The 54,506-nt window shown below is 67.6% G+C and carries 57 protein-coding genes and 1 other RNA gene (2 of these 58 running past the window's edge); 24 read left to right on the top strand and 34 right to left on the bottom strand.

Translation table 11 applies throughout. The features are described 5' to 3' along the window. A protein-coding gene (locus PKE75_RS01970; protein ID WP_271167011.1) for a glycosyltransferase family 2 protein crosses the window boundary here: on the top strand, positions 1-470 show its 3' portion. Its footprint begins 388 nt before the window's first position; the window shows 470 of its 858 coding nt (coding positions 389-858); its start codon lies off the left edge, out of view; the stop codon is at positions 468-470. On the opposite strand, the gene PKE75_RS01965 is transcribed toward PKE75_RS01970, so the two are convergent. The 4 genes from PKE75_RS01965 to PKE75_RS01950 form a co-directional block, all read right to left on the bottom strand. Beyond that, positions 467-1,480 (bottom strand): glycosyltransferase, encoded by a 1,014-nt coding sequence (locus PKE75_RS01965; RefSeq protein ID WP_271167010.1) that lies wholly within the window; start codon positions 1,478-1,480, stop codon positions 467-469. The two genes, PKE75_RS01970 and PKE75_RS01965, sit on opposite strands and share 4 nt — an antisense overlap. After that, positions 1,477-2,493 carry a glycosyltransferase gene (locus tag PKE75_RS01960; RefSeq protein WP_271167009.1) on the bottom strand — a complete coding sequence of 339 codons (1,017 nt, stop codon included), beginning with the start codon at positions 2,491-2,493 and terminating at the stop codon, positions 1,477-1,479. The genes PKE75_RS01965 and PKE75_RS01960 overlap by 4 nt, the downstream gene beginning before the upstream one ends. After that, entirely contained in the window at positions 2,474-3,523 is a 1,050-nt protein-coding gene (locus tag PKE75_RS01955; protein WP_271167008.1) for a glycosyltransferase family 4 protein, read from the bottom strand. Before PKE75_RS01955 ends, PKE75_RS01960 begins: the two co-directional genes overlap by 20 nt. Before the next feature lie 200 nt (positions 3,524-3,723). Further along, positions 3,724-5,034 (bottom strand): tetratricopeptide repeat protein, encoded by a 1,311-nt coding sequence (locus PKE75_RS01950; protein WP_271167007.1) that lies wholly within the window; start codon positions 5,032-5,034, stop codon positions 3,724-3,726. Between the two features lie 246 nt (positions 5,035-5,280). Here PKE75_RS01950 and PKE75_RS01945 point away from each other — a divergent pair, with 246 nt between their 5' ends. The 3 genes from PKE75_RS01945 (at position 5,281) to PKE75_RS01935 (ending at position 8,036) form a co-directional block, all read left to right on the top strand. Continuing rightward, the gene (locus PKE75_RS01945) at positions 5,281-5,907 is read left to right on the top strand and encodes a phospholipase D family nuclease (protein WP_309298793.1); all 627 of its coding nucleotides are present in this window, start codon (positions 5,281-5,283) and stop codon (positions 5,905-5,907) included. Positions 5,908-5,955: 48 nt separating this feature from the next. Then, on the top strand, positions 5,956-6,933 hold the full coding sequence (locus PKE75_RS01940) for an FkbM family methyltransferase (protein WP_271167006.1): 978 nt from the start codon (positions 5,956-5,958) through the stop codon (positions 6,931-6,933). 212 nt (positions 6,934-7,145) lie between these two features. Continuing rightward, complete coding sequence (locus PKE75_RS01935) at positions 7,146-8,036, top strand: hypothetical protein (protein WP_271167005.1); 891 nt, start codon at positions 7,146-7,148, stop codon at positions 8,034-8,036. 9 nt (positions 8,037-8,045) lie between these two features. On the opposite strand, the gene PKE75_RS01930 is transcribed toward PKE75_RS01935, so the two are convergent. After that, positions 8,046-8,300 carry a hypothetical protein gene (locus tag PKE75_RS01930; RefSeq protein WP_271167004.1) on the bottom strand — a complete coding sequence of 85 codons (255 nt, stop codon included), beginning with the start codon at positions 8,298-8,300 and terminating at the stop codon, positions 8,046-8,048. 258 nt (positions 8,301-8,558) lie between these two features. Between PKE75_RS01930 and PKE75_RS01925 the strand changes: the two genes are divergently transcribed. The 3 genes from PKE75_RS01925 to PKE75_RS01915 all read left to right on the top strand — a co-directional run bounded on the left by PKE75_RS01925 (position 8,559) and on the right by PKE75_RS01915 (position 11,590). Further along, the gene (locus PKE75_RS01925) at positions 8,559-10,025 is read left to right on the top strand and encodes a LicD family protein (protein WP_271167003.1); all 1,467 of its coding nucleotides are present in this window, start codon (positions 8,559-8,561) and stop codon (positions 10,023-10,025) included. Beyond that, positions 10,022-10,453 carry an adenylyltransferase/cytidyltransferase family protein gene (locus PKE75_RS01920; RefSeq protein WP_271167002.1) on the top strand — a complete coding sequence of 144 codons (432 nt, stop codon included), beginning with the start codon at positions 10,022-10,024 and terminating at the stop codon, positions 10,451-10,453. The genes PKE75_RS01925 and PKE75_RS01920 overlap by 4 nt, the downstream gene beginning before the upstream one ends. Before the next feature lie 153 nt (positions 10,454-10,606). Further along, positions 10,607-11,590, top strand: coding sequence for a Stealth CR1 domain-containing protein (locus PKE75_RS01915; protein WP_271167001.1), 984 nt, complete (start codon positions 10,607-10,609; stop codon positions 11,588-11,590). 43 nt (positions 11,591-11,633) lie between these two features. Here PKE75_RS01915 and PKE75_RS01910 read toward each other — a convergent pair whose 3' ends face one another. The 14 genes from PKE75_RS01910 to PKE75_RS01845 form a co-directional block, all read right to left on the bottom strand. Next, entirely contained in the window at positions 11,634-12,947 is a 1,314-nt protein-coding gene (locus PKE75_RS01910; protein WP_271167000.1) for a LicD family protein, read from the bottom strand. A gap of 145 nt (positions 12,948-13,092) precedes the next feature. Next, complete coding sequence (locus PKE75_RS01905; protein WP_271166999.1) at positions 13,093-14,382, bottom strand: MSMEG_0569 family flavin-dependent oxidoreductase; 1,290 nt, start codon at positions 14,380-14,382, stop codon at positions 13,093-13,095. A 4-nt stretch (positions 14,383-14,386) separates the two neighbouring features. Then, positions 14,387-14,674, bottom strand: a complete 288-nt coding sequence (locus PKE75_RS01900) for an MSMEG_0570 family nitrogen starvation response protein (protein ID WP_271166998.1) — start codon at positions 14,672-14,674, stop codon at positions 14,387-14,389. After that, a complete protein-coding gene (locus tag PKE75_RS01895; protein ID WP_428979092.1) occupies positions 14,667-15,845 on the bottom strand; it encodes an MSMEG_0565 family glycosyltransferase in 1,179 nt (392 codons plus the stop codon). The genes PKE75_RS01900 and PKE75_RS01895 overlap by 8 nt, the downstream gene beginning before the upstream one ends. Continuing rightward, positions 15,818-16,792, bottom strand: coding sequence for a sll0787 family AIR synthase-like protein (locus tag PKE75_RS01890; RefSeq protein ID WP_271166996.1), 975 nt, complete (start codon positions 16,790-16,792; stop codon positions 15,818-15,820). Before PKE75_RS01890 ends, PKE75_RS01895 begins: the two co-directional genes overlap by 28 nt. Continuing rightward, positions 16,789-17,331 carry an MSMEG_0567/Sll0786 family nitrogen starvation N-acetyltransferase gene (locus PKE75_RS01885; RefSeq protein WP_271166995.1) on the bottom strand — a complete coding sequence of 181 codons (543 nt, stop codon included), beginning with the start codon at positions 17,329-17,331 and terminating at the stop codon, positions 16,789-16,791. Before PKE75_RS01885 ends, PKE75_RS01890 begins: the two co-directional genes overlap by 4 nt. A gap of 293 nt (positions 17,332-17,624) precedes the next feature. Then, the gene (gene otsB / locus PKE75_RS01880; protein WP_271166994.1) at positions 17,625-18,404 is read right to left on the bottom strand and encodes a trehalose-phosphatase; all 780 of its coding nucleotides are present in this window, start codon (positions 18,402-18,404) and stop codon (positions 17,625-17,627) included. A 120-nt stretch (positions 18,405-18,524) separates the two neighbouring features. Continuing rightward, complete coding sequence (locus PKE75_RS01875) at positions 18,525-19,610, bottom strand: TRAP transporter substrate-binding protein (protein ID WP_271166993.1); 1,086 nt, start codon at positions 19,608-19,610, stop codon at positions 18,525-18,527. Positions 19,611-19,712: 102 nt separating this feature from the next. Beyond that, a complete protein-coding gene (locus PKE75_RS01870) occupies positions 19,713-20,819 on the bottom strand; it encodes a DUF1513 domain-containing protein (RefSeq protein ID WP_271166992.1) in 1,107 nt (368 codons plus the stop codon). Between the two features lie 5 nt (positions 20,820-20,824). After that, complete coding sequence (locus PKE75_RS01865; RefSeq protein WP_271166991.1) at positions 20,825-21,874, bottom strand: imelysin family protein; 1,050 nt, start codon at positions 21,872-21,874, stop codon at positions 20,825-20,827. Between the two features lie 23 nt (positions 21,875-21,897). Beyond that, positions 21,898-23,121, bottom strand: coding sequence for a di-heme oxidoredictase family protein (locus PKE75_RS01860; RefSeq protein ID WP_271166990.1), 1,224 nt, complete (start codon positions 23,119-23,121; stop codon positions 21,898-21,900). Between the two features lie 86 nt (positions 23,122-23,207). Beyond that, positions 23,208-24,677 (bottom strand): multicopper oxidase family protein, encoded by a 1,470-nt coding sequence (locus tag PKE75_RS01855; RefSeq protein WP_271166989.1) that lies wholly within the window; start codon positions 24,675-24,677, stop codon positions 23,208-23,210. Positions 24,678-24,861: 184 nt separating this feature from the next. After that, a complete protein-coding gene (locus PKE75_RS01850; RefSeq protein ID WP_271166988.1) occupies positions 24,862-26,136 on the bottom strand; it encodes an imelysin family protein in 1,275 nt (424 codons plus the stop codon). 276 nt (positions 26,137-26,412) lie between these two features. Then, positions 26,413-27,585 (bottom strand): Mrp/NBP35 family ATP-binding protein, encoded by a 1,173-nt coding sequence (locus PKE75_RS01845; protein WP_271166987.1) that lies wholly within the window; start codon positions 27,583-27,585, stop codon positions 26,413-26,415. A 124-nt stretch (positions 27,586-27,709) separates the two neighbouring features. Between PKE75_RS01845 and mobA the strand changes: the two genes are divergently transcribed. From mobA to PKE75_RS01825, 4 genes are all read left to right on the top strand, one after another. Then, a complete protein-coding gene (gene mobA, locus PKE75_RS01840) occupies positions 27,710-28,330 on the top strand; it encodes a molybdenum cofactor guanylyltransferase (protein ID WP_271166986.1) in 621 nt (206 codons plus the stop codon). Positions 28,331-28,430: 100 nt separating this feature from the next. Continuing rightward, positions 28,431-29,237 carry a lysine/arginine/ornithine ABC transporter substrate-binding protein gene (locus PKE75_RS01835; RefSeq protein ID WP_271166985.1) on the top strand — a complete coding sequence of 269 codons (807 nt, stop codon included), beginning with the start codon at positions 28,431-28,433 and terminating at the stop codon, positions 29,235-29,237. A 32-nt stretch (positions 29,238-29,269) separates the two neighbouring features. Beyond that, a complete protein-coding gene (locus tag PKE75_RS01830) occupies positions 29,270-30,016 on the top strand; it encodes an ABC transporter permease (protein ID WP_271166984.1) in 747 nt (248 codons plus the stop codon). Then, positions 30,013-30,732 carry an ABC transporter permease gene (locus PKE75_RS01825; protein WP_271166983.1) on the top strand — a complete coding sequence of 240 codons (720 nt, stop codon included), beginning with the start codon at positions 30,013-30,015 and terminating at the stop codon, positions 30,730-30,732. The genes PKE75_RS01830 and PKE75_RS01825 overlap by 4 nt, the downstream gene beginning before the upstream one ends. 25 nt (positions 30,733-30,757) lie before the next feature. Here PKE75_RS01825 and PKE75_RS01820 read toward each other — a convergent pair whose 3' ends face one another. From PKE75_RS01820 to PKE75_RS01800, 5 genes are all read right to left on the bottom strand, one after another. Further along, a complete protein-coding gene (locus tag PKE75_RS01820) occupies positions 30,758-31,189 on the bottom strand; it encodes a periplasmic heavy metal sensor (RefSeq protein WP_271166982.1) in 432 nt (143 codons plus the stop codon). Between the two features lie 2 nt (positions 31,190-31,191). Further along, on the bottom strand, positions 31,192-31,623 hold the full coding sequence (locus PKE75_RS01815) for a hypothetical protein (protein ID WP_271166981.1): 432 nt from the start codon (positions 31,621-31,623) through the stop codon (positions 31,192-31,194). Position 31,624: 1 nt separating this feature from the next. After that, positions 31,625-32,260 carry a sigma-70 family RNA polymerase sigma factor gene (locus PKE75_RS01810; protein ID WP_271166980.1) on the bottom strand — a complete coding sequence of 212 codons (636 nt, stop codon included), beginning with the start codon at positions 32,258-32,260 and terminating at the stop codon, positions 31,625-31,627. Between the two features lie 28 nt (positions 32,261-32,288). Next, positions 32,289-32,813, bottom strand: a complete 525-nt coding sequence (locus tag PKE75_RS01805) for an EF-hand domain-containing protein (protein ID WP_271166979.1) — start codon at positions 32,811-32,813, stop codon at positions 32,289-32,291. A 77-nt stretch (positions 32,814-32,890) separates the two neighbouring features. Then, positions 32,891-33,559: a uracil-DNA glycosylase family protein gene (locus PKE75_RS01800; RefSeq protein WP_309298798.1), complete on the bottom strand. Its 669-nt coding sequence runs from the start codon at positions 33,557-33,559 to the stop codon at positions 32,891-32,893. Positions 33,560-33,633: 74 nt separating this feature from the next. Between PKE75_RS01800 and PKE75_RS01795 the strand changes: the two genes are divergently transcribed. Further along, positions 33,634-35,193: a sensor histidine kinase gene (locus PKE75_RS01795; protein ID WP_271167252.1), complete on the top strand. Its 1,560-nt coding sequence runs from the start codon at positions 33,634-33,636 to the stop codon at positions 35,191-35,193. A 3-nt stretch (positions 35,194-35,196) separates the two neighbouring features. On the opposite strand, the gene PKE75_RS01790 is transcribed toward PKE75_RS01795, so the two are convergent. Next, positions 35,197-35,943: a YebC/PmpR family DNA-binding transcriptional regulator gene (locus PKE75_RS01790; RefSeq protein ID WP_271166978.1), complete on the bottom strand. Its 747-nt coding sequence runs from the start codon at positions 35,941-35,943 to the stop codon at positions 35,197-35,199. 421 nt (positions 35,944-36,364) lie between these two features. Between PKE75_RS01790 and PKE75_RS01785 the strand changes: the two genes are divergently transcribed. Together PKE75_RS01785 and PKE75_RS01780 are read left to right on the top strand one after the other, a co-directional pair. Then, the gene (locus PKE75_RS01785; protein WP_271166977.1) at positions 36,365-38,659 is read left to right on the top strand and encodes an FdhF/YdeP family oxidoreductase; all 2,295 of its coding nucleotides are present in this window, start codon (positions 36,365-36,367) and stop codon (positions 38,657-38,659) included. Next, the gene (locus PKE75_RS01780) at positions 38,656-38,961 is read left to right on the top strand and encodes a hypothetical protein (RefSeq protein ID WP_271166976.1); all 306 of its coding nucleotides are present in this window, start codon (positions 38,656-38,658) and stop codon (positions 38,959-38,961) included. The genes PKE75_RS01785 and PKE75_RS01780 overlap by 4 nt, the downstream gene beginning before the upstream one ends. Before the next feature lie 148 nt (positions 38,962-39,109). Here the strand turns inward: PKE75_RS01780 and PKE75_RS01775 are convergent, their stop codons facing one another. The 3 genes from PKE75_RS01775 to ssrS all read right to left on the bottom strand — a co-directional run bounded on the left by PKE75_RS01775 (position 39,110) and on the right by ssrS (position 40,719). Further along, on the bottom strand, positions 39,110-39,934 hold the full coding sequence (locus tag PKE75_RS01775; protein WP_271166975.1) for a TIGR00282 family metallophosphoesterase: 825 nt from the start codon (positions 39,932-39,934) through the stop codon (positions 39,110-39,112). After that, positions 39,934-40,545 (bottom strand): 5-formyltetrahydrofolate cyclo-ligase, encoded by a 612-nt coding sequence (locus PKE75_RS01770; protein WP_271166974.1) that lies wholly within the window; start codon positions 40,543-40,545, stop codon positions 39,934-39,936. Before PKE75_RS01770 ends, PKE75_RS01775 begins: the two co-directional genes overlap by 1 nt. Before the next feature lie 13 nt (positions 40,546-40,558). Next, positions 40,559-40,719, bottom strand: a non-coding RNA gene (gene ssrS / locus PKE75_RS01765) — 6S RNA. Between the two features lie 84 nt (positions 40,720-40,803). On the opposite strand from ssrS, the gene PKE75_RS01760 reads away from it, so the two are divergent. Then, entirely contained in the window at positions 40,804-41,151 is a 348-nt protein-coding gene (locus PKE75_RS01760; RefSeq protein ID WP_271166973.1) for a hypothetical protein, read from the top strand. Between the two features lie 52 nt (positions 41,152-41,203). Here the strand turns inward: PKE75_RS01760 and PKE75_RS01755 are convergent, their stop codons facing one another. Together PKE75_RS01755 and PKE75_RS01750 are read right to left on the bottom strand one after the other, a co-directional pair. Beyond that, positions 41,204-41,575, bottom strand: a complete 372-nt coding sequence (locus tag PKE75_RS01755) for a cell division protein ZapA (protein ID WP_271166972.1) — start codon at positions 41,573-41,575, stop codon at positions 41,204-41,206. 3 nt (positions 41,576-41,578) lie between these two features. Continuing rightward, positions 41,579-41,851, bottom strand: a complete 273-nt coding sequence (locus PKE75_RS01750; protein ID WP_271166971.1) for a DUF4164 family protein — start codon at positions 41,849-41,851, stop codon at positions 41,579-41,581. A 289-nt stretch (positions 41,852-42,140) separates the two neighbouring features. Between PKE75_RS01750 and tkt the strand changes: the two genes are divergently transcribed. After that, positions 42,141-44,132, top strand: coding sequence for a transketolase (gene tkt, locus PKE75_RS01745; protein WP_271166970.1), 1,992 nt, complete (start codon positions 42,141-42,143; stop codon positions 44,130-44,132). A gap of 147 nt (positions 44,133-44,279) precedes the next feature. After that, the gene (gap, locus tag PKE75_RS01740) at positions 44,280-45,296 is read left to right on the top strand and encodes a type I glyceraldehyde-3-phosphate dehydrogenase (protein WP_271166969.1); all 1,017 of its coding nucleotides are present in this window, start codon (positions 44,280-44,282) and stop codon (positions 45,294-45,296) included. 80 nt (positions 45,297-45,376) lie between these two features. Here gap and PKE75_RS01735 read toward each other — a convergent pair whose 3' ends face one another. Beyond that, positions 45,377-46,288 (bottom strand): nucleotidyltransferase domain-containing protein, encoded by a 912-nt coding sequence (locus PKE75_RS01735; protein ID WP_271166968.1) that lies wholly within the window; start codon positions 46,286-46,288, stop codon positions 45,377-45,379. Between the two features lie 318 nt (positions 46,289-46,606). On the opposite strand from PKE75_RS01735, the gene PKE75_RS01730 reads away from it, so the two are divergent. The 7 genes from PKE75_RS01730 (at position 46,607) to PKE75_RS01700 (ending at position 53,121) form a co-directional block, all read left to right on the top strand. Then, positions 46,607-47,809: a phosphoglycerate kinase gene (locus PKE75_RS01730; protein ID WP_271166967.1), complete on the top strand. Its 1,203-nt coding sequence runs from the start codon at positions 46,607-46,609 to the stop codon at positions 47,807-47,809. Positions 47,810-47,856: 47 nt separating this feature from the next. Next, positions 47,857-48,825 (top strand): class I fructose-bisphosphate aldolase, encoded by a 969-nt coding sequence (locus tag PKE75_RS01725; RefSeq protein WP_271166966.1) that lies wholly within the window; start codon positions 47,857-47,859, stop codon positions 48,823-48,825. A gap of 213 nt (positions 48,826-49,038) precedes the next feature. Then, positions 49,039-49,653, top strand: coding sequence for a thiamine phosphate synthase (locus tag PKE75_RS01720; protein WP_271166965.1), 615 nt, complete (start codon positions 49,039-49,041; stop codon positions 49,651-49,653). After that, entirely contained in the window at positions 49,650-50,762 is a 1,113-nt protein-coding gene (locus tag PKE75_RS01715; protein WP_271166964.1) for an SEL1-like repeat protein, read from the top strand. Before PKE75_RS01720 ends, PKE75_RS01715 begins: the two co-directional genes overlap by 4 nt. An 81-nt stretch (positions 50,763-50,843) precedes the next feature. Continuing rightward, positions 50,844-51,407 (top strand): elongation factor P, encoded by a 564-nt coding sequence (efp, locus tag PKE75_RS01710; RefSeq protein ID WP_271166963.1) that lies wholly within the window; start codon positions 50,844-50,846, stop codon positions 51,405-51,407. A gap of 181 nt (positions 51,408-51,588) precedes the next feature. Beyond that, positions 51,589-52,164 carry an NADPH-dependent FMN reductase gene (locus PKE75_RS01705; protein WP_271166962.1) on the top strand — a complete coding sequence of 192 codons (576 nt, stop codon included), beginning with the start codon at positions 51,589-51,591 and terminating at the stop codon, positions 52,162-52,164. Between the two features lie 174 nt (positions 52,165-52,338). Further along, positions 52,339-53,121, top strand: coding sequence for an inositol monophosphatase family protein (locus tag PKE75_RS01700; RefSeq protein ID WP_271166961.1), 783 nt, complete (start codon positions 52,339-52,341; stop codon positions 53,119-53,121). 33 nt (positions 53,122-53,154) lie between these two features. Here PKE75_RS01700 and PKE75_RS01695 read toward each other — a convergent pair whose 3' ends face one another. The 3 genes in view from PKE75_RS01695 to PKE75_RS01685 are tightly spaced (at most 13 nt apart) and all read right to left on the bottom strand, a layout consistent with a single transcriptional unit that may run on beyond the window. Continuing rightward, positions 53,155-53,490 (bottom strand): DUF1491 family protein, encoded by a 336-nt coding sequence (locus tag PKE75_RS01695; RefSeq protein WP_271166960.1) that lies wholly within the window; start codon positions 53,488-53,490, stop codon positions 53,155-53,157. Positions 53,491-53,503: 13 nt separating this feature from the next. Continuing rightward, positions 53,504-54,205 carry a peptidoglycan-binding domain-containing protein gene (locus tag PKE75_RS01690; protein WP_271166959.1) on the bottom strand — a complete coding sequence of 234 codons (702 nt, stop codon included), beginning with the start codon at positions 54,203-54,205 and terminating at the stop codon, positions 53,504-53,506. After that, positions 54,198-54,506 carry the final stretch of a PAS domain-containing sensor histidine kinase gene (locus PKE75_RS01685; RefSeq protein ID WP_271166958.1) on the bottom strand. The gene runs 1,464 nt beyond the window's last position, so only the last 309 of its 1,773 coding nucleotides appear in the window; its start codon lies beyond the right edge, outside the window; the stop codon is at positions 54,198-54,200. The genes PKE75_RS01690 and PKE75_RS01685 overlap by 8 nt, the downstream gene beginning before the upstream one ends.

Here is a 54,506-nt window from a genome sequence, read left to right as displayed (position 1 = left end):
ACCTCGCGACCGCCGGCCGGGCGCATCCCGTCCGACGTTTTCCATCCGCTGGCATGCGGCGTGAGGACAATCCTGGCCTGTTCTGGTCGCTAGCATTCGGCGTCATGAGAAGCGCTTTCGAACGCATCGGCGGCTTCGACGAGCGGTTCGTCGGTTATGGCGCGGAGGATACGGACTTCGGCTTCGCCGCGCGAAAAAATGGCGTGCCGCTGTTCATGCTGGCCGGCGCGCCGGCGTTCCATCAGCATCACCGGACGTTCGATCCTCCGCTTCAGCATTTCGACGCCATCCTGCGCAACGCCGAACGTTTCCATACAAAGTGGGACGTCTGGCCGATGAGCGGCTGGCTCGACGCCTTCGCCGATCTCGGTCTGATCGACCGGCCAGCGACCGGACCGATCGTCGTGCGCCGCCAGCCTACCGCGGACGAAATCAGCACCGCGGCGCGGCCGCCCGGCGAGCCCTTCTAGCGGTCGGCGATCGCCTCGATCCATGCGGCCGCCTTTGCGGCGCCATGAGGATCGGCCAGGGGCCTGAGCGCATCGCGGTCCAGGCTGGCCAGATGCGCCCGCAAAGCCGGCCACGAACCCGGCTCCGGCCATCGATCGACGACCACCGCAGCGCCGGCGCGCTCCAGCACGCGGGCCTTGTCGGTCTGCTCCCGATAGGGCCGCTGTTCGGGAATGCAGAGAAACGGCCTCCGTGCGGCCGCTACATCGGCGACCGCGCCATCGCCCGCTCCCGCAACGACGAACTCGGCCCCCGCGATCCAGGCCGGCGCGTCGGGAACCCAGCCCGCGAAGCGCAGGTTGTCCGGCCGGCGAACAGGCTCTCCCTGAATCTCGCCGAGGACGACCCAGTCCAGATCGGGCGTCGCCTCCGCCGCCTGCTCGACGGCCGCCAAGCGCCCGCCGCCGCCGCCATAGACGACCACCGCCGTCGGCCGACCGAACTGGCGCGTTGGACCCGCGAAGGCAGGCGTCACGCCGGGGAAATAACTGGTCCGCCGGCGCAGATCGGGAGGCGCGCTTTCGTGCTCCCAGATCTCCGGCCACGGTGCGAGCAGCGCCTCGGCGCTGCGGAAGGCCTCCAGATGAGGAGCGTCGTCACGGCTGCCGAACAGCCGGACATAGACGGTGGGCGTCGCGCACAGGCGCGCCAGCAGCGCGACCTCGACGGAGACGTCGACGACCATCAGCGCCGGCTGCTCCCGTGCGATCCAGCCGGAGATGATCGCCGCGCGCTGGCGCACGCCGTCGTGCCGGAGCGGCGCGTAATGCAGGGCAGCTGGCCGCAGGCTCGTTCCGTCCTCCCCGTCGAAGCCGGCGTCGATCCGGTCGTCCGGCAGATCGATCCCCGCGTCGCCAAGACCGGTTCCGAGCATCGTCATGCGCCCGCCAAGCTGCGCCGCGATCGCCTCGGCGCGACGCCGGTGCCCGGCGCCGTGGTGGTGGACGTAGTAGCCGATCGGACGCTTCATGCGGCGCGCGGCGCGGTCGCGACCTCTCTGGCCGCGGCGACGAGCGAGGCGGCGGCCTCCTCGATGGGCGTATCGGAGGCGAGCGGCGGCAGCTCCGACTCAAGCTTCGCCACTGAGGCCGGGCCGCCCTCGGCCCGCGCCGCCTTTCGCCATGCGATGCGGTCGATCCACGCGGCGGCCGCGGGCATGCGAACCGCCCCCTCCCGCTCCACCGCCTCACGCGTCGCGCGCATCGCCTGCGCCATGCCGCCCGCCGCGCGTCCGTCCTCGCGCGGGGAGACCAGCACCCAGACTTCGGGGGGATGCCGAAGCCGCGCGCCGAGGGCCTGAGCGGCGCGCACAAAAGCGATGTCCTCGGCGTGCGGCAAGGCTGGAACGCCGCCTACGGCGTCGTGAAGAGCCACGCGCAGGCCAAGGCTCGCGCCGGTATGATCGCCGTGACGAGGCGCGGGATCCCAGGGCGTCGGATCGAGCAGATCCTCCAGCGCACGCACCGCGGTCCAGTACTCAGCGATGTGGGCGTGCGTCGCACGGAGCGTCGGCGGCCATCCCTGCGTCTCGTTGGCGTCGACCTCCAGCCGACCGCCGACCAGATCGGCCCCCGCCGCGAGCGCTGCGAGATTGGCCTCGACCCAATTCGGGGGCGGCAGAGCGTCGGCGTCGGTCGAGATGAGCGCCCCATCGCCGTGCCCCGCGTCCTGCAGAACCCGGGCGCCGAGCGCCATGGCGCGCCGACGCGCTGAACCGGCGTGCCGAAGATCCGGCGCGAAGTCGATGATATCGGCATGCACGTCCAGCGCCTTCGCGTGGACGCGCGCGAGCTTCTGAAGCGCGGTCTCCGATCCGTCGTCGGAATTGTTCACGACCACCACGACCGACAGAGGTCGCGCCTTCGCCACCGTCTGGGCCGCCAGCGAGGCGATCAAGGCCGGCAGGCGCCGCGCCTCGTTTCGCGCAGGGATGCAGACGCAGGCGGCTGACGGTTCGCCGGTCTCAGTTCGCCAGGCGGGCATAGAGCTGCTCATAGGCGTTGATCATCACGTCCGCGTCGCAGATCGCCTCGGCGCGACGGCGGCATGCGCTGCGATCCAGGCCGATCGCGATCTTGGCGGCGGCGGCGAGCGAGCCGGCCTCGTCGGGACGGGCGAGCACGCCGCAGGACTCGTCGAGGATCTCGGCGAGCGCGCCACGCTCGAAGGCCGCGACCGGGGTTCCGCAGGCGAGCGCCTCAGCGACGACGAGCCCATAAGGCTCTTCCCAGCATGGCGTGCAGAGGGACGTGCGCGCGCCGCCGACGAGTTCGGCCAGTTCGCAGTGGCCCAGGTGACCGATATAAACCGCGCCGTCATTGAGTTCCGGCGCGATGCGTTCGGCGAAATAGCCTTGGTCCCAGATCGGACCGGCGAAACGTAACTGCAGCCCGACCGTCCGGGCCGCGGCGATCGCGTGATGCAGGCCTTTCTCAGGCACGATCCGGCCGCACCAGACCAGATAGGGCTCGACGTCCGGCTCCGGCCTGAACTGGAAGCGATCGAGGTCGATGCCGTTCAGGATGACCTGGTCGATCGGCCTGACGCGCGACCACAGGAGCCGCATCTTTTCGGAAACCGCGACGAACTGAGCGTCCGGCTCGGAGCACAAGCGGACGCCACTTTCCAGCCAGCAGAACGGCGGCGTGTGCAACGTCGTGACCACCGGCGCACCCACATCCGCGCTCATCGCCACCGGGAGGTAATGCAGCGAGTTGTTGTGGATCACGTCGAAGCCGCGCCCTTTCAGAGATCGCATCAGCTTGAGATAGGCATGATGCTCCCGGAAGAACGCAACGTCCGTCGCTTCCTCGAGACCGAGGGCGGACAGCGAGGTCTCGTCGCAGATTGGCTCGACGCCCAGCGTGGCGTCCGAACGGGTCGAGGCGAACACCGTGACGTCGTGGCCCCGGGTTCGCAGGCCGCGCGCGAGCTGGTGGGTATGCATCTCGAGACCGCCCGCAAAAGGCTCGCCGATCGGATGCTTGAGATGCGCGATGACGCCGATCTTCATGGCCGGCGCCGCAGCGTCAGTGGTGAGATTAACGCCCCGGCGCTCCTCCAGGAGAGGCGATGATCTCTACGCACGTCTTGAGCTCCTCGGCGCTCGGGGTCCGCCGAGGAGACGCCGCTGACCGGGGAAACGTTCCTCGGATTCGTCGCAGCGATCACGAATCCCCGAAGATTCCTCTTCGAGGCCCTAAATTCGGCGGCTTATCGGCGTGCGCGCATCTCGACGACCTCGCTGTGCGAGACGATGCGGGCAGGCTGATCCTCGATCGTCCGCAGCAGGAAGAGCCTGCCGGCCTCCTTGAGGAAGGCGTCCACCCCGAACTCCTTCTCATAGAAGTGGAAGGCCTTCGAAAGCAGGGCGAACTCCCCGCCTGTGTAATATTTCACGATCAGCTTCTGCCAGTGCAGCCGCGTCAGACCACGGTTACGGATGCGCCTGTTGGGCGCCTCGAGCGAGGCGTCGTAGTCCGCCTTCGGCGTCCTCCAGTCGCCGTAGTTGTCGGTCAGATACCGATCCGGATCGGACGGGATCAGAAATTCGCGGTTTTGGAACTTGATCTTGGACAGGGGCTGGCCGCCCTCACTCCACCAGACGGCGTTGTCCCAGGCGTGCAGGTGGCTGCCGTGCCAGACCGTGTCGCCGTGGTGATGATGGAAGAACAGGTCGACCTTCACGCCGTTCTTGTGCTTCATTTTCACGAGGTCGACGGAGGGGACGAACACCTCCTCGAACTTGGCGCTGGCGGTGATCGCGCGCTTGATCTCGTCGCGCTGGGCGTGACCCATCACGCCGACGTCGATGTCCTTGTCAGCGCCGAGCAGCTTGCCCTCACGCACCACGCCGAGCAGCGTGCCGCTGATCAGGAAGAACGGCGTCGCCGGCATCAGCAGATCGTGAAGATCGACGAGCGCCGCGTTGCCCGCAGCAGCCTTCATGAAGGTCTTCGCCTTGGGCGCGCTGGTGAAATGCGTTTCGCCGATCCAGCGGAGGATCTCCATCATCATGTAGTAAGCGCGGTCGATCTCGTTCGCCGCGATGGCGATGTCGACGAGGTTGATCGCCTGCGTGGCCTTCGTGACGTTCGCCCTGCGGCTGCGAGTGAAGGCCGCGACCGCCATGTCGACGCTCTCTGCGTCGCTCGGCAGGCGGCGGTAGAGCTGGAGCGGCACCACGAAATTATGTTCGAGGATAAGCGACAGAAGCAGCGGCCGGGCGCGGGCGACGTCGCCGGTCTCCACAAGCGCTGTCGCGAGGATGGCTTGAAGCGGATAGGTCGCAAGCGACTTGTCGCCGGCATGTTTTTCGAACAGCGCGATCACCGCCTGGTGGCGGCCGGTCGACGAATAATGCTCGAGCAACTTCCTAAGATAGAATCCGCGGCGGCTCCCGCTTTCGATATGGTCGAGCGCAAGGCGTTCGGCCTCGTCGGCTCGGCCGGCGTCCGCCAGCGTCGCGAACCTGCTCGAGTCGAACCCCGCCACCTTGAGAACTTGTTTGACCAGCGATCGCATCAGGAACCTCGCGCAACTCTTCGTCTGACGGATAACGCCGCGCGCTCGCATTATCCAGCATGCGGAAACGCCGGATGGGCCGCGTTAGGCCGTATCAGCGACAAGGGCCCATCGCAAAATGACCACACGACCACGATTGAGATTGGTTCGAACGTCGTCCGTGCGGGTCGCGCGGCGAGTCTGGCTTGGTAACCGTCCCGGGCGGCAACCGCACGTCCGGCCCTTCAGCACGATCGAGCACGCCCGATGAAGTCATTGAAACAGTTAGTTTTTATCGTCATTACGCTGTCGAGCGCGCCCGCGTGGGCCCAGCCAGCGCCAGCGCCGACGCCTGATTCGGTCGTGACCCCGATGCAGGCGCCTGCGAAACTCAGCGTCTGTTTCACCCCCGACCATTCCTGCGCGCCCGTCCTGCTGCAGCAGATCGCGGCGGCGCAGAAGGAGATCCTGGTCCACGCCCATAATTTCACGAATCGGTCGATCATGAAGGCGCTGATCGAGGCCAAGAAACGAGGCGTCGACGTGAGGGTCATCATGACCTCGCGCCATGAGCGCGTTCAGTCCAATGCGCTGCTGACGCTCGCGAAGGCCGGCCTCCCGATCTTCATCGACGACAAGGCGCGGGTCGCGCACAACAAAGTGATGATTTTCGACCGCAAGGCCGTGACGACCGGGAGTTACAACCTGACTTATGCGGCGGATCGAAAAAATGCCGAAAACCTGCTGCTGATCCAGGATTCTCCGGTCATCGTGAACGCCTACGTCTCCAACTGGCAGCACCGGCTTGATCTCTCCCGGCCCGCCCGCGTCACGGGTCACGCCGCGAACGACAACAAGAGCAAGCCTGACAGTGACGACGATGATGACAACTGAAACGAGGCCGTCCAGACTAGGCGACTAAATGATGGAGATGCGGTATCGATGACGCTATTGGTGCAAACCCCGCGCAACGACGCCGTTATTCGCAAATTTGGCTCTTACAGAAGCCGGATGAACGCTCTCACCGGAGCTGGCACGAACATCCAGCGCCGGTTAAGCCGTGGAGGACTGGCGAACTACGAGCCGGATCTACAGGCCACGCTCCTCACACTCGCTCAAAGCGATCGTCAGCGCGTATTCTACGATGTTGGCGCGCATATCGGCCTGTTCTCGGCGTTGCTTTCGACCGTCTACCGCGGGACCGGGCTTCAAGCCTACGCCTTCGAGCCAACCCCTTCGACATTCGCGCGGGCGGTGAAGCTGCGGGACAGAAACCGGCTTGGCTATATGGTCATGCCGATCGCCGTCTCCGACAGCGTCGGCGAGGCGCATCTCTATCTGTCGACCAAGGCGGAAACGTCGAATTCTCTCAATTCGGGCTTCCGCCCTGGCTCCACGGCGGTCTCCGTCCGGTGCGAGACCATCGACAGCGTGGTCGCCGGCGGCGCTCCTGCGCCGACGCTGATGAAGATCGACGTCGAGACCTTCGAACCCCAGGTGCTCTCGGGCGCGATGGACACGATCACGCGCCACACGCCGTGGATCACGTGCGAATTTCTCGCGAGCGCCGACGAAGGGCGACTCCGTGTCGCGCTGCAGCGCCTAGAACGAGTCGGATACCTGTTCTACAGGATCGTTCCCGAGACGCCGTGGAGCCCGTGCACGCCGGCGCAGGTTCTCGCCAAGCGCAGCAGCGCCAGCGGATCTCGCGACTGGCTTGCGGCGCCGAAGCCGTTGTCGAATGCATTCTTTACGCGCTTCCAAGCTTGGCTGGAGGCTGTCAAGAAATGTACGTTAGCCACCAACACAGTGACAGATGACCGCGCCGCAGTGAAGGTGCTAACCCAGGAGACTTGGAACTCTGATAATTCTTCAAGCCCCAGAACGGGCGCCAACGAGTTGCTGAACGTGAGCCGATAGCAACCCCTGGGAAGTGGTCTGCGACGTTTCTGCCCTCCGCCTGCGCGATTTTGCAATTGCCGCACGCCTAAAATAGCTTAAACTGACGTCAGATTGTCATTATCAGATTGTCGCTTGCTAAGTTCGTTTTTGCGCTTCTCTTCACCTCGCGAGAGCGTGGAAAATGAATGGGAAGCGCGAGGTCGTGCGTTTAGTGTGGGGGATTGCTTAGAATGGAGATGGCTGCGCTGGTTTCGCCGGCGGTTGATACGCCGCAACCTAAGCTCGACGTAGATTTTCTTAAGGTCGACTATACGCACGTTTGCACGGGCGTAAAAAAGGTCAGCGGGGGCATAGAGATCTCCGCGCTGTGCCAGCCGGCGTATCGCAAGATTATCGCTGCGGTGCATGCGGTCAGCGAGACCGGTAGCGTTCCGCTGTTTTTCCAGAACGCGCCCAAGGTTGAAGGCTCGGATCTGGTCGGTTACACGGCCCTGGTGCCGCGAGCGCTGCTCAATAGAAAGCTGTCTTTTCAAATTGTGAACCAGAATGGCGACACTTTCCCAGCATTCGTGGCTGGACGACGGAAGATGAAGCTTCCGGTCAATTGGCAGTTCGCACCCTATTATCTAACCCTGTCCTACGATCCGGCGGCGCAAGGCAAGTCGGCGCCCGAATCACCAGTTGGGGCGTTCGTTCGCTCCATATCGGTGCTGCAGGACAAGCTGCAGATCGACGTCTCTCTTTTTGTCAGCGAAGGGGCGAATCCTCCGACTCGCGGGCAATTTGTCATCAACCGCGACGGAATCGAGGTGTTCGAGACGGATTTTGAGTTGCAGCCTGCGAAGAAGGTCTTCCGCCTCGCGGCCGGCCTTCACAAGCAGTTCTCCAGCGTCGAACCTTTTCACGCGGAACTCAGCGTTCCGATCATGATAGCTTTCGCGGAGCGGGGGCTGCATAATCTCGAGATCCGCATCGGCGACGACGTGAGCCCGATACGGCCATACAACCGCTATTATTATCAGAAGCCTTCTGTGCTCATGACCGAGAGCGACATGGGGCCTCACATCGTCCGGCATTTCGCCGACCCGATAAGCGGCGACATCCGGATTTATCTCGAATAGCCGTCGCGCTCAGTGTGCGGGCACCCACTGAAGGAGAAGACCGTCGCGCGTATCGCGAGCCCAGGAGATTTCGCCGACCCGACCCCAAATGCCCGCGCGCTTGAGCTCCTTCACCAACGCTTCGAGCACGTCGGCCGCGCCGACCGGCTCGGTCATCGCCGAAACGATTTCGGCGGCGTCCGGGCATGTGTGCGGGGGGAAGCCGCCGACCCGTTGGGCGTCAGCCAGATTGTTCATGCCGCACTCTCTCTGCTTCTGTTTCATCGTTGCCATACGCTCACTATAGCCCGTCGGCATGACAGTTTTTTGTCTGTCCGCGGGCGGCGCGGACCGCCCGTGTGGAAGCTGGGCGTAGCGACCTCGTCCTCTGGACTCAAAAATGGCGTTTGTCATAACGGCCCTGATGTAGCCTAGAATGAATGCCTTTTTAAAAGAATGGGTTACGTCGAAACCACGTAGTAGCGTTGCATATGACAACATTGTCAAATATCAATTGCTGCACTGCACACGAGGCTTGAATGCATGAGTAACGGCGTTGCGCTGGAGATCGCCGACATCCACGATTTGCGCGTGATGCCTCCGCGTGATCGGCGTGCGGCCGCCGAGGTCATCGCAAAAGCGTTCACGGAGTGCGCGGCCTATGTCGAGGAAGGCCGCGACGAGGACGTCGTCGCGACCGCCGACAGCCTGGCCTTGTTTGTCGGAGCGGCGCACTCGGCCAACACGCAGTTGCTGGCCATCCGGATGTGGAAGGTCAATGCGCTCTCCAACCTCGGGCGCGGACGCGAGGCCGTCGAGCTGCTGGAGTGGATCGAGCGTTTCAACGGCGTCTCGTTCCGGACGCGTGAGCGGATGGCGACGCTGCGCTCCTATGTTGGTGATTACAAAGGTTGCATCGACGCCTGCACCGACGCTCTGATGTCGGCGCCCCTAGATAAGAGCAGGACTCCGTCGCGCGACGTTCGCCTGATCGGGCAGATGCGGGCCGAGGCCATGTGCCTCGACGGACAATACGACGCGGCGTTGCGCTTCCTGATCGACACGCTGAAGGACGTCGTCCCGAGCTATGACGAACTCGCCGTCATGCGCCGGGCCGTCAAGACGCCGGAAGCGCTTGAGACGATGTTCCGGTTTCTCGCGCCGCATTTCAGCTATCCCGGTCACCGGGCGCGGCACGCGCTGTTCCATTATTCCATCGCTTGCCGCGACCTCGGACAAATCGACAGAGCGATCTTCGCAGCGCGTCAGCGCTTCCTGATCGGCCTGCAGATCGTGAAATACGGCGAGCGTGAAACCCCCGTGAAACAGGACTGGAGCAAGCAGGCCGCGACCTCGCTCGCTCACCTGCGATCGGACCTCGGAGCTCTCGGCGTCGACTTCTTTCTTATCAGCGGCACGTTGCTCGGCTGCATCCGAGAAGGCGCCGTGATGAGCCATGACAAGGACATCGACGTCGGCGTCCTTACCGACGTGCCGGCTGAAGACATCCGCAAGGCTCTCGCCACCAGCGGGCGGTTCAAGGTTCGCGCTTTGACCACGGACAAGCTCGTTCAGATTCGTCACTCGAACGGCGTCGTCATCGACGTATTTCTCCACTGGAGAGAGAACGGGCTCATTCTGCACGAGGGCCAGAAGACGCGGTGGTGGAACTCGGATTTCGGACTCAATCTCGTCGATTTCTTGGGCGACAAGTTTTATATTCCGACCAATCCGGACCAGTACCTGATCGAGAATTACGGGGACACCTGGACGATTCCGCAGCCAGAATTTGAAACGTTCGTCGACACGCCGAATATGATCATCCAGGATAACGATCATATGATTTGGTACTACTATAGTAAACTCCACGATTATTATGCGTCTGGGAAAGAGGCTCAGCTTCAGAAAGTCTGGTCTGCTCTTCAGGATCTGGTCGGAAACGATAGCGCGGTGAGCGTGGCCGTTAACCGGATAAAGATCGACGCGATACAACAGGGAGCGAAGCAGTGACGCGAGTTCTTACCTACGGCACCTTCGATCTGCTTCATATCGGCCACCTGAACCTGCTCGAGCGCCTCAGGGCGTTGGGCGACGAGCTGATCGTCGCGGTGTCGACCGACGAGTTCAACGCCGAGAAGGGCAAGAGATGCGTCGTTTCCTTCGAGGATAGAGTTCGGCTGGTGAGCGCGCTCAAATGCGTCACCGACGTGATTCCGGAGATGAATTGGGCTCAGAAGCCGCACGACATCAAGCGTCTGAACGCTGACATCCTCGGCATGGGCAACGACTGGCACGGCAAGTTCGACTCGATGAACCTCTATTGCAAGGTCGTCTACCTGCCCCGGACCGAAGGGATCAGCACGACCTTCCTTCGTCAGGAAATTTCGCGGCGCGAGACCACCCCGGTTCTGATGGCGGACCGCGCCGCCCGCGCCTGAGCGATCGCCTGATCGACGCGGGCGCTTCCCCGGTGGCGCCAAAAGCGCTTTGCCGAACGCCTCAAAGGTCATAAATGACTGCTAGCCGGTCGCGGGGGCGCCATTGCAGCTTGCGCCGTCATTGAGCGTCGCGCCACAGTTGAGAGTCTGATCGTGCCGGATACCGACATCGTCATTGCGTGGGTGAATGGGCAGGATCCCAAACACGCCAAGAAGCGGGCCAAATTCCTTCAGGAAGGTCCGGCGCAGGAGACCCTCGCGACCAAGGCCCGCAGGTTCAGCGACAACGAAGAGATCCGCTATAATCTGAGATCGATCCGCAACCATGCGCCGTGGGTGCGAAAGATCTGGATCATAACGGACGACCAGTTCCCACCCAGCATCGACCAGGAGCTCGCCCGCGAGCACAACATATTCACGGTCGATCATCGGGTGATCTACCGGGGCTTCGAAGGTTGCCTGCCGGTCTTCAACTCGCTCGCGATCGAGACCATGCTGTGGCGAATTCCGGAGCTCGCCGAGCAGTTCATCTATTGCAACGACGACATGCTGCTGAGCGGCATGACCAAGGAGACCGACTTCTTCGTCGACGGAAAGGTCGTGCTGCGGGGAAACTGGGCGGATCTCACCGACAAAGAGATCAGCTTCCACGCAAGCAACCAGCTCGCCGCGGCTCAGCTCTACGGCTACGACCTTACACGCTTCTTCGGAACGCCCCACGTCCACTACCCCATGCTCCGATCGGTGCTTGAAGAAGCGTTCGAGAGCCTGAAGCCCGAATTTGCGCGGAACATGGCCTTCCGCTTCCGCAACCGCTCGCAGTTCTGGCCGATATCGGTTCACGCCTACCAGGCGATGAGGACCGACCGGGCGGTCGGCTACAGTGGAAAGCCGGACTGGCGGCACTTTTCCGTCCGCTTCTGCAAGACCGCAAGCGCCGAGGATCTGATCACCCGCCTCGAAATTATCCGCGACCACAAGGTCAAGATGACCTGCGTCAACTATTTCGAGGCGGTCCAAGCCAAGGTGCCCGACGCCCTCTCGTACATCTCCGAGGCCACCGGCCCGATGGCGCCGTTTGAGCGCCCCGACAAGGTCGCAGACGTCAAGGGCGGCGGACTGCTCGCTGCGGTCTAAGCGCGACGAGCTCTAGTGGCTCGCTGAGAGACGCGCGGCCGGCTTAGGTGTCGGCGGCGAGCCGCGGGCGCCTGTCGAGCGCCGCGATGGGATGAGCTTCGGCGACGGCGTCTCCCAGCATCACCCGCCTTGCGCCGAGAAGAAAGTCGTCGGCCCCGTATTCGCTCTCATAGAGCGACATCACGCCGATCAGCATGTCGAAGTCGGCGCGGTGGTGCCACTTCACGAAGTTCTGCCGCGAATAGAGCTTGGCGAGCGTGGCGTCCCTGATCCGGCGATTGGGCGCCTGAAGCGACGCGTTGTAGCGTTTCTGCGGCGATTTCCAATCGCCGTAGTTCTCGGTGAGGTAGACCTCCCAAGCGGACGGGATCAGGAATTCGCGCCCGCGGTAGGTCGTCCTGCCATATCGCGTGGCGTCGTCCGACCACCATTTTGAATTTTCCCAGGCATGCGCCGGCCCGCCGTGCCACACGACGTCGCCTTCGACATGGTGGATGAAGACGTCGATCACCACGCCGTTGCGGTGCTTGACCTTCAGGCCGTCGATGTTCGTAGAGATGTCGGGCGAGAAGGCGAAGGACGACCCGACGGCCTCACGCAGCCGTCCGATCACGGACGGCTCGAGCACGCCGACGTCGATATCCTTGTCGTAGGAGAGCAGCTTGTTCTCCCTCATCACGCCGAGCAGGGTGCCGCTGATGAGGAAGAATTCTCCGACGCCCTCCATCAGTTGGTGGAAATCGAGGAGCGCCTTGTCGAGTTCGTCCGTGCGGTCCGATTCTGAATAGGTCACGCGCTCGGGCTTCGCGCCGTCGAGCCAGCGCAGCGACTGGCTGGTCAATTCGAAGCCGCGCTCCGGAACGCCGGCTGCGACAGCGACCTCGACGAGATGCGACGCCTGGATCGCCTTGCGGTAGGGCGTGCGCTCGCTCCGCTGAAACGCGGCGCAGGCCTTGTCCAGCAGACTTTCGCTGGCCGGCAGCATGCGCAGCAGCCGCAGCGGCTCGGGCGACTGGACCTTGAGAATGAGTTGAAGGATCAGCGCCTCCGCGGCTTCGAACTCTCCGGCCATGATCAGCGCGCGCGCCAGGAGCCCCTGGCCGTCCTGCGTTTTCAGCAGGCTTCCCTCGCCCTCCGCCAGCTTGCGGACATAGGCGTGGTCGCCGAGGTCGAGCCTGATCTCGGCCAGCCTGCAGGCGAACCAGTCGCCGCCGATGGCGGAGCGGACGCCGCGTTCGGCGAGCCGGACGCTCTCCTTCTCCCAGCCCTGCCTCATCGCCGACTTCAGCTGCTCGCGCCGTCGCTGCGTCCGCCCGCTCGAGGAGACGAACTTGCTGATAAGCGAGGCGTACGACATGAGGCGCTGGTTCCAAGCGGAGGATGCGGCGGCGGCCGGGGGCGCGCCGAGGGGCGGACGCCCACACGGCGACTTTGCCCTGTTCCGTGATCATGTTCCAGAGCCGAGGCGCCATGATGACGGAGAAGGCCTGGACGCGCCGTCCTCAGATTGCGAGGTCGAGCGGCCGCCCCGCCCTCGCCAGCCGCCGCACCGCCGCATCCGCCACATGTTCGGCGTCGCGTCCGACGCCTGCGAAACGCCCCGAGCCCCAGGTGTGAAGCCAGGGCAGCCCGATGACGAACAGGCCGTCGACGCTCGTGACGCCTCGCCGGTGGCGGGGATAGCCGTCCTCATCGAGGAACGGCGCGTCCACGAACGACCAATCGGCCATGAACCCAGTGGCCCACACGACGCTCGTGACGCCGGCCTCGCCCAGATCGAACCGGTCTTCGCCTTCCCCCGCCGGCGGCGCCCAGACCGGCGCGTAGCGGCCTCCTGGAGGCGCCTTGAGGTCAGCCTCCACGATGTGGTTGTCGATCAGTTCGCAGATGCCGTTATAGACCTCGTCGGCCGCGTCGAGATTGCGGGCGAGGTCGTCGGCGAACGTCACATGGCCGCCCTCCGCCTCGACGAGCCGGCCATGCAGCGCCATGCCCTCGGTCGCGAAGCGGCGCAGATCGATCTCGTGACCGCCGGAGCGGCCCGTCAGGTAATGGTTCGCCTGGCGGCGGACCGCTGCGCCCTTGGGGTGGCGGTCGATCGGCAGATCGTACTGGCCAAGATCGTCGAGCCACTCGACCGCGTCCCGACCGCGATAGACACGCGGGCACCGTGGAGCGGAGCCGACCGCAAGATGAACCTTGCGGCCAGCGACATGCAGGTCCTCGGCGATCTGTGCGCCGGACTGTCCGGAGCCGACGACCAGAACTGCGCCGGCCGGCAATTGATCGGGGCTCTTGTAGTCGGACGTATGAATCTGGGTGATCGAAGGGTTAAGACGTTGGGCGACCGGCGGAATGCGGCGCTCGTGATAGCCGCTGATCGCGAGCACTACGGCGTCCGCCGTCACCCGTCCCTCGCTGGTTTCGACCTCGAACCAGCCCATCGCGTCGGCGGCGATCCGCGTCACGGCAACGCCCTCGCGCACCGGCGCCCTTACACGGCGGGCGAAGGCCTCGACATAGCCGGCGACGTCGTCACGCCCCATGAACCCGTAAGGGTCGCCGCCGCGATAGGGAAAGCCGGGGAGTCGGCACTGCCAGTTCGGCGTGACGAGGCGGAAGCTGTCCCACCGCTGAGCCCGCCATGAATGGGCGATCGCGTGCTTCTCGAACACCACGTGGTCGACGCCCCGGCCCGAGAGATAGGCGCTGACCGAAAGCCCCGCTTGGCCCCCGCCGACGATGACCACGGGGTGGTGAGGAACGCGGAGCCCTGACGGAAAGATGTCCATGCCGTCATTCCTCGAAGGATTCCACGGCGACGCGAGCCTCCGGCGCCCCGCCGAACCGGGCGGCGACGGCCTCGATGCGGGCGAGCTGGCCCAGCGCCCGCGAGCAGGGAAACCCGTAGCGGGCAGCGACCCTGTCGCTCGCGATGGTCAGGGCCTCCCGCGCCGAGGTCACGAAGGCCTCCAGGCTGTAGCTGAGGCCTGGACTGAAGAAGTCCTTGATCACGAGCGAAGGCGAGTAGCAGCTCTCGATCGCGCCGTCGGGCCAGCGGATGACGAAGCGCATTTCAGGCATGGACCCGCTCCGTAAGTCGCTCGTATACAGGCAAGTGGCGTGCCGCGACCTCGCGCCAGCTATGGCGCGCGGCGACTTTGCTTCCCCGTTCGGCGAAGCGCGAGCGCAACGGCTCGGACAGCGCGGCCATCAGCGCGTTCGCGATCGAGCCCGCGCTGCCCGGATCGCACCACGCTGCGTCATCGTCGCCGAGATATTCCGTGAAGGGCGGGATATGTGAAACCGCCACCGGCAACCCGCTCGCCATGGCCTCCAGCACAGCGAGCCCGAAGCCTTCTGCGATCGATGGGAACGCCAGAACGTCGGCGATCCGATAGAGCGCCGGCATGTCGGCGTCGTCGACAGCGCCGGCAAGAATCACGGCCTCGACAGGGAGATCGCTCGACGCGATATCCCGAGCGAATTCCGCATGATAGTCGGAATGGTCGAGCAGCGAGACGCCGCCCGCGATCACCAGCCGAGCGGCGGGCATGATCCGCTCGATCTGACGGAACGCCTCGAGGATCGCTCGAGTGTTCTTGCGCCGCTCCACGCCGCCGACCGCGAGAACGACAGGTCCTGCGCCGAGCCCCAGCCGTTCTCTGAGCGCGGCCTCGCGGCCATCCTCCTTCGGCGAGAAGCGGCCGACGTCCACCCCGTTGCCGACGACGTCGGGACTGACGCCGTATTCCGCCGCAAGCCGCGAGCGCCACATGGCGCTGACCACGAAATGGGCGTCGGCGGCGACGATCGCCCGCCTTTGCAGCGCTTCAAGGCGCGCGTCTTCGAACCGGTCGACGTGATGCACCGTGCGGGCGAAGCGTTCTATGCGACGATCCTGCTTCAGTCGGGCGAGCGCATTCGCCGAGATGCTGTCCTGGGCGTGGAAGACGTCGAAGCGCCGACGGCGCGGATCGTCGAAATAAGCGAGATAGTCCGCGACGCGCGCTTCCACCATTTCGACGACGCCGCCTTCGTAGCGTCGCGCGGAGACGCTTTCGGTGCTGCACGCGGATTCCCGGAAGAAACCTGCGGACCGAGGATCGGGGGCCAGCACGGTCGGCTCGTGGCCGAGTTCGAGCAGCGACGCGGCGAGATCCAAAGCGTGGGCCACGCCGCCGCGGGGATTGGTCGAATGGCAGAGGATCGCGATTCTGAGAGGAGTCACGCCGGCGCACTCGCCCGGGCGCATCCGATGAAGGGCTTTCGGGCCAGGTCCCAGATCAGCTCCCGCGAGGCGCCGCTCCTGAGAGCGACTTCGGAACCCCGCGTGATCGAACCGCAGTCGGCCGCTGCTATGCCCCGCGCTTCGAACCGCGCGACGACCGCGTCGACATCGCTCGGTTTCACCGCGAGCAGGTAGCCGAAGCTCGGAAAGCTCGTCAGCCACCGGTCGAGCGCGATCCCCTCCGGCCGAGGCGCGGCCTTGACGTCGATCTCGATCGCGACGCCGGAGCATTCCGCCAACATGATCGCGGTGCCGACCAGGCCGCCCTGGCTGATGTCCTTGGCCGCCTTCGACAGCCCGGCCTCAGAGATCCGCGGCAGCAGCTCGATGTCGCCGCGGAGCCGGCCGCCGGGCGCCTCGGTCGCGGCCTCCCAGTTCGAGAACGGCTCGCGGTAGCGGCCGCGAAGATCGATCGCTGCGACCAGCCGATCGCCGGGCTCGGCGTCGAAGCTCGTCAGCAGCTTTTCGGCGCGCCCGAGAATGGCGACGGAGAGCCGCCGTCCGTCGGAAGCGAGATTGGTGTGGCCGCCGACGACCGGCACGCCGAAGCGTTCGGAGGCCGCGCGCAAGCCCTCGAGCACCGGCGCGGCGGAGGCCTCGCCGTCCGCCCAGAGCGCGTCGACGACCGCTATCGGCCGCCCCCCCATTGCGGCGACGTCCGAGACGTTCACCATCACCCCGCACCAGCCGGCGAACCAGGGGTCCTGGTCGACGAAGGCGTCGATGAAGCCCTCCTGCGCGAGCAACAGCCAGCCGTCTCCCTGGGGGATGGCGGCGCAATCGTCCCCGACGGCGATCGCCGAGCCGCCCTCCAGCCCGAGCCGCGACGCGGCGAATGCGATCTCCTGCTTTGCGCCCAGCGACCGGCTGGAGCGGAGCCGCGCAGCGAGCGCCTCGAGATCGTCGGTCACGCCGCCCGCCGCGTCAGCGCGAGAAAACCGGCCTCCGGCGTCGCGAAAGGCGGATAGAAGGCGAGATCGGCCTCCATCCTCAGATGCCGGACGCCACGGAGCTCGATCTCATCCAGAGTCCGCCAGTGCAGCCGTCGGAACAGCGGGGCGTTCTGGGCCTGCACATGGGCGAGGAACCGGACACAGCCGCGAGCATGCGCCGACGACACAGCGAGCCGTATGAGCGACGCGCCGAGCGCGCCGACCCTGCGGTGGCCGGCCGCAACCGCGAGTCGCGACCCCCACCACAGCCCCGGCGCTTCCTCATGGATCCTGACGGTGCCGACCACCGCGTCAGGCGCGACGACGTAGGACGACAGCGCCACGATCGGCGTCGCGCTGTCGTCGATCGCGTCGCGGTCGGAACCATCGAACAGACCCTGCTCTTCGCAGAACACCTCGCGGCGCACCGCCATCGCGCCGCGCAGCTCCCACGGCTCGGTCGCCCATTTCACCCGGTAGCCTCCGGGCACGAACGGGCGGATAGGTTCGAAGATCATCCAGAGGCTCGCTTTGCGAACGCGGCGATCACCCGCCCAAGCGGGGGGCCATCGTCAATCGAGCAAGCGACATGCCATTCGCAACGCTCGTTCTGGTCTCAACGATTCAATCAATCAACAATCAATTTTACATTCAATTTACATGCAACGGCGCGCCCGATTATCAGGCGCCGTCTGCTCACAACGCATGCTGCCATAAAAACTGGGACGAATGACCTCGTTTTGGCGCACCAATGACGACCGTCGCATGCAACAATATGCAGTCAATGCAGCCTGCGCATGCCCGCCGGTCGTCAGGCGTCGGCGAGCGCGGCCAGCCAATCCCGGACCGCCGCCGGATCCGGCAGCTCGTAGATCGCGGCGGAGGGCCGCGACACCGCCCCGACAAGCGCCGCAGCCCCCCCGTAGGCGGCGGCGGCCTCGAATGCGAACTCGTCGGTGAGGTCGTCGCCGAGCACGAACGGAATGCGGCCCGCGAACGGCGCGTCGGCCATCAGCGTGACAAGCGCAGAGCCTTTGTCGCAGCCGCGCGGACGCACCTCGACCACCATCTTGCCGGGTTGAAGCTCATGGGCCGGCGCGAGTTGGGCGACGAGGCCCGCGACCCGCTCGCGCACCTCTCCCTCGCGCTCCGGCGTCGAGCGGTAATGAACGGCGACGCTCGCGCCCTTGTCCTCGAGCGCAAGACCGGGGCGGGCGTCGACGAAGGCTCCAAGCGCCGCCGTCAGCCGTTGCGGCGGCGGCGAGCCTCCGTCCTCCACACGGCCGCCACCGCGCCGGCGAAGCTCGGCGCCGTGAAGCGCAGCGGCCGGCAGGCGAAGCGGCGCAAGAATGTGATCGACGTCGGCGAGGCTCCTGCCGGTGATCACGGCGAGCGCGCCGCCGAGCCGCGAGACCAGGCGCGCGATCGCGACGATGGTTTCCTGGGGGATGCTGACGGCGCCCGGCGAGGCCGCGAGGTCGAGCACCGTCCCGTCGAGGTCGAGGAACAGCGCGATACGGTCCGGGAAGCCTTCGGGCTTCGCCGGCAGCGGCGCGCGGAGCGGTAGTCGCTTGTTCGCTGCGTTCGCCATGGTTGTCTCCGGACGCGAGAGCGGACGCGTTGCGCCAAACGCTCATTTCGCAAGCGCCTTAGATAGGTCTCCTGCCTGCAATCGATAGCCCCGGCAAGGCTTATCGAGAGGTCGTGAAGCTCAGCCGCGGCTCTGCATCTGCGCCATGAACACGTCGAACGGCAGCTCCGCGACCCGGAACCACAGCACGTCCTCGTTGCGGAACGCGGCCTGCGCCTCGTGGATCTTCTTGAAGGCGGGGCTCTTCTGGTAGAGCTCGGCGTAGACCTCCTGGCTCGCTTTGTAGGCGGCCTCCATGACGTCCTTCGGATACGGCTTCAGCTTCACGCCGGCGGCCACAAGCTCGCGCAGCGCCCTGGGGTTCTGCGCGTCGTAGCGGGCGAGCATTGTCTCGTTCGCGATCGCGGCGGCGCCCGTGGCGATCGCCTTGTACCGCGCCGGGAGCGCCTCCCACTTCGCCTTGCCGATGAGCAGCTGGACGGATGGCCCGCCCGCCTGCCAGCCGGGATAGTAATAGTTCTTGGCGACCTGATAGAGCCCGAGCTTCTGGTCGTCATAGGGACCAATCCATTCGGCCGCGTCGATCTCGCCTTTTTCGAGCGCGGGATAGACGTCTCCGCCCCCAAGCGGCTGAGGCGCGGCGCCGAGCTTGGCGAACACCTGCGCGCCGAGCCCCGAAACGCGGATCTTGAGGCCCTGGAGGTCGCCGACCGCGTTGACGTCCTTGCGAAACCAGCCGCCCATCTGCGCGCCGGTGTTGCCACAGGCCAGGCCGACAAGATCGAAGCGCGCGTAGAGCTCGTCGAGCATCTCCGCGCCGCCGGAACGAAGCCAGGCGTTCGTCTGCCGCGCGTTCGGGCCGAACGGGGTCGCGGCGCCAAGCGCGAATGCTGGGTCCTTGTCGAGGTAGTAGGCGGACGATGTGTGGCAGGCGTCCGCCCTGCCCCTGGCGACGGCGTCCGCGGCTTGCAGGCCCGGCGCGAGTTCCCCCGCCGGTGAGATCTGGGCGGTGAAAGCCCCGTCAGTCATCTCCGAAATCGCCTTGGCGAACACCTCCGCCCCGCCGTAGAGCGTGTCGAGAGACTTCGGGAAGCTGGAGGCGATCCGCCATTTGATCTGCGGCGCGCTCTGAGCGACCGCTGGGGCGGCGAGAGCGCCGGTCGCCGCTACGCCCGCGCCGACGGTCAGGAACCTGCGTCGTTGCATTGTAATGAACGGCCTCCGTTCGCTTCATGGCGGACCAACCCCGTCGCGGGCCCGGCCCGTATCACCTAGGGCGGGGAGCGGCCACGGCGCGCGAAAACGCGGTCAGACCGGCAGAAGCGCCAGATGGTTGTCCCAGCGCAGCCTCCCCATCCGGCGGTCGACGATCGCCGCTCCCCCGTCATGCGCCGCGATCCGGATGATCTCGCCAAGGCCGTTGCTCGCGACAAACCGGCCGGGCTCCGCCTCCGCGACCAATCCGCAGCAGTCCGGGATCGCAACGATCCCAAGGACGTCCTCGGTCCAGATGTCGAACACGGCGACGATGCCGCCCTTCGGGCTCGACGCCGCGACGTAGCGGCCGGAGCGGTCGATCGCAAGCGTCCCGACATAGCCCCCGAAGCGGGCGTTGATCGCATAGCCCGGATCGAGCCATCGGAGCCTGTCGCCGTCGAGCCGCGCGATCAACGGGTGGTCATGCGCGCCAGCCTGCGCGTCCTGCGCTGCGACCAGCACGTCTCCCGACGGCGTAAGCGCGAGATGGCGCAGCGACAACGTCGCCGAGTCGTCGCCGACCTCCGCCACCCGGTCGACGGCGCCGGTGAGCGGATCGAGCAGCGCGAGGTTCGAGCGCGCGCGGGTGCGCCCGAGCGCCGCGATTCCCGGCTCGCTCTTGGGCTCCTTCGCGCCGTTCGCCACCGCCACGAAGCGACCGGTCGGGAGCAGTTCGTGCGGCCCGACGCCCGCGGAGCGGCACTCGGCGCTCGCCCGGTAACCTCCCGCCACGTCGCGCGTCACGACCACGCCGTCGCCGGTCTCAGCGTCGATCTCGGCGGAGAGAAAGATGCGCCCGTCCGCGCTGTAGGCGCCGTGACCTGAGAAGCGACGTCCGGGGGTCGCGTTGAAGGTCGTGCGGACGGCGCGGCCCTGCCCGTCGAGCACCATGGCGATGTCGGAGGGGCGGCGGCCGACGCCGACGGCCTCGCGTCCGTCCGGCCGCGCGCTCAACGCGTGCATCCGCACCGGCGTGATCGCGCCCGGCGTCTCCTCCAGCGCTTCGTCCAGCAGGCCGACCCGGAAGGCGCCCGATATGTCGACCGATGAGCCGAGCAGCCGCGGGACGGCCTCGTCGGCTCGCGTCCGGAACGGCGCGAAGCCCGCGAGGGCCGCCGCCCCGAGCCCGTGAAGGACGTGACGCCGCGTCAAGCTCATGGCCGTCAGTCCCCGTCGAGCGCGTTGAAGCCGAGCGGGACTCCAAGCGCAGGAGCAAGGTTCTTCACGAGATCGTTCTGCGCCACTTTCAGCGCCGCGACCGCGGCTTCCAACGTCTTGCGGCGCTTCGGATCGGCGGCCGCGTCGCCGAGATCGTCCGGCAGCTTCGCGACCGCGGCCTCGGCCGCCGCGAACGCCTTGCCGTCGACCGCCGCCACGTCCTTCGGGGCGGCGGCGGCGAAGGCCTTCGCCATGGCCGCGAGGCTCGCGGTCGAAACCTTGATCGCCCGCGCCGAGCGTCCGGAGCGCCAGCCTTCGGCGGCCTTCGGCCGCGCCATGTCGGGCGCGCCGCCCATCACGGGGAGGATCTTGAGGTCGTTCACCCGCTGGATGCCGCCGGCGAGATCCGTCATCAGCCGGGCCGCGGCCTGCGCCGGGTCGGCGAAGTGGACGGGGTCGCCCTCGCCTTTCTTCAGCCGAGCCAGCGGGCCGGTGTCGGAGCGCCATTCGTCCACGACGCCGCTCGCGATCGAGGCCAGATTTCCCGCGATGGCGACGCCGACCCGGCAGCGGGTCTTCGCGTCCGCGTCGTCGGTCTCGTAGAGCAGGCGCTCGAGCGCCGGAAACCCCTGTCCCGCGACGCTGACGCCTTGGATCGTCTCGACGGAAATGTCGCCATTTTTCGCGCGACCTTCGAGTTCGGCGAGGGATTTCGCGACGACGTTGCGACGATCGGGCGCGAAGAAAATGCGATCTGCGCGCAGGCCGACGCTCATCGGTCCCGTGGTGACATGCTCGATCGTCGCCCAGCCGTCCGCGGCCGCGGCGTAGCGCTCGCGCAAGGTCTTCAGATCCGGCGCAAAGTCGCCGTCGGCGCAGGCCTCGCCCCAAGCCTTCGCCTGGTCCGCGGTAGAGCGCTGGAAGCTTTCATAGCGCGGCATCAGGTAGGTTTCGATGATGCCGATCGCGAGCGGGCCGGGCGGCGGAGGTTCCGTCAGCGCGAGCGCCGCAGGCGCGGTCGACAGCATGGCGATAACAGCGAGACCGAGCCTCATGGAGCGCTTCCTGCCAGACAGGGTCAAAGACGGTTAACGAATTCGAGCAAGGCGTTACGCTCGCTTTCGGACAATTCTGCGAAACGTGATCGCGCGCCCGCCGCCTCGCCTCCATGCCACGCCACGGCGTCTCGCACAGACGCAGCACGGCCGTCATGCAGCAAACCCGACCCTTGCGCCAGAGCGCGCGACAGACCCCAGAGCGGCGCCGTGCGCCACTCGGAGGGGGCTGCGGAGCCCTCTCCCATGCCGCCGTCGAGATCCGGCCCCATGTCGTGCAGCAGCAGGTCGGTATAGGCGTTCGCCTCGCCGCCGCCCTTCAACGCGAGCGACGGCGCGTGGCAGGCCCCGCAGCCCACGGAGGCGAACAATCTCGCGCCGCGCGGATTGTAAGACGCCGCCGGCGGCGGAGCCAGATGGTCGAGATAGGCGACGAGCCGGGTCATCAGGGGCTCAGCGACCTCGGTTTCACCGGGGTCCGCCCCCATCGGGGCCGCGCGGCAGGCGGTTTGCTCCGGCGTGCAATCGCCGGCGGAATCGGGACGGAGCGCGGTCGACAGGCCGATGTCGAGCGCGAAGGCGCTCGCCGCCTGCGCCTCCAGCGTCGGCTCGGCCGCCTTCCAGCCGAAGCGGCCGATCGCCGGCCCCGCAGGCATGACGATCCTGTTGGCGCGGCCCGAAACGCCGTCGCCGTCACGATCGTCGGCGTCCTCGCGGGCGAGGATCGCGGCTTCGTCAACCCGCTCGATCAACCCGACGCCTGCGAGCGACGGCGCGACGCGCGGCGACAGTCGGGTCGTGGCCGCGGGCTGGCCGTAACCCCAGTCGGCGACGCTCCATTCGGGCGTCGCGATCCTGCCGATCGACGCCGTTGCGAAGCTGACGACCGCCCGGCCCTCCCCGGCGGCGCCACTCACGCCCTGCGGCTGGAGCTCCGCGCCATAGACCGGGTCGGGCGCGCCCGCCGCGTCGCCGAACCGCACCACGAGGCCCGGATGGCTCGCCGGATCGTCGCGGCCGAGACGGAATGTCGTGCGCCCGCCGCTGCCGGCATGGCAGCTCGCGCAGGAGCGCGCGGCGAACAGCGGGCCGAGCCCGTCGGCATGTTTGGTGGAGGCCGGCGCCTGCACCCACATCCGGTCGAACACCGCTTTGCCGATCGCGATGTCGAGCCCGCCGGTCGCGGCGGCGCCGGCCGTGGCGGTCAGCGCTCCGGCGAGCAGCGAAAACGCTGCGAGCGCAGGCAAACTTCTCTCCCGCTTGCGAAGAAGGGTTGGGATCGGGCGTGGTTCAGAAAGGGATGCGGTGGTTTGGCGTCGAGCGGGCGGCGGCATCACACGACCCTGATGTAGCCCATCATGCCGGTCTCCTGATGCTCGATCAGGTGGCAGTGGACCATCCACGCGCCGACGCGGTCTGCGACGAAGGCGATGGTGATGCGGTCGTTGGGGGTGAGCAGGACGGTGTCGGCGAAATGCACTGGCAGGTCCGCGCGCGTCGACTTGATCACCTTGAAGGTGAAGCCATGCAGATGGATCGGATGGACGTGCGGCGTCTCGTTGGTGAGCTCCGCGACGTAGGTGCGGCCCTCGCGCAGCGTGAACAGCGGCGGCGGCACGCGGCTGTGGTCGCCGCCCGGCCAGGACTGCCCGTTGATGCTCCAGTTGGTCTTCGAGGCCGCGCACAGGCTGTCGAGCATGGCTTCCGCCAGCGGATCGCCGGAGTCGGCGGAGGTCGCGAGCGCCGCCTTGCCGCCGGATGCGGTCGCGAAGGCGAAGCTGAGGCGATCCGCGCCCTTCAGCTTGGGCTCTGGCACGGAGCTCCGGCTCAGCGGCGCCGGGTCGAACGCGCGGGCCTTCCTGGCGTCGCCCTTGCCCACGAAGGTCGCGAGCGTCACGGGATCGGCCGCGAAGAAATCCATCAGCCGCCCCTCGGCGCCGGCGGCGGGCGCCCGCACGACGACGTCGAGCCGCATAGCGGGGCCGAAGCGCCATTCGCGCAGCGGAAACGGCGCGATCGGATTACCGTCGATTGCGATGATCGCGGCCTCCATGCCCTCGAAGCCGACGCTGCCGACGCGGGTCGAATCAAGGTTCAGCAGGCGCAGCCGCACGTCGCCGCCGGCCGGAAGCTCCATTCGGGGCGCGATCTCGGCGTTCGCGGTGCGCACCGTTCCGAAGGTGCCTGCGCGAAGCTCGCCGCGCGTGGTCGTGAACGGCAGGTAGCCGCCCGTCTCCACGTCTAGCCGCCAGTCTTTCAGCACGATCGCGATGTCGGCGTCGTAGGCCCTGGTCTCGTCGCCTTCGACAATCATGACGCCCGCGAGCCCGCGTCCGAGTTGCGCGGCGGTGTCGCAATGTGGATGGAACCAGAAGGTGCCGGTGTCCGGCGGCGTGAAACTGTAGGCGTGGCGCTCACCCGGCTTCACCGGGGCCTGTGTGATGTAAGGCACGCCGTCCTGGTCGTTCGGGATGCGCAGGCCGTGCCAGTGGATCGAGGTGTGCTCGGGCAGCTGGTTCTCGAACTCGATCGCGAGGCTCTCGCCCTGGGCGAGCCGCACGAGGTCGAACGGCGCGTCGCCATAGGTCCAGACCCGGCTCGCCGGGCGGTCGGCGCCCATCAGTCTCAGCGTGCGCTCGGCCGCGACCAGCGACACGCGCTTTTCGCCGGAGGCGGCCGCAACCGTGCGCGCGGGAAGCCCGGCTGGCGCCTTGGCCTGCCCGCGAACCGACAGCAGCGCCGCCCCCGCGACGGCGAGGCCGCCGCCGAGGACGACTCTACGGGAGATGGCGGTGTTCGGCATGGTCTTCACGCTGGCACGTCGCCCGGTCCGCGGCGCCGTGTCCCGGCCTTGAGCCAGGACCCGGAACCGCCAAGTCGGGACTTATGAAGCAGCAAGGCCGCCGCGTTCATCGCGGCGACCTCAGCGTGTCCGGGTCCCGGCTCGAGGCCGGGACGCACGCAGAGACCAAGCGGTCGCGGAGCCGTTACTGCGTCACCTTGTCCGGCGCGTCGAGGCTGTCGGATCCCTCGACGGTGATCTTCACGCCAAGCTTCGCCACCACCGCTTCGATGCCGTGGGTCTGCGCGACGAGGCCGTCGATCACGTCCTGGACGACCTTGTTGCCGTCCGCGTTGCCCTCGCCGATCATCTGGTCGTAGGCCTCGACGGTCTCGCCGCGGGTCTTCATGACCTGAGCCTTGGCCAAGGTGTCGGCGAACAGGTCGTCGAGCTTCTTCGCCTCGTCCGGCGACTTCGCCTCGGCGTAGGTCTTCGGCGACGGGCCCTCGACGACCGTACCGTCGAGACGGGTGTACTTGCCCGCCCAGATCTCGGTCATGCCGACGATGTCGTAATAGTGCGAGTTGAAGGTGTTGTCGGAGAAGCAATCGTGCTCTTCCTCGGGGTCGTGCAGGATGAGGCCGAGCTTCATCCGCTCGCCGCCAAGCTCGCCGTAGGAGAGGCTGCCGAGGCCGGTGAAGATCGGGGCGAGCGCGCCAGCGCCCTTGCGCTTCAGCAGCGCGGTGCGGGCCTTGCCCTTGGGCTCCCAGAGCTTCTCCATGTCGGTCAGGTCGTCGACCAGAAGGTCGGTCGCGACCTTGAGATAGGCTGAGCGGCGGTCGCAGTTGCCGTGGGTGCAGCCGTCGCCCTTCACGTAGTCGGTGGCGGGACGGTTTCCGGCGCCGGGGCCGGTTCCGTTCAGGTCCTGGCCCCACAGCAGGAACTCGATCGCGTGGTACCCGATCGCGACATTGGACTCGACCTCGCCCGCCTCGTTCAGCGACTCGAGCAGCTTCTTGTCGATCTTGGACGCGTCGATCGTCTTGCGGCCGATCTTGATCTTCGGGTTCGCGATGACGTTCAGCGTGTAATAGGGGTTCTCGTCCGAGGTCTTGCCGTACTTGTCGTCGACGTAATCGATCAGGCCCTCGTCGAGCGGCCAGGCGTTGACCGTGCCCTCGAGGTCATCGACCGTCTTGTTGCCGAAGCGGTAGCCCTCGGTCTGCTGATAGGGCACGCGCGCCGCCTTCCAGGCCTCGCGGGCGTCCTTCAGCGTCGCGTCGGTCGGGTCGGCGAGGAACGCGTCGACCTTGCCCTGAAGGGTCTTGGCCGTCGTCACCGCGTCGCCATACATCGCCTGCGCGATGTCGGCGTAGGTCTTGGCGACGTCCTTAGGCGACGGCGCGTCGGCGTAGGCGCCTCCGGCGGCGAGCACGGCGAAGCCCGCCCCCGCGAGCGCCGCGATCCATCTGCTGGTCATTATTTTGTCTCCCTGGGCCCCATCGGAGCGCGTAGCCCGTCGCGCCGGCGCGGCCACTGGCCGCCGCCTGCATCGCGACGACCGCACGGAGAACCTGCATCACGCGGATGTCAATTGGACCCTAAGGCTCTTTGAATGAACGGCTTTTTCTGAGCCATCATCGAGTTGGAATAAATCCAGTCTGCGTGGATCCCGGGCGGAGCAAAGCATTTGGCCCAGCGTCACGACACCCACCTGCACCGGTCCTCGGGCCGGCTCTCCCCGCGAAGGAAAGCGTCATCGTTCGATAACGATCCGCGGCGCGGCGCGGGGCGGGGCGCCGGTCGAGAGCCGCGTCCACAGCGCTTCGGCGATGCGGCCATAGGCTTTTGCGTATTCGGACTCCGGCGCCGACGCCACGATCGGCGCGCCGGAATCCGAGGTTGAGCGGATGTCGAGCGCGAGCGGCACTTCTCCGAGGAACGGCGTCCCCATAGCCTGCGCCTCGGCGCGGGCGCCCCCATGTCCGAACAGATGCGCGTGGTGGCCGCAGTTCGGGCAGTCGTAATAGCTCATGTTCTCGACGATCCCGAGGATCGGCACGTCGACCTTCCGGAACATGGCGACGCCGCGCCGGGCGTCCGCGAGCGCAAGATCCTGCGGGGTCGAGACGATCACGGCCCCCGCGAGCTTCACCCGCTGCGCCATGGTGAGCTGCGCGTCGCCGGTGCCCGGCGGCATGTCGACGACGAGGATGTCGAGCTCGCCCCAGGAGACCTCGGTCAGCATCTGGGTCAGTGCCGACATCACCATCGGGCCGCGCCAGATCATCGCCGTGCCGGCGTCGACGAGGAAGCCGATCGACATGATCTTGAGGCCCTGAGCCTCAAGCGGCTTCATCATCCGACCCTCGACCTCGGGCTTCGAATGCAGGTTGAACAGGGTCGGCACAGATGGGCCGTAGACGTCGGCGTCCATGAGCCCGACGCGTAGGCCTTGAGCCTTCAACGCCAGCGCGACGTTCGCGGCGGTGGTCGACTTGCCGACGCCGCCCTTGCCGGACGCGACGGCGACGATGTGCTTGACGCCGGGAATTCCGGCGCCGCTGGAGCCTGCAGGCCGCGCCGGAGCAGCGGCCCCCGCCGGCGCATCGCGCGCGCCGCGGGACATCATCGGCGACTGATGCCGCGTCGTCGGCGGGGGCGGCGTGGAAGAGCCCGGCGCGCGTTCCGCTGTGAGCGCCACCAGCACGTCGGAGACGCCCGGCACCGCTTTCACTGCAGCCTCCGCCGCCCGGCGGATGCTCTCGACCGATCCGGCGCGCTCGGGCGTGGTCTCGATCGAGAAGATCACGCGAGCGCCGACGACCGAGATTTTCGACAGCGCGGGAGAGGCCGCGAGGCTCGGCGCGTCGTCGGGCGCGGGAACCGTGCTCAGGGCCCGCCGCACGTCCTCCTCGGTCACCGCCATCACTCGTCTCCTCGCATGTCCGCCGCGCTATGGACCTTCCGGCGCGGCGCGGTCAAATGACTTGAGGCGCCGCCGTCCGAAGGACAATGGCGCCCAACGCGGAATGCGGGTGAAGGACCGGAACTTGACGCCAGCCCCCCTCCTCCCACAGCCGGTCGCCTCGATCGCCGGCCTCGTGCTGATGGGCGGTCGCGCCACCCGCATGGGCGGCGGCGACAAGGCTTTGCTGATGCTTGGAGACAAGCCGATCCTAGCCTACGCGCTGGCGCGCTTCGGTCCGCAGGTCGGTCCGCTCGCGCTCTCCGCCAACGGCGATCCCGCCCGGCTCGAGGCTTTCGCCCTCCCGGTGCTCCCCGACCTCCCGGATGGTCCGGAAGGCCCGCTCGGCGGTGTCTGGACGGCGCTCGCCTGGGCCGCTTCGCTGCCGGGCGTCACGCATCTCGCCACCATCCCCGGCGACGCGCCGTCTCCGCCGGGCGATCTCGTCGTCCGCCTCGCGCGGGCCGCGGGGGGCGACGCGGCCATCGCGGCCAGCGCGCGCGGCGTCGAGCCGCTGCATGCGCTATGGCCGGTCGCGAGCCGGGGGCTCCTCGAAAGGCTGATCGCCGACGGCGTCCACTCGCCGAAACGTGCGCTCGAGCTCGTCGGGGCCACGACGGTCGCTTTCGACGAACCGGATGCTTTCCTCGACGTCGATACGCCCAATGATCTTGCACGCGTAAAAAAGCTGCACGGGATGGCGTAACGTCGCCTTGCCGCCGCTTTCCGCGAGTGGAATGGTCGTCAGAGGCCTCAGGGGAACGGACCGTTTCGGCGCCCCGCCGGGCTTGGGGAGAAACCACAGCATGCGCCTGGCCCTGGGTGTTTCGCGGCGCGCGCTCTGCGCGACCCTCCTTGCTCTGATCGCGGCGAGCCTCGCGCCGCCCTCGCTGCAGGCCAAGGAATGGACGACGATCAGGATCGGGACGGAGGGCGCCTATCCGCCATTCAATTTCGTCGATTCCAACCAGCAGCTCCAGGGCTTCGACATCGATATCGCCAAGGCGATCTGCGACGAGGAGAAAGTCACCTGCGAATTCGTGGCGCAGGATTGGGATGGGCTGATCCCGGCGCTTCTCGCAGGCAAGTACGACGCGATCTTCGCCTCGATGTCGATCACCGAAGAGCGAAAGAACGCGATCGCCTTCTCCAACAAATACTATCAATCCCCGGCTCTCTTCGTCGCCGACAAGAAGAACGCCGCGCTTGTGCCGACCCCGCAAGCGATGGCCGGCAAGACCATCGGCGCGCAGAGCGCGACGGTCAGCGCCAAATATCTCGACGGAGTGTTCGCCCCCGCCGGCGCCGAGATCAAACTCTACGCCACCCAGGACGAAGCCAATCTCGATCTCGCCTCGGGCCGGGTCGACGCCGTTCTCGCCGACAAGGTGGTGATGCTGCCCTGGCTCGAGAAATCGCCCGACGGCCGATGCTGCCAGATGATCGGCGCGGACGTGAACGATCCGAAATATTTCGGCGAGGGCATCGGCGCCGGTCTGCGTAAGGACGACCCGGATCTCAAGGCTCTGATCGACAAGGGCATCGCCGACATCCGGGCCAACGGCGCCTATGCCAAGATAAACGCCAAATACTTTCCCTTCAGCCTGTATTGAGGAGGGGGTAGCGCGCGGGAGAGCGACGGCGGGTGAGCGAGGCGCTGGCGTCTCTCGCCTATGGGCCGGACGGCTGGGGGGACGAACTTCTCTCCGGGCTCTGGCTCACTGTCCGCCTCGCGCTGACCGCCCTGCCCTTCGGGCTCGGGATCGGGCTTGGCGTCGCGCTCCTGAAGGATTCGCGCTCCTGGACCGGCCGTCTGTTCGGCGAAGCCTACACCACCGTCTTCCGCGGCCTGCCTGAACTGCTCACGATCTTCATCGTCTATTTCGGGGCGCCGCGCCTGCTGAGCGCGTCGGTCGCGTGGACGGAGCGGCTGACGGGGCGCGAGCCGTCGGGCTTCGCCGCGGCGGTCGACGGCTTCACCGCCGGCGTCGTCGCGCTCGCGCTCGTCTTCGGAGCGTTTTCGAGCGAGGTCTTCCTCGGCGCCATCCGCGGCGTTCCCGGAAGCCAGCGGGAAGCGGCGGAATCCCTCGGCCTGTCGCGCTTCGCGACGTTCCGGCTGGTGATCCTGCCCCAGGTCTGGCGGCTGGCGCTGCCGGGCCTCACCAACAACTGGCTGGTGATGCTCAAGGACACCTCTCTGGTCTCCGTCATCGCGCTCGCCGAGCTCATGCGCCAGTCCGACGTCGCGGCGCGCGCGACGCATGAGCCGTTCCTGTTCTACCTCGTCGCCTGCCTGCTCTATCTGGGGCTCTCCGGTCTCTCGACCGCCGGCGCCCTCTGGCTCGAACGCCGGGCCGGCCGCAGCTTCGCCTCCGCGGCTCGCCAAGGATGACGGCGGCGGATTTTCTGGGCTCGGCGGGGTTCGACCCCGTCCTGCTCGATCAGTACGGCCCAAGCTTGCTGCGGGGCCTCAGGACGACGCTGGCGTTGGTCGCGATCTCCGTCCCGCTCGGCTTCGCCCTTGCTTTGCCGCTCGCTTTCGTCCGCGTCGAAGGCGGCCCGCTGCTCCGCGCCGCGGCGACCGGCTTCACCGGTTTCTTCCGGGGCACGCCCCTGCTCGCGCAGCTCTTCCTGCTCTATTACGGCGCGGCCCAGTTCCACGGCGCGCTTCAGGCGGCGGGAGTCTGGTGGATGTTCCGCGACGCGTTCTGGTGCGCGATCCTGACCTTCACCCTCAACACCGCGTCCTATCAGGCGGAGATCCTGCGCGGCGCGGCGCAGGCGATCCCCGCTGGCCAGATCGAGGCCGGCCGCGCGCTCGGCTTCGGGCAGTTCGGGATCTACCGGGCGATCGTGGGTCCGCAGGCGCTCATCCTCGCGCTTCGCCCGCTTGGCAACGAACTCATCCTGATGATCAAGGCGAGCTCGCTCGCGAGCGTCGTCACGGTCGTCGACCTGATGGGCGCGAGCAAGCGGGCGTTCTCCGGCTCGCTCGATTTCGAGGTCTATCTCTGGGCCGCGCTGATCTATCTCGCGCTGGTCGAGATCGTGCGCCGCATCTGGAACGCTCTGGAGCGGCGGATGACGCGCCACCTGCGAACCGCCTGACCACCAAGCCCGAAGATCCGGCGCGTCAGTCGCCGCCTTCGGATCTGTCAATCTTGGCGCGGTCGCCCTCCGCCACGTCGGGCAGCGCCTCGATGATCGCGGAGTGGATCACCTTCTGGAAATCTGCAGCCTTTGCGCGCGCGTCGGCGAATGCGGCGTCGACGCGGGCGGCGTCGAACGGGACGTCGCTCATCGCATCGCGTGTCGCGCGACGGGCGATCTTCATCTCGTCGAGGGCGTTCTTGAGTTCGTCGCGCCGCGCCTCGAGCTTCTCCCGCACGGCCTTGGCGACCGTCGGCGGATAGCGGCCCGAAACGAAGTTGATCGTGGTCTCGACCGTCCGCGGCGGCGGCTTCGGCCGAAAGCCGACGAAGCCCAAATAGCCCGCGCCGATCAGATTCGCCGCCAGCGAAACCGCAAGCAGCGCATAGAGGAGGCTGTTTGGGCGACGCGTCATCGTCACAGGTCGCCGTCCACCAGCGAGACCTCGAAGGCGGCGCCGAGATCGAGATTGGCCACGGTGGCGCCTGTCTGCTGGGGTTCGGCGAACGCGCCGAGCGCAACCCCGACCGCGAGCGCCGCGACGCAGAAGCTCGCGCCGGCGAAACCAAAGCGACCAGGCGACCCCATCAGCCATGAAAACCTGTCGGCCCGGCGTGCGGCGACCTCTCCGACGATGCGGAACGCCAGCCCGTTCGGCGCCTCGGCCTCAGCCGCGCGCTCGACGAGCTCCGCGAGCAGGTTCGCCTGTTTCTGGATGCGCCGCGCCTCGGCCGAGCGGGCGAACAGCGCGCGCGCCTCGGCGGCCTCGCGCTCCGGCCAGTGCGAGAGAGCGGGCCCGTAGGCGTCGAAGCGGAGGCTAAGCGTCTCTAGAGCCGCTGAATCAGTCATCTCACATCTCCCCACGCGCGGCGAGCTTGCCGCGCAGCGTTCGCCGCGCGCGCACCAGCATGGATTCGACAGCCTTTTCGGTCGTTTGCAACACGGTCGCGATCTCGGCGTTGGAGCGTTCGCCGTCTGCCGACAGCAGCAGCGCGGCGCGCTGGCGGGCGGGCAACTTGCCGATATCGATCCTCAGCGCCGCCATCTCGCCGCGACCCACGATCGTGCGCTCCGGCCCGACATCGTCCGACGGCGGATCGAACGCGTCGGCGAAGGGCAGAAGACGGCGGATCCGCCGCCTGCGGTCGTGGTCGACGCAGAGATTCACGACGATGCGGTGGAGCCAGGTCGAGAACCGCGCGCCGCCCGGGGTCCAGCGGCCGGCGGACCGCCACACTCTCCAGAACGCCTCCTGGACGATATCCTCGGCCTCGCCGGCCGCGCCGGTGAAGCGGTGGGCGAGCGCCTGGGCGCGGGGCGAGTGCCGGGCGACGAGCCGCGCGAAGGCCCGTTGGTCGCCCTCCGCGACGCGCGCCATCAGCGCATCGTCCTCATCCGCCGCGGCCCTCTCAGGCCGCGCCGGATCAAATCCCGGCACCCGGCGTACGCCGGGAGCGGAACTGATGAGGCTGATCGCCGCCGTCATGCCGCACTCCCGCCCCCTGCGCATCCCATCAGTTCGCGGAGTCGCCGGCCTTGCCGGCCCCCGTCTCCGCCCGCTTCTCGCGATGCGCGAGGAAAGCGTCAAGCTCGGCCTTCGTCACCGTCTCGTTCTTGTCCTTGTCGGCGCGGGCGAGCCAGCGGGGCTCGGCGTCGGAGAACTCTTCCTTCGTCACCTTGCCGTCGCCGTTCTTGTCGGCGCGCTTCAGCCGGGCTTCGGCCATCTCGCCTGCCTTGCCGCCGCGCTGGGAGGCCCTCTCGGTCATCGCCTTGATCTCGTCGGCGTCAAGCACGCCGTCATGGTTCTTGTCCATGCGGTCGAAGGCCTTGCCGAGCGTCGCCTGAATCTCCGCGCGGTCGAGCGACCCGTCCTTGTTCTTGTCGAGGGCGGTGAAGCGCTTCTCGATTCGCGCGTTTAACTTCTCGACGCGCTCCTTGCGGGCGGTCGCGTCCTGATCGTCGGCCGCCTTGGCGGCGACCGATCCGGCGGTGGTCGCCAGAAGCGCGGCGACGAGCGAAGCTGCGATGGTGCGGACCATGTTGAACTCTCCTGTCTCGCATGTCCCCATGTCACGCCCGGGGTCCCCCGGCCCTGCGCGGCGCGGTTCAAAACGAATCAGGCGTCGAGCAGCGCCCGCACCATCCGGCGGAGCTCAGGCGCGGTCTCAGCCTCGAACCAGGGATTGCGCTTCAGCCAGACATTGTTGCGCCAGGAGGGATGCGGCAACGGCGCGACGACCGGCAGCCCGGGCCGCGCGATCAGCCGGCGCCAATCCGCAACGGCGGCGCCGAGGCTGGGTCCCGCCTCGCGCCCGAGATGCCAGATCTGCGCCGGGCGGCCGACCGCCAGCACCAGCTCGACCTTGGGGAGCTCCGCGAACAGGGCCGCCCTCCACGCCGGCGCGCATTCCTTGCGGGGCGGAAGGTCAGATCCATCTGGCGTCTGGCCGGGAAAGCAGAAGCCCATCGGCGCGATCGCGATCCGCCCCTCGTCATAGAACTCCTCGGGCGTCAGCCCGAGCCACGCCCGCAGCCTGACTCCCGATGGGTCGGAGAACGGCACGCCGCTCGCATGCACCCGCGTCCCCGGCGCCTGCCCGCAGATCGCGATCCGGGCCGTCGCTCGCGCGCGCACGACCGGTCGCGGCGGATGCGGCAGAGGACGGCCCCTCGGCTGGTCGCGGCAGATCGTGCAAGCGTGGATGCGCGAGAGCAGCGCCTGGAGCCGGTCGCCCTCTGCGTCCTCAGGTTGATCGACAGCATTCAATTCGACCGGATCCGTCAGCACGGTCTTAATCGTTTCGCAGCCATGGTCGGAGTTCGACGCGGACTCCCGGCAGGACAGGCTGACACGTGGACATGTTCGACCTTCCGGCGGACCGGATGTCCGAGCGACGGCCGAACGAAACCTCCGACCGCCGGCGGTCGGTGACGGCGAAGGTGCGCGCCGCGCGCGAGCGACTGACTTCGACCAGCGGCACGCGCCCGGCTTTCGACCTCGAACTTGCCCGCATCTACGCGCATAACCGGCTCTCCGCCTTGGCCGTGGTGCTCGCGCTCGCCGCGGCTATAACCGCGGTCGCGACCATCTGGATCGAGCCGCGGGTCGCCCTCACCTGGCTCGCGGTCGTGCTGGCGGGGCATGCGGTCGTCGTGTTCTTCGCCCGCCGCTTCCAGCGCGCCGAGCGCAACGCGGCCGACATTCGCATCTGGCGCCTGCGGTTCGCCGCCGCCGAACTCGTCAACGGTCTCGCCTGGGCGTCGATCGTCATCCTGCTCGGCCAGGCCGAGATCGCCAGCGAAGCGGCCCAGGTCGTGTCGCTCTTCGTCATGCTTGTCGGCGTCGCGGTCGCCACCATGCTCGCGGCCAGCATTCCCGCCGCAGTCTTCGCCGGCACCCTTCCGATCGCCGCCATCGTCATCGTCGTCTACTCGCTTCGCGGCGGGGCCGCCTCGAGCGCCGTCGCCGCCATGACCGCCGGAGCGGAGATCTACTTCCTCCTGCTCGCCCACAGGCTCTACCGCAACACCCTCGAGACGCTTGAGTTCCGCGCCGAGAAGGACGCGCTGATCGGCGAGCTCGAACAGGCCAAGGCGAACTCCGACGACGCCCGTCGCCGCGCCGAGGAGGCCAACCTCGCCAAGTCGCGCTTCCTCGCCACCATGAGCCACGAGCTCCGAACACCGCTCAACGCCATCCTCGGCTTCTCCGAGGTTATGAAGTCGGAGATTTTCGGCGCTCACGTGACGCCGACCTACAAGGAATACGCCGGCGATATCCACGACAGCGGCCAGCACCTGCTGAACCTCATCAACGAGATCCTCGACCTGTCGCGCATCGAGGCCGGCCGCTACGAGCTGAACGAGGAAAGCGTCAATCTTGCCTACGTGGTCGAGGATTGCCGCCATCTGCTCACGTTACGCGCGAAGAATCGCGGCATCACAATCCGCGAATCTGTCGAACCTGGCCTTCCGCCGGTCTGGGCGGACGAGCGGGCGATGCGCCAGATCACGCTCAACCTGCTGTCGAACGCCATCAAGTTCACCCCGCAAGGCGGCGAAATTCGCCTGAAGGTCGGCTGGACCGCGTCCGGCGGTCAGTATGTTTCGGTCGCCGACACCGGACCCGGCATCCCGGAGAACGAGATTCCGACCGTGCTCGCCTCTTTCGGGCAGGGGTCGCTCGCCATGAAGAGCGCCGAACAGGGAGCGGGCCTCGGCCTACCTATCGTGAAGGGCCTGATCGACCTGCATGGCGGCTCGTTCTCGCTGAAGAGCAAGCTGCGCGAGGGCACTGAGGTGATCGTCGCCCTGCCCGCGAGCCGCATCATCAGCGCGCTCGCCCCGGTGCCGGAGAAGGCCACCCCCGCCCGCAACCGCGCCGAGACGCCGGCTGCGGCGCTGAGGCGTGCGGGCTGACGCTCAGGCGTCGAGCTTGGCCATGATCTCGTCGGAGATCTCGTAATTGCCGTAGACGTTCTGGACGTCGTCGTCGTCGTCGAGCGTGTCGATCAGCTTCAACAGCGAGATCGCCTTCTCCTCGTCGAGCGCGGTGGTGACGTTCGGCCGCCACGTGGCCTTTACCGACTCCGCCTCGCCGAGCGCCGCTTCGAGCGCCTTGGAGACCTCGCCGAGATCCTCGAAGGCGCAGGTCACGACGTGGTTCTCGTCGTCCGATTCGACGTCCTCGGCGCCCGCTTCGATCGCAGCTTCGAGCACAGCGTCCGCCGTGCCGGCCTTCGCCGGATAGACGATCTCGCCGACACGGTTGAACATGAAGCCGACCGAGCCCGTCTCGCCCAACGCCCCGCCGGACTTCGTAAAGTAGGATCGAACGGCCGAGGCCGTGCGGTTGCGGTTGTCGGTCAGCGCCTCGACGATCACGGCGACGCCGCCGGGCCCATAGCCCTCGTAGCGGACCTCTTCATAGTTGTCGCCGTCGGCGCCGGACGCCTTGGTGATGGCGCGCTGGATGTTGTCCTTGGGCATGGACTGGGCCTTCGCGGCCTGGATGGCGAGGCGCAGGCGCGCATTCATCGCCGGGTCGGGCAGGCCCGCCTTGGCGGCCACCGTGATCTCGCGGGCGAGCTTTGAGAACAGCTTCGCCCGGACCGCGTCCTGGCGGCCCTTGCGGTGCATGATGTTCTTGAACTGCGAATGCCCGGCCACGGGTCGCCTCCGACGGGGTGCGGACGCGCTCGGGTCGCCAGATCGGCGCGCGCGGCGAGCGTCCGGCGCATGGGAAAGGCGGCCTTATAGGACCCGCCCCGGCCGAAAGGAAGAGCGGCTGCACCGCGAGGCCTTCAGGTTCGGCTGAAGACCGTGGCGGATCTCTTCTGAAAACACAGTGCGCCGCAACGCGACGGCGGAACGAGCGCTCTTCCGACCTCGGCTGGTGACGATCAAACGATAGAGATCTTCAATCGAATGCGCCCTACCCATCGATATAAAATCCCGATCGAGCCATCGAACCATTTCATTTCCAATTGCGTCACTTTTCGGCCTTTTATCTTGAAAGACAGCGGCTTCGCGCGTACATCGCGAACACCGTTGGTCAGTTTGGCCCGATCCTCGATTATCGGAAAATGCTATGACGAATGTCGCCCCTCCTCTGAAGCGGTCTCACGCTGCGGGCGGCTGGGGCGCCCTTCGCAGTTGCGGTAAGCATCTGTTGAGGAGCGGCTCGGCCATCACCGGCGCGATGACGCTTCTCAAGGCGAACCAGGCCGACGGCTTCGACTGCCCGGGCTGCGCCTGGGGCGATCCGGAGCACGGCTCGTCGTTCGAGTTCTGCGAGAACGGCGTGAAGGCGGTCTCCTGGGAGGCCACCGCCCGCCGCGCGACGCCGGCTTTCTTCGCCGAGCATACGGTGAGCGCGCTGCGTGGCTGGACCGACTACGACCTCGAGAACGTCGGCCGGCTGACCGAGCCGATGCGCTATGATCCCATGACCGACCGCTACGTCGCGGTGACCTGGGACGAGGCCTTCGCCGGCATCGCGACCGAGCTTCGCGCGCTGAACAGCCCGAACGAGGCGGAGTTCTACACCTCGGGCCGCGCCTCGAACGAGGCGGCGTTTCTCTACCAGCTGTTCGCCCGCGCCTACGGAACCAACAATTTCCCCGACTGCTCGAACATGTGCCACGAGGCGAGCGGCGTCGGGCTCATCCAGTCGATCGGCATCGGCAAGGGCACGGTGCTGCTGGAGGACTTCCACCACGCCGATGCGATCATTGTGATCGGCCAGAACCCCGGCACCAACCATCCGCGCATGCTGGGCGACCTGCGCAAGGCCGCGATGCGCGGCGCGCGGGTCGCCGTGCTGAACCCGGTTCGCGAGCGCGGCCTCGAGCGCTTCGCCGATCCCCAGGACAAGATCGAGATGATTCGCGGCGGCGCGACCTCGATCGCGAGCCACTATTTCCAGCCGAAGCTCGGCGGCGACATGGCCGCGATCCGCGGCGTCGCCAAGATCGTGTTCGCCCGCGACGACGCGGAGCGGGCAGCCGGCCGTCCCACGCTGCTGGACGAGGCGTTCCTCGCCGAACACACGGTCGGCCTGGACGCCTGGCGCGCGGAGGTCGAGGCGACCGCCTGGGGCCACATCGAGGACCAGTCCGGCCTGACCTATGACGAGATCGAGACGCTGGCGGAGGTCTATCTCGGCGCCGAGCGCGTCATCGCCACCTGGGCTATGGGCGTCACCCAGCACAAGCACTCGGTCGCGACCGTTCGCGAGATCGCGAACCTGCTGTTCCTGCGCGGGCATGTCGGCCGCGAGGGCGCGGGGCTCTGCCCGGTGCGCGGCCACTCCAACGTGCAGGGCGACCGCACGGTCGGCATCAACGAGAACCCGCCGGCCTGGCTGCTCGACAATCTCGACCGCGAGTTCGGCATCGTCAGCCCGCGCGCGCCCGGCCACAACGTGCTGCACGCGATCCACGCGATGGTCGAGGGCCGCTCCAAAGCCTTCATCGGCCTCGGCGGCAATTTCGCCCGCGCGACCCCGGACACCGAGATCGTCACAGCGGCGCTCCGCAGCTGCCGGCTGACCGTCCAGATCGCGACCAAGCCGAACCTCGGCCACATGGCGGTCGGCGAAGTCGCCTATCTCCTGCCGTGCCTCGGCCGCACCGAGATCGACCGCAATCTCGCCGGCAAGACGCAGATCGTGACCGTCGAGGATTCGATGAGCATGGTCCACGGTTCCGGCGGCATCAACAAGCCGGCGTCGCCCCACCTCAAATCCGAAGTCGCGATCATCGCCGGCATCGCGGCCGCGACCCTGGGCGACGCGATCGACTGGGCCGCGATGGCCGAGGATCACGACATCATCCGCGACCGGCTTTCGCGCGTAATCCCCGGTTTCGAGGATTACAACGAGCGGGTCCGCAGGCCGCGCGGCTTCCATCTCCGCAACTCCGCCGCCGAGCGCGACTGGAAGACGCCGTCGGGCAAGGCGGAGTTTTCGCCGGCCCCCCTGCCCGTCGAGATCGAACACCAGGCCGCGCGCAAGCGGAAAGGCCAGTACGTGCTGCAGACGTTCCGCAGCCACGACCAGTACAACACCACGATCTACGGCCTCGACGACCGCTATCGCGGCGTCTACGGCGAGCGCCGCGTGGTGTTCGCCCATCCCGACGACATCGCCGCGATGGGCGCCGAGCCGAACGCGCGGGTCGACGTCATCGGCTCCGCAGACGACGGCCGGACCCGCGTCGCCGAGGACTTCCGCCTCGTCGCCTACGACATCCCGCGCGGCTGCGTGGCCGGCTACTATCCTGAGCTGAACTCGGTCGTGCCTTTCAACAAGGCTGGCGACGGCAGCGACACGCCGCTGTCGAAGTCGGTGATGGTGACCTTCCGTCAGCGGGCCGCGGCGTGATGGACGAGGCGGACGCCTTCATGGCCGAGGTCGAGGCGATCGTCGCCCGCGCGCCGGAACTGTCGCCGCTGCACGCCGCGGTTATCGCCGCGCTCGACCAGGGCGTAGCCTCGGACAGCAGGACCTTCGCGAAGGTGTTCGGCGTGGCGCACGCGCTGACGCTGCGGGCGATATCGGATCTCAGCGACGGCTTTGGTCTGATCGAGGAGACCGCCCGGGACCCTCGCACCCAGCGCGCGCGATTGGCGCTGACCGAGGCCGGGCGCAGGCTCGTGCCTCACCCGGCGCCGATCGCGGCGTAAGGCGTTAACGCCCAGTATAAAACGCGACGTCGTCCTCCGGCTTGACCGGAGGACCCATCTCGGGCGTCGAGCGCTACGCTCGGGCATGGGTGGTCCGGTCAAGCCGGACCACGACGAGCTCTATTCGGAAAAGGGTGGCGGCCGCGACCTACCTCTCCCAGAACTCCGGGATCGCCTCGCTCAGGACTCCGCCGACGCGCACCGGCGCGCACTTCGTCGCGAGCCCCCGCCCGTCGATCTCGACGGCCAGCCCCGACAGCGTCCCCTCTCCCTCCGCAGGCTCGAAGCGGCCGGAGGGCAGCTTGGTGAGAAAGCGGTGGATCGGCTCGTCCTTCTTCATGCCAAGCACCCCGTCATAGGCGCCGCACATGCCGGCGTCGGACATGTAGGCGGTGCCGCCGGGCAGGATGCGGTGGTCGGCCGTCGGGGTATGGGTGTGGGTTCCGATCACCAGGCTGGCGCGGCCGTCGAGGAAATGGCCGAACGCCTGCTTCTCGCTCGTCGCCTCGGCGTGGAAGTCGACCACCACGGCGTCGGCGCCCTGGCCCAGCGGGCAGGCCTCGAGCTCGGCGTCGATCTTGCGGAACGGATCGTCGAGCGAGGTCCCCATGAAGACGTTGCCCATGACGTTGACGACCAGCACCTGAGCGCCGTTCCTCGCCTCCACCATCGTCGCGCCGCGTCCGGGCGTGCCCGTGGGGAAGTTGACGGGGCGCACCAGCCGCTCGGCGCGCTCGGAGAACACCAGCGCCTCGCGCTGGTCGAAGGCGTGGTTGCCGAGCGTGACGGCGTCGCAGCCGGCGTTGAGCAGATCGTCGTAGATCGCCTCGGTGATGCCGAAGCCGCCAGCGGCGTTTTCGCCATTGATGACGACGAGGTCGAGCTTCCAGCGCTCGCGGAGCGCAGGCAGCCGCTCGGAGACCGCGATGCGGCCGGCGCGGCCGACGACGTCGCCCAGGAACAGAAGACGCATCAGGCGGTGGCTCCGGGGGTCGCGAGGAAACCGTTCTCGGTAAGGACGCCGTCGAGCGGCTGGTCGAAGGCGTCGGTCGGGACTTCGTCGACCTCCTGCAAGGCGAAGGCGAGGCCGATGGCGCGCGCAGGGGCCGTGGCGCGCAGCTTCTCGAGCGTACGATCGTAAAAGCCGCCGCCATAGCCGAGCCGGAAGCCGCGGCGGTCGAAGGCGGCGAGCGGCACGAACAGGATGTCAGGGATGAGTTCCGGCGCGCTCGGCGGCGGCTCGAGCAGGCCGAACCGCTTCTCCTCCAGCGGTTCGCCCGGCCGCCAGCCGCGGAAGACCAGCGGCTCGGCCTTGGCCATGATCACGGGCAGGCAAAGCCGCGCGCCGGCCTCGTGAAGGCGCCGCAGCAGCGGCGCCGTGTCGATCTCGCCCCTGATCGAGACGAAGGCGGAGACGACCGCGCCAGGCGCGCGTCCAGCGATGTCGGCCGCCGCGTCAGCGATGGCGGCGCCTGCAGAGCGACGCGTATCGTCGGGAACTGCCGCCCTCCGCGCGAGCACGTCGCGGCGAAGGGCCGCCTTCTGGGCGGCGGCGGCAGGCGGCTGAAACGTCGGCTGGTTCATGAAGTGAAAAGAGTGCGGAGCCACGATGGCCGTTGGAGTTTTTGATCCCGGGACACCTACAGAGTAGGTGGGCGCCGTAAATGACCAAGACCACGGTCGAGGCCAGGGACAGCTCCCGTTCGGAATCGTAAGGGCCCGGGGATTCTAGTATCCTGACGCACCCCGCAGCACCGCGGGCGAAAGATAGGCGACGGGAGGCGTGGGCGCTAGTGGCCCGCGCGGCCATTCCGTCGCGGCCCGGGCCGGAGCTTGCGAGGTATGAAAGCCATGCTGATCGCCGCCGCAAGCCTGCTGGTCGTCTCGGCCGCAGCCGCCGTTCCGATCGAGCCGCAGCCGCGCGGCGTCGAGGCCGATGCGCCGATCATTGTGCGCTTCGACACCCACAAGATGGGGATCGACCACCGAACATACGAAAAGGTCGAGCGCTACGTCACGGCGTCCTCGCTGTTCGAGCGGGCGACGTCGCATATCTGGGGGCTGGAAGGCGAAGTCGACCTGGCGTTGCACCCCAAGCTCGGCAAGGCCGACGAGGCGATTGCGGCGCTCAAGGCGATGATTCCGCCGGATAACGGAATCTACTGGACGACGGTCACGGACCGGCGCTGATCGCCGCCATGTCCCGCAGGGATATCAGTGTGAACCCTTCAGCGCAGCGTTCTCACTCCCGCCGGAACCCGTCCGCCAAGTCCTCGGCGAGCCGCTCCAGCCGCCCGGCCGCTTCCGTGATCTGGTTCGCGACGTCGGAATGGCGGGCGTCGAAGGCTGCGACCGCGTCCTGGTCGGCCGCGCGCAGCTGCTCGATCTCGGCGTTCAGCCGGTCGTGGCGGCGCTTCGCCTCGTTGAGCTCGTCGGCCATCATGATCGCGGTCATGATCGACAGCCGGATGTCGCCGACTTCGCCGAACTGGCTCTTCAGCTGGTCGTGACGCTCGTCGACCGAGCGCGCGAGCTCGAGCAGATGCTCCTCCTCGCCCTCGCCGCAGGCCATCTTGTAGTCGCGTCCGCCGATGTGCACCGTCACCTGCGCCATCGGCTAATCCGTCGCCTCCGCCAGAACGCCTTCGACCGCGGCGATCGCCGCGTCCAAACGTCTGCCGATCTCCTCTCGCGAGGCTTGCGCCGTCTCGGCTTGCGCGGCCGATACGTCCAAAAGTTCGGACAGCCGGATGCGATCGTCTGCGAAGGCGGTCAGCTCCTGCTCCTTGGCGCGGGCGGCGTCGGCGGCGTCCAGCGCGCGGCCGATCGCGGCCTCCGCGGTGTCGAGCGCCTGTTCGAGGCGCCGCAGCGCCACGTCGAGCTCGCTCACGCCATTCTCCCCCAACTGACTGCCCCGCCGGCGAATTTTCCGCTGCAGCAACGTGTTGCGCTGGACAGTTTAAGGGGCCTGCCAAAAGCGCGTCAATCGCCGCAGCCTGTCATCCACCGCACATTGCTGGGTTGCGGGGGCTTTCGCTCGTATTGACATGCCCCGGCGCCCCTTTAAACGTCCCGCCGGACGACGCGGGCGGCCTCAGCCCCCTGCAGAACGCGACGCCAGCGCCTAAGTTTGAGGAATAACCCGTCTCGACCGCCGCCCTGAAGGATTGGACATCTCGATGACCGACGCCATGACGACCCGCCGGATGGCGAACGCGATCCGCGCGCTCTCCATGGACGCGGTCGAGAAGGCGCAGTCCGGCCACCCCGGCATGCCGATGGGCATGGCCGACGTGGCGACCGTGCTGTTCACCAAGATCCTGAAATACGACGCGACCGACCCGCACTGGATCGACCGCGACCGCTTCATCCTTTCGGCCGGCCACGGCTCGATGCTGCTCTATTCGATCCTGCATCTCACGGGCTCGAAGGAGATGACGATCGATCAGCTGAAGCGCTTCCGGCAGGTCGGCTCCAAGACGCCGGGCCACCCCGAGCGCGGCCACACCGAGAGCATCGAGACCACCACCGGCCCGCTCGGCGCCGGCATTTCGAATTCCGTCGGCCTCGCGCTCGCCGAGCGCATCCTGGCCGCCGAATACCCGACGATCATCGACCACCGCACCTTCGCGCTCTGCTCCGACGGCGACCTCATGGAGGGAATAAGCCAGGAAGCGATCGCCATCGCCGGCCACTACAAGCTGAACAAGCTCGTCTTCCTCTACGACGACAACGGCATCTCGATCGACGGCCACACCACGCTGTCGGATTCGGTCGATCAGGTCGCACGCTTCAAGGCCTGCGGCTGGAACGCCGTGCATGTCGACGGCCACGACGCCGACGCGGTCGAGGCCGCGATCAAGGCGACCGAAGGCTCGGACAAGCCGACGCTGATCGCCTGCAAGACCACGATCGGCTTCGGCGCTCCGAAAAAGGCCGGCACGGAGAAGGCCCACGGCTCGCCGCTCGGCGCGGAAGAGATCGAAGGCGCCCGCAAGGCGCTCGGTTGGGAATACCCGCCCTTCGTCATCCCGGACGACATCAAGCACGCCTGGGAAGAGGCCGGCGCCCGCGGCTCCGGCCGGCGCAAGGAGTGGGAGACGCGCTACGCCGCGCTCGACGCCGCAGTCCGCGAAGACTTCGAGCGTCGCCTGAAGGGCGAGCTGCCGACGTCGTTCGCGCCGGCGATGGCCGCCTACAAGGCCAAGCTCTACGCCGAGCCCAAGGAGATGGCGACGCGCAAGGCCGGCGAGGCCGCGCTCACCGTCGTCAAGGGCGAGCTGCCGGAGCTGGTCTCCGGCTCGGCCGACCTGACCCCGTCGAACAACACGCTCACCAAGAACATGAAGGTCATCACGCCGGACGACTATGCCGGCAGCTTCATGCATTGGGGCATCCGCGAGCACGGCATGTGCGGGGCGATCAACGGCATGGCGATCCACGGCGGAATCCTGCCGGTCGGCTCGACCTTCCTGGTGTTCTCCGACTACTGCCGCCCGCCGCTTCGCCTCGCGGCGCTTATGAAGATCCGCGTCATCCAGGTCTTCACGCACGACTCGATCGGCGTCGGCGAGGATGGCCCCACCCATCAGCCGGTCGAGCAGATCGCGGCGCTGCGCGCGATCCCGAACCTCAACGTCTTCCGCCCCTGCGACACAATCGAGACGGCGGAAGCCTGGGAAGTCGCGGTCGCGAGCCTGAAGCGCCCGAGCATCCTGGCGCTCACCCGCCAGAACCTGCCGCAGCTCCGCCTGAAGGACGCCGGCGAGAACCTGACCGCCAAGGGCGCCTATGAGATCGCGCCGGCCGAGGGGGTCGCTGCGGTCAGCCTGTTCGCGAGCGGCTCCGAGGTCAGCCTTGCGGTCGAGGCAAAGAAGGCGCTCGACGCTGCGGGCCTTCCGACCCGGGTGGTCTCGGTCCCCTGCTTCGACCTGTTCGCGGACCAGCCGGGCTCCTACCGCGCGGAAGTCATCGGCACGGCCCCGGTGAAGATCGCGGTCGAGGCGGCGATCCGGATGGGCTGGGATTCGATCATCGGCTCCGACGGCGGCTTCGTCGGCATGTCGAGCTTCGGCGAGAGCGGTCCGTACAAGGAAGTCTACGAGACGTTCGGCATCACGCCGGACACCGTCGTGAAGCTCGCACATTCCATGCACGCTTCAGCGGCGTGAATGGCTGCCACGACGAAGTTTGATGCGCATTTCGACTCGCGCGTCGCCATATTCGCCGCATCCGGCCGTCCGGCCGGAGTCCGTTGAGCTTGGACAGGTCAGAACGCCGCCGAACGTCGCGGCTCGCACAGTGAGGAAACAACGACAATGGCGGTGAAGGTCGCGATCAACGGCTTCGGGCGCATCGGACGGCTGGTGCTTCGGGCGATCGTCGAGTCCGGGCGCAAGGACATCCAGGTGGTCGCGATCAACGACCTCGGACCGGTCGAGACCAACGCGCACCTGCTGCGCTACGACTCGGTGCACGGCCGCTTCCCGGCCGAGGTCAGCGTCAACGGCGACGTCATCACCGTCGCCGGCCACGGCGACATCAAGGTGACCGCGATCCGCAATCCGGCGGAGCTTCCGCACGGCGAGCTCGGCGTCGACATCGCCCTCGAATGCACCGGCCTGTTCACCGCGAAGGACAAGGCGGCGGCCCACCTCCAGGCCGGCGCCAAGCGCGTGATCGTCTCGGCCCCCGGCGACGGCGTCGGCCTCACCGTCGTGTTCGGCGTCAACGAGGACAAGCTGACGAAGGATCATATCATCGTCTCGAACGCGTCCTGCACCACCAACTGCCTGGCGCCCGTCGCCAAGGTGCTGAACGACGCGATCGGCATCGATCACGGCTTCATGACGACGATCCATTCCTACACCGGCGACCAGCCGACGCTCGACACCATGCACAAGGATCTCTACCGCGGCCGCGCCGCGGCGCTCTCCATGATCCCGACATCGACAGGCGCGGCCAAGGCCGTTGGCCTCGTGCTGCCGGAGCTCAAAGGCAAGCTCGACGGCGTGTCGATCCGCGTGCCGACGCCGAACGTCTCGGTGATCGACTTCAAGTTCGTCGCGAAGCGTCCGACGACGGTGCAGGAAGTGAACGACGCGATGAAGGCGGCCGCCGCCACGCCGCGCTTCAAGGGCATCCTGGATATCGTCGACGCGCCGCTGGTCTCGTCGGACTTCAACCACAATCCGCACTCGTCGAGCTTTGCGCTCGATCAGACCAAGGTGCTCGAGGGCACCTTCGTGCGGGTGCTCAGCTGGTACGACAACGAGTGGGGCTTCTCGTCCCGCATGTCGGACACGGCGGTGGCGATGTCCAAGCTCATCGGCTGAGCGGCGACCGCCTCGGCATCTCCAGGAAGGCGCGGGCTGACCGCGCCTTTTTCTTTGGGCGGAACGCGCGAGGCTATCGCTCAGGCGAACAGCGGAGCCGCCGCTTCCACCAGCGTTTTCGGGAAGCTTTTCAGCGGAGCGTCCTCGAACGGCAGATGCGTCAGATAGCGTCCCGTCAGCGCCGCGACCGCCCGCGCCTGCGCCTCGTCGCGTCGGCGCTTCAGTGGATTCCGATCGATCTTGCGCGAAAGCCACAGCTTATGGACGGCGAATGCGCGGGGATCCGGCACGACGAGCCTGACGGGGAAGCCTTTCGCGTCGATCGCCACGCTTTCGAAAGGCGGTGCGCTTTCGTGCCAGAGCAGACCCTCGATCTCCACCGCATTAAGATCGGAGGGATCGGCCGAGATCGAACTCCTGTCCTCCCGCCAAGGCGGCGTCCGGACGGGACGGATGAGATCGACAAGGTAGCCCGAGGCGTTCCAGGCCTGGAAGGCCGCCCCTGTCTTCTCGAATGTCGCATCCGCCTTTCTCAGCAGGCTCATCAGCGTGCGGTCCTGCACCCCTTCCTCCGCTGCGAATCTCAGTTTCGCGCGCGCGTGGAACAGGATGTCGATGTCCTCTGTCGTCATCACATCCGATGCGAAATGGACGCCTGCGGCGGCCTCGTAGGCGAAAAGAGCGTTAGTGCCCAGGACGCGCACGCCACGCCCCAGCAATCCCGCGTCTTCGAGTTCCCGGACTACGCGGGCCGCGATGTCCGGAACACGGCCAAGCCGCAGGACGCGGTTGACGCCGGCCTGCCGGCGCAACGCATCCTTCGCGTCGCTTAACCTCGCGGCCGCCTGCTCCTTGCCCGCGGCGAACCTCTCTGCCGTAGCCTCCGTCTCGGAACTGCGCGGCCCGAGCGACTTCTGCCTTTTCACGCCGGACACCGGATCGTAATAATCCCTGAGCAGCGTCTCGCGGTTTCGCCGGACGGCGAACGACATCGATCCCCGATAGCCAGACGCTCGCTTCTTCGCCTCCAAAAAGGCCCGGTAGCGCTGCTCGGCGTTGATCAGCTCGCGCGCCTGATCACCGTTAAGATCTTGAAAAATAATATGTTCAGCACTCACTATCGTTTTCTAAGAAAATTACTGAACGCATTAGAACACAGTGACTTATTCTGGACAACGCCTCTCAGGCGCCCGTTTCCGCTCTGCTCGTGTCCCGCCGAGTGACAATTCGTCGAAGCCTGCTCTCACCGGGTGGCGGCGTCGGCAAAAAACATTAGAACGACGTCACCGCTTCGCCGCCGGGGATCCCATATGACTGCGACCTTCAAGACTCTCGACGACGTCAATGTCGCCGGGAAGCGCGTGCTCGTGCGCGTCGATCTGAACGTGCCGATGGACGGCGCGCGGGTGACGGACGACACGCGGCTGCGGGCGATCGTCCCCACGCTGAACGAGCTCGCCCAGAAGGGCGCGAGAACGATCTTGCTCGCTCATTTCGGCCGGCCGAAGGGCCGGCGCGACGAGAGCCAGTCGCTCAGGGTCGTCGTTCCCGCGCTGGAGGCCGCGCTCCGGCAGGACGTGCTGTTCGCCGACGATTGCGTCGGCGAGGTCGCCGAAACCGCGGTCGCGAAGCTGACGCCGGGCGACGTGCTGCTGCTCGAAAACACCCGTTTTCACGCCGGAGAGGAAACCAACGATCCGGAGTTCTCCGCAGCGCTCGCGAAGCTCGGCGACATCTACGTCAACGACGCCTTCTCGGCCGCCCACCGGGCGCACGCCTCGACGGAAGGGATCGCCCGGCTGCTGCCGGCCTATGCCGGCCGCTCCATGCAGGCCGAGCTCAACGCGCTGACCCGAGCGCTCGCAACGCCCGAACGTCCCGTGGTCGCGGTCGTCGGCGGCGCCAAAGTGTCGTCGAAGCTCGACCTGCTCGGCAATCTCGTCTCCAAGGTCGACTACCTTGTGATCGGCGGCGGCATGGCGAACACCTTTCTCGCCGCCCGCGGCGTGAACGTCGGCAAGTCGCTTTGCGAAAAGGACCTGCTGCCGGTCGCCCGCGAGATCGAGGAGAAGGCGAAGGCCGCCGACTGCGTGATCGTGCTGCCGAACGACGTCCGCCTCGCCAGGGAGTTCAAGGCGCACGCCGAGAACCGCGTCGCCGACGTCGACCAGGTGGCCGACGACGAGATGATCCTGGACATCGGCCAGAAGTCGGTCGACGAGGTCGCGATCGTGCTGGCGCAGGCCAAGACGCTGGTCTGGAACGGGCCGTTCGGCGCTTTCGAGATGGAGCCGTTCGACGCCGGCACCGTCGCGGTGGCGCGCATCGCCGCGGAATTGACGGCTGACGGGCGTCTTCTTTCCGTCGCCGGCGGCGGCGATACGGTCTCGGCCCTCAATCATGCTGGCGCCGCGGACCGATTCTCCTATGTATCCACCGCGGGCGGCGCGTTCCTGGAGTGGCTCGAGGGCAAGGAATTGCCCGGAGTCGCAGCGCTCACCGCGACAAGCTAGGGCCGCAGGTCTATAACGTCACCGATGAACCCCGACGCGAGAGAACGATGAACGTCTCGACACCGATCACCGCCGAGCGCCGCCTCGCGATCACGCCGCGCGTTCGTGAAATCCTGTCCTGGTACGAAAGCGACAACCCGGGCACGAAGGGCAACCTCGTCCGCCTGCTGATGCACGGCAAGCTCGCCGGCACCGGCAAGCTGGTGATTCTGCCCGTCGATCAGGGCTTCGAGCACGGCCCCGCCCGGTCGTTCTCGGTCAATCCCGCGGCCTACGACCCGCATTACCATTTCCAGCTCGCGATCGACGCCGGTCTCAACGCCTACGCCGCCCCGCTCGGCATGCTGGAGGCGGGCGCCGACACCTTCGCCGGCCAGATCCCGACCATCCTCAAGATGAACAGCGCGAACTCGCTGTCGCGCCTCAACGAGGACGCCGACCAGGCGGTGACGGCCTCGGTCGAGGACGCCGTGCGCCTCGGCTGCTCGGCGATCGGCTTCACGATCTATCCCGGTTCCGACGTCGCTTACGACCAGATGGAGGAGATCCGCGAACTCGCCCGTGAAGCCAAGGCGTTCGGCCTCGCGGTCGTGATCTGGTCCTACGCCCGTGGCGGCACGCTGACGAAGGAAGGCGAGACCTCGGCGGACGTCATCTCCTACGCCGCTCACATCGCGGCGCTGCTCGGCGCGCACATCATCAAGGTGAAGCCGCCGACCGACCATTTCGCGCTCGACGCCGCGAAGAAGGCATACAAGAAGGGCGGCATCGAGCTCGGCACGCTGTCGGACCGCATCCGCGACGTCGTCCGCAGCTGCTTCAACGGCCGCCGCATCGTGATCTTCTCGGGCGGCGAGGCCAAGAGCGACACCGCGGCGCTGCTCGACGAGATCCGCCAGATCGCAGCCGGCGGCGCCTTCGGGTCGATCATGGGCCGCAACGCCTTCCAGCGCCCGCGCGACGAGGCGGTGAAGCTGCTGAACGACATCATGGACATCTACGCCAAGGCGGCGTGAGGTCTGATTGACGTCCTCCCGGACGGCGCGATCGGCCGATCCGGGGTCGTAAGGCGCACAAAGCGTTTTGATCCCGGCTTGCGGCTTCGCTCAGGCCGGGACGACGCCTCTGGCCTCCCGGCGCCGCGCTTTCGCCACCTCGCGGCGCGACAAGCGCCCTGTCTCAAACTCACCAGGTCATCGTCCATGTCCGCCGGGCCGGTCACTCGTCTGATGCTGATCACGCCCGAGCTCAATGAGATCGAGGCGTTCCAGCCGATGTTCGAGGCCGCGCTCGCGGCCGGCGACATTGCGGCCGTCGTGATCCGCCTCGGCCCCGCCGACGATCGAACCCGGCTCGCGCGCGCCAAGCCGCTGATCGCAGCGGCGCAGGCCGCGGGCGCCGCCGCGCTGGTCGCGGGGGCAGGCGTCGAGGACATCGTCGGCAAGTCCGGAGCCGACGGGCTCCACGCGCCGGCCGGGGACGAAGGCTTCGGCGAGATCGTCGGGCGGTTCCAGCCCGACAAGATCGTCGGCGCCTTCGCGCCCGGGTCGCGCGACGCGGCGATGGTCGCGGGCGAGGCCGGCGCCGATTACGTGATGTTCGGCGAAGACCTTGACGGCGAGCCATTCTCCACGACGCTCGAACGCGTGGAATGGTGGGTGCCGATCTTCCAGACGCCCTGCGTCGGCCTCGCGCAGTCCGTCGATGACGTCGCCGCCCTCGCGGCCGCGGACGTCGAGTTCGCCGCGCTCGGCGACGCCGTCTGGCTGCACGAGGCGGGCCCGGCGGCCGCGGTCGCCGCAGCCGGCGCCATGCTCTCTCTCGCCAAGGCGCCGACGCCGTGAGACGGCTCGCCGCGGCCGCCGTCCTTCTGACGCTCGCCCCCGGTCTTGCGCTCGCCGCCACCCAGAAGAAAAAGCCCGCCGCGCCTGTCCAGACTCCGGCTCCCCTCGCCGAGCAGCTGATGAGGCCGGAGCTGTCGGTCCCCAGCCTCCGCTACATGATGCTGCCGATGCCGAAGCCTGACGACGCGCTGGGCGATCAGCAGGACGGACCTGGCGATCCCCACGCCGACGTCGCCTACGGCGCCTATCAGCGCGGGATGTACCGTTCGGCCTTTGACGAGGCCAAGAAGCGCGCCGAGGCGAAGCCGCCGCAGGCCGCGGCGATGACGCTGCTTGGTCAGCTCTATGCCGACGGCGCAGGCGTCGCGCGTTCGCTTCCGGAGGCCGCGCGCTGGTATGGGCGCGCTGTCGCCCTCGGCGACCGCGAGGCGATGCTGGCGCTCGGCCTCGCCAAGCTGCAGGGCTCGGGGATCGCGAAGGATCCAGCCGGCGCCGCGAAGCTGTTCGAGACATCCGCGGCGCTCGGCGAGCCGGAAGCGCTCTACAATCTCGCGATCCTGAAGCTTCAGGGCGGCCCTGTCCCGCAGGACGCCGAGGCCGCCGCGCGGGCGATGAAGACAGCGGCGGAGCTCGGTCAGCCGGATGCGCAATACGCCTACGCGATCCTTCTGAAGGAAGGCCGAGGAATCGAGCGCGACCCGGCCGCCGCCGCCATGTGGCTCAGCCGCGCCGCGGCTCAGGACCACGTCGCCGCCATGGTCGAATACGCCATCGCCTTGTTTAACGGCGCCGGCGCGCCGAAGGACGAGGCGGCGGCTGCCGCGATGTTCCGCCGCGCCGCCGAGAAGGGCAACGCCATCGCCCAAAATCGGCTCGCCAGGCTCTACGCCTATGGCCGGGGCGTCGACCGCGATCCAGTCCGCGCCGCCGCGTGGAACCGCCTCGCCCGCGAGCAGGGGCTGAACGACGCCTGGCTCGAAGGCTTCGCCGGTTCGCTGCCCGACGCCGACCGCGACGCCGCCGACAAGCTTGTCGCGAAGTGGACCGAGGGCTTCGGTCCTATCGCGCAGAGCGCGGTCGCAACCGCCCCGCCCGCGCCGCAACCTTGACGTCGCGCCCCTGCGGGGGCAAACGAAGCGGCTTCGAGGCGGCCTTGGCCGCCCCGACCCCAGATTCCCTGAAAGATTTCGATGAAGATCAACGGCAACCAGATCACCCCCGGCATGGTCCTCGAGCATCAGGGCGGCCTGTGGGCGGCGGTGAAGACCAACGCCGTGAAGCCGGGCAAGGGCGGCGCGTTCAACCAGGTCGAGCTGAAGAACCTGATCGACGGCCGCAAGCTCAACGAGCGCTTCCGCGCCGACGAGACGGTCGAGCGGGTTCGCCTGGAGCAGAAGGACTTCCAGTTCCTCTACGCCGAGGGCGAGGACCTGGTGTTCATGGACACCAACACCTACGAGCAGATCACGCTCGCGAGCGAGTTCGTCGGCGAGCGTGCTGCCTTCCTGCAGGACGGTATGACCGTGACGGTCGAGATGCACGAGGAGCGGGCGATCGGCGTCAAGCTCCCCGACCACGTCACCCTCCAGATCGTCGAGGCCGACCCCGTCGTGAAGGGCCAGACGGCCGCGTCCTCCTACAAGCCCGCGAAGCTCGAAAATGGGCTGCGCGTGCTGGTGCCGCCGTTCATCGCCTCGGGCGAGCGGATCGTCGTCGACACCAACGAAGTCACCTATCTCCGCCGCGCGGACTGACGAACGCCGGGCGCGCCGCTCTTCCCCTTCTGCCTTTGCAGGAGGGGTCGGGGGTGAGGTCGCCTCAGGATGCGGCCGGACACCGGGGCGTAGCGTTCCATGCCCGGGACCCCTCATCCGGCCGACGCCTTCGCGGCCACCTTCTCCCGTAAGGGAAGAGGAAAGAAATGGAGCGTCCCCCATGCCGTTGAACCTGCCCGTGATTTACGGCTCGGTCCGCACCGAGCGGCAGGGGATCGTGCTCGCCCGCCACGTCGCCGAGGCGCTTCGCAAGCGCGGGCACGACGCGCCGCTGATCGACCCGATGGAGCGCCGCCTGCCGCTGCTCGACCGGATGTACAAGGAATACAAGGGCGACGCGCCGCCGGTGCTTCAGGAGCTGGCCGACCTCTACAAGGCCGCGGACGGCTTCGTAATCGTCTCGGGCGAGTACAACAACGGCATCCCGCCGGCGCTGAAGAACCTGCTCGACCACTTCCTCGAGGAATATTTCTGGCGGCCCTCGGCGATCGTCAGCTACTCCGCCGGCGGCTTCGGCGGAGTCCGCGCCGCAATGCAGCTGCGGATGACCTTGAGCGAGCTTGGAACGCCCAGCATCCCGACCGTGTTCGCCGTGCCGAATGTGTCGTCCGCCTTCGACGCAAGCGGAGCGCCGACCGACGAGAAATTCGGCAAGCGCTTCGACCGCTTCGCCGGCGAACTCGAGTGGTACGCCGAGGCGTTGAAGGCGAGGCGCGCCGAGGGCGTGCCGTATTGATCGCGCGGGCGCTCGGCGTGCTATAGCGGTCGCCTCCGCCCTCCCCCGTCATGCCCGCGCTTGCCGGCGTCCAAGACCGTCCGTCGTTCCCGCCTTGTCGTCCAAGTCGTGGATACCCGGCTTCGCCGGCATGATGGGCCTGACCTGTTCCCTCTGCGAAAGCTGAAATCGACCATGGCCCGTTCCCCCGCTCTGCAAGTCATGGTCCAGGCCGTCATGAAAGCCGGCCGGTCGCTGCGTCGCGACTTCGGCGAGGTCGAGCAGCTGCAGGTTTCGACCAAGGGTCCAGGCGACTTCGTCTCGGCGGCCGACCGGCACGCCGAGGACGTGCTGCGCGCCGAGCTGACGCGCGCCCGGCCGGGCTACGGCTTCCTGATGGAGGAGTCGGGCGTCATCGAGGGCACCGACCCCGACCACCGCTTCATCGTCGATCCGCTCGACGGCACCACCAACTTCCTCCACGGCATTCCGATCTTCGCGATCTCGGTCGCGCTGGAGCGGTCCGGCGTGCTTGTCGCGGGCGTCATCTTCAACCCCGCGACCGACGAGCTCTACACCGCCGAGCGCGGCGGCGGCGCCTATATGAACGACCGGCGCCTGAGGGTCGCCGCCCGCCGTGATCTGCCCGACGCGGTGATCGCCTGCGGCGTGCCGCATCTCGGCAAGCCCAGCCACGATCTGTTCCGCGAGGAGCTGTCGCGCGTCCAGGCCCAGGTCGCCGGCGTCCGCCGTTTCGGCTCGGCCGCGCTCGACCTCGCGATGGTCGCTTCGGGCCGCGTCGACGGCTTCTGGGAGCGCAGCCTGAAGCCCTGGGACGTCGCGGCGGGCATCCTGCTGGTGAAGGAGGCCGGCGGCTTCGTCACGGACATGAAGGGCGGCGACACAATGCTGTCCGGCGGCTCGATCGTCGCCGGCAACGAGCACATCCATCCCTCGCTGCTGAAGCTGGTGAAGTGAGACCGGCGTAGCGCCGCTGAACCGGCGCTTACGTCACGCCTCGTCGAGGAAGGCCCTGCCCCGCCGGTCCTCGACCGCGACGACCCACACGTCCGGATCGAACTTCAGCTCGCGCTTGATGCGTTCCTCGACCGCAAGGCCGTCGATCCGCTCGGCGACGCGCTCGAAGCTGCGGCCGCGGACGTCGTCGGCCTCGCTTTGCGGCGCTGGAGCGTAGACATCGTTCGCGCCGTCCAGCCAGTCGACGACGATCAGGATCGCGCCGGCCTCGCGGGCGCCACGTCGGCGCACCAGCGCATAGGCGCCCTCGATCTGGCAGCGCCTGACATAGGCCGAGACCCAGAAGTCCGAAGTCAGCCTTGCGGACAACCGGCGTCCCCTTTCACTGCAGCGGCGTTCCCGTCATCGCCTGCAGCGAGCGTAGCACGGGCGGCGTCGGCTCGCCGGTCTCCGGCATCTTGCGGTCCCGCTCGAAGCTCTGCAGCGCGGCCCGGGTCTCGGCGCCGAGCTTGCCGTCGATCGTGACCGGCCCATAGCCAAGCTTCGCCAGCGCCCGCTGCACGGCCATCAACTTCGGGACCGGGATGCCGGTGGAGCCGGTGGTGGCGGGCGCCGCCGCCACGGGGGTCGCCGGTGGAAGCGCGACCGGACCGGCGGGCGCAGCCTCCGCCTTGCGCTTCGGCGCGACCAGGGCCGCCGCCAGAACGCGGTCGCTGGCCTGCCCCGTCGGATCGAGGCGCTGAGCCTGCTCGAAGCTCCGGATCGCCGCGGCGGTCCGGGCGCCCATCAGCCCGTCGACCGCGCCGTCGTAATAGCCGATGTCGGCGAGCGCGCTCTGGATCTGGGAGACCAGTTCGCTGCGCAGCGGCGCCGGCGGGGCCGCCTCGCCAAAGAACGGCGAGGGGTGGCGGCCCTGCTGCAGGACGAGCGCGTTGACCAGCGTCATGACGGTGCATGCGACGGCGAGCGCGGCGGCGAGCGTGTCGATCGGCCGGCGGCGCAGGACGGCGAGCGCGCCGGAGACCGCGCCGGAGGCAGGCTCGTCGTCGTCGAAATCGCGGTAGCGGGGCGCGGCTTTAGGCACGGAGTCTCACCATGGCGGAGGTGTCGGGAGGGGCGGAAACGGACTGCGCTGCGTGCTTCGACCCAGGTTCGCGGCAGTCGAGCGGCAGGACGACGGCGACCCGGGTGCCGTGGCCGAGCGTGCTTTCGACCGTCATCTCCCCGCGATGGAGCGCGACCAGGCCGCGCACGACGGAAAGGCCGAGGCCCGAGCCCTCGTGCCGGCGCCGGTAGCTCGGATCGGCCTGGAAGAACGCCTCGCCGAGCCGCGCGATGTGCTCCGGCGCGATGCCGACGCCGGTGTCGCGGACGATGAGGGCGAT

The sequence above is a fragment of the Hansschlegelia plantiphila genome (assembly GCF_027922265.1).
In the GTDB taxonomy this organism is placed as follows: domain Bacteria; phylum Pseudomonadota; class Alphaproteobacteria; order Rhizobiales; family Methylopilaceae; genus Methylopila; species Methylopila plantiphila.
The sequence above is the reverse complement of the archived record's forward strand: the minus strand, read 5'-3'. Positions and strand labels throughout refer to the sequence as shown.

Excerpts from the sequence above, each read along its gene's own strand:
- PKE75_RS01905 (WP_271166999.1), bottom strand. The coding sequence starts at position 14,382 with ATGGACATCTTTCCGTCAGGGCTCCGCGTTCCTCACCACCCCGTGGTC.
- PKE75_RS01720 (WP_271166965.1), top strand. The coding sequence starts at position 49,039 with ATGCTGATCACGCCCGAGCTCAATGAGATCGAGGCGTTCCAGCCGATG.
- PKE75_RS01820 (WP_271166982.1), bottom strand. The coding sequence starts at position 31,189 with ATGACGCGTCGCCCAAACAGCCTCCTCTATGCGCTGCTTGCGGTTTCG.
- PKE75_RS01770 (WP_271166974.1), bottom strand. The coding sequence starts at position 40,545 with ATGAACCAGCCGACGTTTCAGCCGCCTGCCGCCGCCGCCCAGAAGGCG.
- PKE75_RS01835 (WP_271166985.1), top strand. The coding sequence starts at position 28,431 with ATGCGCCTGGCCCTGGGTGTTTCGCGGCGCGCGCTCTGCGCGACCCTC.
- PKE75_RS01785 (WP_271166977.1), top strand. The coding sequence starts at position 36,365 with ATGACGAATGTCGCCCCTCCTCTGAAGCGGTCTCACGCTGCGGGCGGC.
- PKE75_RS01935 (WP_271167005.1), top strand. The coding sequence starts at position 7,146 with ATGGAGATGGCTGCGCTGGTTTCGCCGGCGGTTGATACGCCGCAACCT.
- PKE75_RS01850 (WP_271166988.1), bottom strand. The coding sequence starts at position 26,136 with ATGACCAGCAGATGGATCGCGGCGCTCGCGGGGGCGGGCTTCGCCGTG.
- PKE75_RS01875 (WP_271166993.1), bottom strand. The coding sequence starts at position 19,610 with ATGCAACGACGCAGGTTCCTGACCGTCGGCGCGGGCGTAGCGGCGACC.
- PKE75_RS01845 (WP_271166987.1), bottom strand. The coding sequence starts at position 27,585 with ATGGCGGTGACCGAGGAGGACGTGCGGCGGGCCCTGAGCACGGTTCCC.
- PKE75_RS01930 (WP_271167004.1), bottom strand. The coding sequence starts at position 8,300 with ATGAAACAGAAGCAGAGAGAGTGCGGCATGAACAATCTGGCTGACGCC.
- PKE75_RS01895 (WP_428979092.1), bottom strand. The coding sequence starts at position 15,845 with ATGCGCCCGGGCGAGTGCGCCGGCGTGACTCCTCTCAGAATCGCGATC.
- PKE75_RS01925 (WP_271167003.1), top strand. The coding sequence starts at position 8,559 with ATGAGTAACGGCGTTGCGCTGGAGATCGCCGACATCCACGATTTGCGC.
- gap (WP_271166969.1), top strand. The coding sequence starts at position 44,280 with ATGGCGGTGAAGGTCGCGATCAACGGCTTCGGGCGCATCGGACGGCTG.
- PKE75_RS01945 (WP_309298793.1), top strand. The coding sequence starts at position 5,281 with ATGAAGTCATTGAAACAGTTAGTTTTTATCGTCATTACGCTGTCGAGC.
- PKE75_RS01725 (WP_271166966.1), top strand. The coding sequence starts at position 47,857 with ATGAACGTCTCGACACCGATCACCGCCGAGCGCCGCCTCGCGATCACG.
- PKE75_RS01965 (WP_271167010.1), bottom strand. The coding sequence starts at position 1,480 with ATGAAGCGTCCGATCGGCTACTACGTCCACCACCACGGCGCCGGGCAC.
- PKE75_RS01815 (WP_271166981.1), bottom strand. The coding sequence starts at position 31,623 with ATGACTGATTCAGCGGCTCTAGAGACGCTTAGCCTCCGCTTCGACGCC.
- PKE75_RS01775 (WP_271166975.1), bottom strand. The coding sequence starts at position 39,934 with ATGCGTCTTCTGTTCCTGGGCGACGTCGTCGGCCGCGCCGGCCGCATC.
- PKE75_RS01885 (WP_271166995.1), bottom strand. The coding sequence starts at position 17,331 with ATGATCTTCGAACCTATCCGCCCGTTCGTGCCCGGAGGCTACCGGGTG.
- PKE75_RS01960 (WP_271167009.1), bottom strand. The coding sequence starts at position 2,493 with ATGCCCGCCTGGCGAACTGAGACCGGCGAACCGTCAGCCGCCTGCGTC.
- PKE75_RS01910 (WP_271167000.1), bottom strand. The coding sequence starts at position 12,947 with ATGTCGTACGCCTCGCTTATCAGCAAGTTCGTCTCCTCGAGCGGGCGG.
- PKE75_RS01760 (WP_271166973.1), top strand. The coding sequence starts at position 40,804 with ATGAAAGCCATGCTGATCGCCGCCGCAAGCCTGCTGGTCGTCTCGGCC.
- efp (WP_271166963.1), top strand. The coding sequence starts at position 50,844 with ATGAAGATCAACGGCAACCAGATCACCCCCGGCATGGTCCTCGAGCAT.
- PKE75_RS01700 (WP_271166961.1), top strand. The coding sequence starts at position 52,339 with ATGGCCCGTTCCCCCGCTCTGCAAGTCATGGTCCAGGCCGTCATGAAA.
- PKE75_RS01705 (WP_271166962.1), top strand. The coding sequence starts at position 51,589 with ATGCCGTTGAACCTGCCCGTGATTTACGGCTCGGTCCGCACCGAGCGG.
- PKE75_RS01950 (WP_271167007.1), bottom strand. The coding sequence starts at position 5,034 with ATGCGATCGCTGGTCAAACAAGTTCTCAAGGTGGCGGGGTTCGACTCG.
- PKE75_RS01825 (WP_271166983.1), top strand. The coding sequence starts at position 30,013 with ATGACGGCGGCGGATTTTCTGGGCTCGGCGGGGTTCGACCCCGTCCTG.
- tkt (WP_271166970.1), top strand. The coding sequence starts at position 42,141 with ATGACCGACGCCATGACGACCCGCCGGATGGCGAACGCGATCCGCGCG.
- PKE75_RS01855 (WP_271166989.1), bottom strand. The coding sequence starts at position 24,677 with ATGCCGAACACCGCCATCTCCCGTAGAGTCGTCCTCGGCGGCGGCCTC.
- PKE75_RS01900 (WP_271166998.1), bottom strand. The coding sequence starts at position 14,674 with ATGCCTGAAATGCGCTTCGTCATCCGCTGGCCCGACGGCGCGATCGAG.
- otsB (WP_271166994.1), bottom strand. The coding sequence starts at position 18,404 with ATGGCGAACGCAGCGAACAAGCGACTACCGCTCCGCGCGCCGCTGCCG.
- PKE75_RS01795 (WP_271167252.1), top strand. The coding sequence starts at position 33,634 with ATGTTCGACCTTCCGGCGGACCGGATGTCCGAGCGACGGCCGAACGAA.
- PKE75_RS01870 (WP_271166992.1), bottom strand. The coding sequence starts at position 20,819 with ATGAGCTTGACGCGGCGTCACGTCCTTCACGGGCTCGGGGCGGCGGCC.
- PKE75_RS01755 (WP_271166972.1), bottom strand. The coding sequence starts at position 41,575 with ATGGCGCAGGTGACGGTGCACATCGGCGGACGCGACTACAAGATGGCC.
- PKE75_RS01810 (WP_271166980.1), bottom strand. The coding sequence starts at position 32,260 with ATGACGGCGGCGATCAGCCTCATCAGTTCCGCTCCCGGCGTACGCCGG.
- PKE75_RS01955 (WP_271167008.1), bottom strand. The coding sequence starts at position 3,523 with ATGAAGATCGGCGTCATCGCGCATCTCAAGCATCCGATCGGCGAGCCT.
- PKE75_RS01730 (WP_271166967.1), top strand. The coding sequence starts at position 46,607 with ATGACTGCGACCTTCAAGACTCTCGACGACGTCAATGTCGCCGGGAAG.
- PKE75_RS01805 (WP_271166979.1), bottom strand. The coding sequence starts at position 32,813 with ATGGTCCGCACCATCGCAGCTTCGCTCGTCGCCGCGCTTCTGGCGACC.
- PKE75_RS01735 (WP_271166968.1), bottom strand. The coding sequence starts at position 46,288 with ATGTCGTTCGCCGTCCGGCGAAACCGCGAGACGCTGCTCAGGGATTAT.
- PKE75_RS01865 (WP_271166991.1), bottom strand. The coding sequence starts at position 21,874 with ATGAGGCTCGGTCTCGCTGTTATCGCCATGCTGTCGACCGCGCCTGCG.
- PKE75_RS01940 (WP_271167006.1), top strand. The coding sequence starts at position 5,956 with ATGACGCTATTGGTGCAAACCCCGCGCAACGACGCCGTTATTCGCAAA.